At 73.0% G+C, this 56,138-nt stretch carries 49 protein-coding genes and 2 riboswitches (2 of these 51 only partly in view); of the genes, 28 read left to right on the plus strand and 21 right to left on the minus strand.

Translation table 11 applies throughout. From position 1 onward, the window contains the following. From AC1Q5D_RS12915 to AC1Q5D_RS12955, 9 genes are all read left to right on the plus strand, one after another. On the plus strand, positions 1 to 223 hold the final stretch of the coding sequence (locus tag AC1Q5D_RS12915) for an ATP-dependent Clp protease ATP-binding subunit (protein WP_481738866.1). It extends 2,321 nt beyond the left edge of the window; only the last 223 of its 2,544 coding nucleotides appear in the window; the start codon falls outside the window, past its left edge; the stop codon is at positions 221 to 223. 271 nt (positions 224 to 494) lie between these two features. Next, positions 495 to 1,298: a pullulanase X25 domain-containing protein gene (locus tag AC1Q5D_RS12920; protein ID WP_481738867.1), complete on the plus strand. Its 804-nt coding sequence runs from the start codon at positions 495 to 497 to the stop codon at positions 1,296 to 1,298. 287 nt (positions 1,299 to 1,585) lie between these two features. Beyond that, entirely contained in the window at positions 1,586 to 3,772 is a 2,187-nt protein-coding gene (gene glgX / locus AC1Q5D_RS12925; RefSeq protein WP_481738868.1) for a glycogen debranching protein GlgX, read from the plus strand. Continuing rightward, on the plus strand, positions 3,769 to 6,087 hold the full coding sequence (gene treY, locus AC1Q5D_RS12930) for a malto-oligosyltrehalose synthase (RefSeq protein WP_481738869.1): 2,319 nt from the start codon (positions 3,769 to 3,771) through the stop codon (positions 6,085 to 6,087). Before glgX ends, treY begins: the two co-directional genes overlap by 4 nt. Then, the gene (treZ, locus tag AC1Q5D_RS12935) at positions 6,084 to 7,892 is read left to right on the plus strand and encodes a malto-oligosyltrehalose trehalohydrolase (protein WP_481738870.1); all 1,809 of its coding nucleotides are present in this window, start codon (positions 6,084 to 6,086) and stop codon (positions 7,890 to 7,892) included. The genes treY and treZ overlap by 4 nt, the downstream gene beginning before the upstream one ends. A gap of 26 nt (positions 7,893 to 7,918) precedes the next feature. Then, complete coding sequence (locus AC1Q5D_RS12940) at positions 7,919 to 8,320, plus strand: DUF3052 family protein (RefSeq protein ID WP_481738871.1); 402 nt, start codon at positions 7,919 to 7,921, stop codon at positions 8,318 to 8,320. Between the two features lie 78 nt (positions 8,321 to 8,398). After that, a riboswitch (glycine riboswitch) is annotated at positions 8,399 to 8,496 on the plus strand. Then, positions 8,497 to 8,586, plus strand: a riboswitch (glycine riboswitch). 191 nt (positions 8,587 to 8,777) lie between these two features. After that, a complete protein-coding gene (gene cycA, locus AC1Q5D_RS12945) occupies positions 8,778 to 10,235 on the plus strand; it encodes a D-serine/D-alanine/glycine transporter (protein ID WP_481738872.1) in 1,458 nt (485 codons plus the stop codon). A gap of 167 nt (positions 10,236 to 10,402) precedes the next feature. Further along, positions 10,403 to 10,609: a hypothetical protein gene (locus AC1Q5D_RS12950; RefSeq protein WP_481738873.1), complete on the plus strand. Its 207-nt coding sequence runs from the start codon at positions 10,403 to 10,405 to the stop codon at positions 10,607 to 10,609. 193 nt (positions 10,610 to 10,802) lie between these two features. After that, positions 10,803 to 11,543, plus strand: a complete 741-nt coding sequence (locus AC1Q5D_RS12955) for a mechanosensitive ion channel family protein (protein WP_481738874.1) — start codon at positions 10,803 to 10,805, stop codon at positions 11,541 to 11,543. A gap of 145 nt (positions 11,544 to 11,688) precedes the next feature. Here the strand turns inward: AC1Q5D_RS12955 and AC1Q5D_RS12960 are convergent, their stop codons facing one another. Next, positions 11,689 to 12,927, minus strand: a complete 1,239-nt coding sequence (locus AC1Q5D_RS12960; RefSeq protein ID WP_481738875.1) for an acyl-CoA dehydrogenase family protein — start codon at positions 12,925 to 12,927, stop codon at positions 11,689 to 11,691. Between the two features lie 354 nt (positions 12,928 to 13,281). Between AC1Q5D_RS12960 and AC1Q5D_RS12965 the strand changes: the two genes are divergently transcribed. The 4 genes from AC1Q5D_RS12965 (at position 13,282) to AC1Q5D_RS12980 (ending at position 18,233) form a co-directional block, all read left to right on the plus strand. After that, entirely contained in the window at positions 13,282 to 13,626 is a 345-nt protein-coding gene (locus AC1Q5D_RS12965) for a PRC-barrel domain-containing protein (protein ID WP_481738876.1), read from the plus strand. A 123-nt stretch (positions 13,627 to 13,749) separates the two neighbouring features. Beyond that, positions 13,750 to 16,011 carry an HNH endonuclease signature motif containing protein gene (locus tag AC1Q5D_RS12970; RefSeq protein ID WP_481738877.1) on the plus strand — a complete coding sequence of 754 codons (2,262 nt, stop codon included), beginning with the start codon at positions 13,750 to 13,752 and terminating at the stop codon, positions 16,009 to 16,011. Between the two features lie 150 nt (positions 16,012 to 16,161). Continuing rightward, positions 16,162 to 17,106, plus strand: coding sequence for an NADP-dependent oxidoreductase (locus tag AC1Q5D_RS12975; RefSeq protein ID WP_481738914.1), 945 nt, complete (start codon positions 16,162 to 16,164; stop codon positions 17,104 to 17,106). A gap of 2 nt (positions 17,107 to 17,108) precedes the next feature. Beyond that, on the plus strand, positions 17,109 to 18,233 hold the full coding sequence (locus AC1Q5D_RS12980) for an NAD-dependent epimerase/dehydratase family protein (protein WP_481738878.1): 1,125 nt from the start codon (positions 17,109 to 17,111) through the stop codon (positions 18,231 to 18,233). Here AC1Q5D_RS12980 and AC1Q5D_RS12985 read toward each other — a convergent pair. The 3 genes from AC1Q5D_RS12985 to AC1Q5D_RS12995 form a co-directional block, all read right to left on the minus strand. Next, positions 18,230 to 18,787, minus strand: coding sequence for a DUF421 domain-containing protein (locus AC1Q5D_RS12985; RefSeq protein ID WP_481738879.1), 558 nt, complete (start codon positions 18,785 to 18,787; stop codon positions 18,230 to 18,232). The two genes, AC1Q5D_RS12980 and AC1Q5D_RS12985, sit on opposite strands and share 4 nt — an antisense overlap. A 69-nt stretch (positions 18,788 to 18,856) precedes the next feature. Further along, the gene (locus AC1Q5D_RS12990) at positions 18,857 to 19,618 is read right to left on the minus strand and encodes an MBL fold metallo-hydrolase (RefSeq protein ID WP_481738880.1); all 762 of its coding nucleotides are present in this window, start codon (positions 19,616 to 19,618) and stop codon (positions 18,857 to 18,859) included. Positions 19,619 to 19,673: 55 nt separating this feature from the next. Continuing rightward, positions 19,674 to 20,603 (minus strand): AraC-like ligand-binding domain-containing protein, encoded by a 930-nt coding sequence (locus AC1Q5D_RS12995; protein WP_481738881.1) that lies wholly within the window; start codon positions 20,601 to 20,603, stop codon positions 19,674 to 19,676. Between the two features lie 113 nt (positions 20,604 to 20,716). Here AC1Q5D_RS12995 and AC1Q5D_RS13000 point away from each other — a divergent pair, with 113 nt between their 5' ends. Next, complete coding sequence (locus tag AC1Q5D_RS13000) at positions 20,717 to 21,676, plus strand: formylglycine-generating enzyme family protein (RefSeq protein WP_481738882.1); 960 nt, start codon at positions 20,717 to 20,719, stop codon at positions 21,674 to 21,676. A 19-nt stretch (positions 21,677 to 21,695) separates the two neighbouring features. Here AC1Q5D_RS13000 and AC1Q5D_RS13005 read toward each other — a convergent pair whose 3' ends face one another. From AC1Q5D_RS13005 to AC1Q5D_RS13020, 4 genes are all read right to left on the minus strand, one after another. Beyond that, positions 21,696 to 24,062 (minus strand): arylsulfatase, encoded by a 2,367-nt coding sequence (locus AC1Q5D_RS13005; RefSeq protein ID WP_481738883.1) that lies wholly within the window; start codon positions 24,060 to 24,062, stop codon positions 21,696 to 21,698. After that, the gene (locus tag AC1Q5D_RS13010; protein WP_481738884.1) at positions 24,059 to 24,469 is read right to left on the minus strand and encodes an acyl-CoA thioesterase; all 411 of its coding nucleotides are present in this window, start codon (positions 24,467 to 24,469) and stop codon (positions 24,059 to 24,061) included. Before AC1Q5D_RS13010 ends, AC1Q5D_RS13005 begins: the two co-directional genes overlap by 4 nt. Before the next feature lie 137 nt (positions 24,470 to 24,606). Next, positions 24,607 to 25,980 carry an MFS transporter gene (locus AC1Q5D_RS13015; protein ID WP_481738885.1) on the minus strand — a complete coding sequence of 458 codons (1,374 nt, stop codon included), beginning with the start codon at positions 25,978 to 25,980 and terminating at the stop codon, positions 24,607 to 24,609. An 80-nt stretch (positions 25,981 to 26,060) separates the two neighbouring features. Further along, on the minus strand, positions 26,061 to 27,314 hold the full coding sequence (locus AC1Q5D_RS13020; RefSeq protein WP_481738915.1) for a M20 metallopeptidase family protein: 1,254 nt from the start codon (positions 27,312 to 27,314) through the stop codon (positions 26,061 to 26,063). Positions 27,315 to 27,448: 134 nt separating this feature from the next. Here AC1Q5D_RS13020 and AC1Q5D_RS13025 point away from each other — a divergent pair, with 134 nt between their 5' ends. Genes AC1Q5D_RS13025 through AC1Q5D_RS13035 form a run of 3 tightly spaced genes read left to right on the plus strand, consistent with a single transcriptional unit; the run spans position 27,449 to position 30,153 of the window. Beyond that, on the plus strand, positions 27,449 to 28,468 hold the full coding sequence (locus AC1Q5D_RS13025) for an AsnC family transcriptional regulator (protein ID WP_481738886.1): 1,020 nt from the start codon (positions 27,449 to 27,451) through the stop codon (positions 28,466 to 28,468). Then, complete coding sequence (locus tag AC1Q5D_RS13030) at positions 28,465 to 29,253, plus strand: alpha/beta hydrolase (RefSeq protein ID WP_481738887.1); 789 nt, start codon at positions 28,465 to 28,467, stop codon at positions 29,251 to 29,253. Before AC1Q5D_RS13025 ends, AC1Q5D_RS13030 begins: the two co-directional genes overlap by 4 nt. A gap of 51 nt (positions 29,254 to 29,304) precedes the next feature. Continuing rightward, on the plus strand, positions 29,305 to 30,153 hold the full coding sequence (locus AC1Q5D_RS13035; RefSeq protein WP_481738888.1) for a tryptophan 2,3-dioxygenase: 849 nt from the start codon (positions 29,305 to 29,307) through the stop codon (positions 30,151 to 30,153). A gap of 162 nt (positions 30,154 to 30,315) precedes the next feature. Here AC1Q5D_RS13035 and AC1Q5D_RS13040 read toward each other — a convergent pair whose 3' ends face one another. The 4 genes from AC1Q5D_RS13040 to AC1Q5D_RS13055 form a co-directional block, all read right to left on the minus strand. Next, complete coding sequence (locus tag AC1Q5D_RS13040) at positions 30,316 to 31,722, minus strand: MFS transporter (RefSeq protein ID WP_481738889.1); 1,407 nt, start codon at positions 31,720 to 31,722, stop codon at positions 30,316 to 30,318. A 124-nt stretch (positions 31,723 to 31,846) separates the two neighbouring features. Then, the gene (locus tag AC1Q5D_RS13045; RefSeq protein ID WP_481738890.1) at positions 31,847 to 33,148 is read right to left on the minus strand and encodes an NAD(P)/FAD-dependent oxidoreductase; all 1,302 of its coding nucleotides are present in this window, start codon (positions 33,146 to 33,148) and stop codon (positions 31,847 to 31,849) included. A 2-nt stretch (positions 33,149 to 33,150) separates the two neighbouring features. Then, positions 33,151 to 33,474, minus strand: coding sequence for a 2Fe-2S iron-sulfur cluster-binding protein (locus AC1Q5D_RS13050; RefSeq protein WP_481738891.1), 324 nt, complete (start codon positions 33,472 to 33,474; stop codon positions 33,151 to 33,153). Between the two features lie 33 nt (positions 33,475 to 33,507). Continuing rightward, positions 33,508 to 34,710, minus strand: a complete 1,203-nt coding sequence (locus tag AC1Q5D_RS13055) for a cytochrome P450 (protein ID WP_481738892.1) — start codon at positions 34,708 to 34,710, stop codon at positions 33,508 to 33,510. A gap of 82 nt (positions 34,711 to 34,792) precedes the next feature. Between AC1Q5D_RS13055 and AC1Q5D_RS13060 the strand changes: the two genes are divergently transcribed. After that, positions 34,793 to 35,704: a LysR substrate-binding domain-containing protein gene (locus AC1Q5D_RS13060; RefSeq protein ID WP_481738893.1), complete on the plus strand. Its 912-nt coding sequence runs from the start codon at positions 34,793 to 34,795 to the stop codon at positions 35,702 to 35,704. Positions 35,705 to 35,749: 45 nt separating this feature from the next. Here the strand turns inward: AC1Q5D_RS13060 and AC1Q5D_RS13065 are convergent, their stop codons facing one another. After that, positions 35,750 to 36,859, minus strand: a complete 1,110-nt coding sequence (locus AC1Q5D_RS13065; RefSeq protein WP_481738894.1) for a type I restriction endonuclease — start codon at positions 36,857 to 36,859, stop codon at positions 35,750 to 35,752. Between the two features lie 408 nt (positions 36,860 to 37,267). On the opposite strand from AC1Q5D_RS13065, the gene AC1Q5D_RS13070 reads away from it, so the two are divergent. After that, on the plus strand, positions 37,268 to 37,912 hold the full coding sequence (locus tag AC1Q5D_RS13070) for a TetR/AcrR family transcriptional regulator (protein WP_481738895.1): 645 nt from the start codon (positions 37,268 to 37,270) through the stop codon (positions 37,910 to 37,912). Positions 37,913 to 37,943: 31 nt separating this feature from the next. Here AC1Q5D_RS13070 and AC1Q5D_RS13075 read toward each other — a convergent pair whose 3' ends face one another. Next, positions 37,944 to 39,005, minus strand: coding sequence for a ScoMcrA-related endonuclease (locus tag AC1Q5D_RS13075; protein WP_481738896.1), 1,062 nt, complete (start codon positions 39,003 to 39,005; stop codon positions 37,944 to 37,946). A gap of 173 nt (positions 39,006 to 39,178) precedes the next feature. Further along, positions 39,179 to 40,852, minus strand: a complete 1,674-nt coding sequence (locus AC1Q5D_RS13080; RefSeq protein ID WP_481738897.1) for a ribonuclease J — start codon at positions 40,850 to 40,852, stop codon at positions 39,179 to 39,181. 500 nt (positions 40,853 to 41,352) lie between these two features. Between AC1Q5D_RS13080 and AC1Q5D_RS13085 the strand changes: the two genes are divergently transcribed. Further along, complete coding sequence (locus AC1Q5D_RS13085; protein WP_481738898.1) at positions 41,353 to 43,053, plus strand: biotin carboxylase; 1,701 nt, start codon at positions 41,353 to 41,355, stop codon at positions 43,051 to 43,053. Beyond that, complete coding sequence (locus AC1Q5D_RS13090; RefSeq protein WP_481738899.1) at positions 43,050 to 44,381, plus strand: serine hydrolase domain-containing protein; 1,332 nt, start codon at positions 43,050 to 43,052, stop codon at positions 44,379 to 44,381. The genes AC1Q5D_RS13085 and AC1Q5D_RS13090 overlap by 4 nt, the downstream gene beginning before the upstream one ends. An 18-nt stretch (positions 44,382 to 44,399) precedes the next feature. Here the strand turns inward: AC1Q5D_RS13090 and AC1Q5D_RS13095 are convergent, their stop codons facing one another. The 3 genes from AC1Q5D_RS13095 to AC1Q5D_RS13105 form a co-directional block, all read right to left on the minus strand. Further along, on the minus strand, positions 44,400 to 45,509 hold the full coding sequence (locus AC1Q5D_RS13095) for an SH3 domain-containing protein (RefSeq protein ID WP_481738900.1): 1,110 nt from the start codon (positions 45,507 to 45,509) through the stop codon (positions 44,400 to 44,402). A 123-nt stretch (positions 45,510 to 45,632) separates the two neighbouring features. Continuing rightward, on the minus strand, positions 45,633 to 46,055 hold the full coding sequence (locus AC1Q5D_RS13100) for an acyl-CoA thioesterase (protein WP_481738901.1): 423 nt from the start codon (positions 46,053 to 46,055) through the stop codon (positions 45,633 to 45,635). A gap of 9 nt (positions 46,056 to 46,064) precedes the next feature. Next, on the minus strand, positions 46,065 to 47,018 hold the full coding sequence (locus AC1Q5D_RS13105) for a LysR family transcriptional regulator (RefSeq protein WP_481738902.1): 954 nt from the start codon (positions 47,016 to 47,018) through the stop codon (positions 46,065 to 46,067). Between the two features lie 100 nt (positions 47,019 to 47,118). Here AC1Q5D_RS13105 and AC1Q5D_RS13110 point away from each other — a divergent pair, with 100 nt between their 5' ends. The 3 genes from AC1Q5D_RS13110 to AC1Q5D_RS13120 are packed head-to-tail and all read left to right on the plus strand — an operon-like array spanning position 47,119 to position 49,719. Next, on the plus strand, positions 47,119 to 48,180 hold the full coding sequence (locus AC1Q5D_RS13110; RefSeq protein WP_481738903.1) for an MBL fold metallo-hydrolase: 1,062 nt from the start codon (positions 47,119 to 47,121) through the stop codon (positions 48,178 to 48,180). 49 nt (positions 48,181 to 48,229) lie between these two features. Beyond that, positions 48,230 to 48,979 (plus strand): DUF5058 family protein, encoded by a 750-nt coding sequence (locus tag AC1Q5D_RS13115; protein WP_481738904.1) that lies wholly within the window; start codon positions 48,230 to 48,232, stop codon positions 48,977 to 48,979. Between the two features lie 11 nt (positions 48,980 to 48,990). After that, positions 48,991 to 49,719 carry a hypothetical protein gene (locus tag AC1Q5D_RS13120; protein ID WP_481738905.1) on the plus strand — a complete coding sequence of 243 codons (729 nt, stop codon included), beginning with the start codon at positions 48,991 to 48,993 and terminating at the stop codon, positions 49,717 to 49,719. 56 nt (positions 49,720 to 49,775) lie between these two features. On the opposite strand, the gene AC1Q5D_RS13125 is transcribed toward AC1Q5D_RS13120, so the two are convergent. Then, positions 49,776 to 50,291, minus strand: a complete 516-nt coding sequence (locus AC1Q5D_RS13125) for a RidA family protein (protein ID WP_481738906.1) — start codon at positions 50,289 to 50,291, stop codon at positions 49,776 to 49,778. Positions 50,292 to 50,366: 75 nt separating this feature from the next. Here AC1Q5D_RS13125 and AC1Q5D_RS13130 point away from each other — a divergent pair, with 75 nt between their 5' ends. Beyond that, complete coding sequence (locus AC1Q5D_RS13130) at positions 50,367 to 51,128, plus strand: maleate cis-trans isomerase family protein (RefSeq protein WP_481738907.1); 762 nt, start codon at positions 50,367 to 50,369, stop codon at positions 51,126 to 51,128. Positions 51,129 to 51,204: 76 nt separating this feature from the next. Here AC1Q5D_RS13130 and AC1Q5D_RS13135 read toward each other — a convergent pair whose 3' ends face one another. After that, a complete protein-coding gene (locus AC1Q5D_RS13135; RefSeq protein ID WP_481738908.1) occupies positions 51,205 to 51,918 on the minus strand; it encodes a maleate cis-trans isomerase family protein in 714 nt (237 codons plus the stop codon). Positions 51,919 to 52,036: 118 nt separating this feature from the next. Between AC1Q5D_RS13135 and AC1Q5D_RS13140 the strand changes: the two genes are divergently transcribed. After that, complete coding sequence (locus AC1Q5D_RS13140) at positions 52,037 to 52,537, plus strand: DUF3830 family protein (RefSeq protein WP_481738909.1); 501 nt, start codon at positions 52,037 to 52,039, stop codon at positions 52,535 to 52,537. Here the strand turns inward: AC1Q5D_RS13140 and AC1Q5D_RS13145 are convergent. Further along, positions 52,534 to 53,187 carry a GntR family transcriptional regulator gene (locus AC1Q5D_RS13145; protein ID WP_481738910.1) on the minus strand — a complete coding sequence of 218 codons (654 nt, stop codon included), beginning with the start codon at positions 53,185 to 53,187 and terminating at the stop codon, positions 52,534 to 52,536. The genes AC1Q5D_RS13140 and AC1Q5D_RS13145 overlap by 4 nt on opposite strands. 178 nt (positions 53,188 to 53,365) lie before the next feature. Between AC1Q5D_RS13145 and AC1Q5D_RS13150 the strand changes: the two genes are divergently transcribed. Together AC1Q5D_RS13150 and AC1Q5D_RS13155 are read left to right on the plus strand one after the other, a co-directional pair. Beyond that, on the plus strand, positions 53,366 to 54,781 hold the full coding sequence (locus AC1Q5D_RS13150; protein WP_481738911.1) for an amidase: 1,416 nt from the start codon (positions 53,366 to 53,368) through the stop codon (positions 54,779 to 54,781). A 139-nt stretch (positions 54,782 to 54,920) separates the two neighbouring features. Beyond that, positions 54,921 to 56,138 carry the 5' portion of an MFS transporter gene (locus AC1Q5D_RS13155; RefSeq protein ID WP_481738912.1) on the plus strand. The gene runs 171 nt beyond the window's last position, so 1,218 of the gene's 1,389 nt are visible here — the first part of the coding sequence; the start codon lies at positions 54,921 to 54,923; its stop codon lies off the right edge, out of view.

Below are 56,138 nucleotides of genomic sequence, written 5' to 3' on the forward strand. Positions count from 1 at the left end.
GCTGGACGTCGACGACGCCGCGGTCGCGTGGATCGCCGAGGCCGGCCACGAGCCGGAGTTCGGCGCCCGCCCGCTGCGCCGCGTCATCCAGCGCGAACTGGACGACGCCGTGGCGGACCTCCTGGTCGCCGGGGAGCTCGTCCCGGGCGGGACCGTGCGCGTCACGGTGGCCGACGGCTCCCTGGCCGTGGCCGCGGCCGCCCCGCTGGCGCACGCGGCGTAGGGGAACCGCGCCCCGCGGCCGGGCCGTCGCGCGGCGTCCGTCGTGGAGCGTCGCGCGGCGTCCGTCATGGAGCGTCACGCACCGGGCCGGACCGGCACCGCGCCGGTCCGGCCCGGCTGCCCGCGCACGGCCGAGCCGCCTCCGATCAGGGCCGTTGCGGAGCGGCGTGGGCGGGGGCGCGCACGGGGCCGAGGTCAACGACCGGCGGCTCTGGCGTGTCCGGCTCCCGTTCGGCAAGGATCGTCGCGGGAACCCACGACCAAGGAGCGCCATGACCCGCGTGAACACCGACCTCCGACTCAAGGCCGTACTCGACATCCTCGCCGACCTGCCCGGGCAGCGGCTCGGCGCGGCGGACGTCCTCGCCGCCGCCCTCGACCGTGTCCCGCAGACCGCCACCGAGGCCGAGCCGCTCAGCGCCGGCGTCACCCGCGGCCACCGCAGCCTCAACACGGCAACGGCCCGCCTCGTGAAGGCCGGCTGGATCGCCAAGTCCCGCGCCGGCTGGTCGATCACCGACGAGGGGCAGCGCGCCCGGGCCGCGTTCGGCACAGCGGAGGCGCTCGCCGGGGCCCTCGCCTCGGGGACCCCCGCCCCGACGAAGAGCGCCGCGAAGGCGGCCCCGCCCAAGTCAGCACCGGCCGAGGCAGGAGCCCAGACACGGACCACTGACGCCAAGCCGTCAGCGAAGAAGGCCGCAGCCAAGCCGTCCGCGAGGAAGGCGGCCTCGGCTGCCGTTTCGGCGCCGGCCGCCCCGGCCCCGGCGCGTTTCCCCGGCCAGCCGGAGGCGGTGGCCCTGCCGGGCGACTTCTATTCCCTGGCCAAGGGCCACGGCGACTGGAACCCCGCCCTGGACGAGGCACAGATGTCTTTCGACGCCGTGGACGGGCTCTGGAAGCTCGGCGCGGAACTGCCCGCGGGTCGCTACGCGTTCAAGGTCGCCCTGAACCGCTCGTGGACGGAGAACTACGGGGCCTTCGGCGTGCCGGACGGAGCCAACAGCGAGTTCGAGCACGCCGGCGGCCCGGTCCGCTTCGCCTACGACCACGCCCGGCGGGACGTCTCGGTCAACTAGCCGGACGCCGCGGCAGGGCCGGGTCCGGGACGCATCCACCATCGGGTTCCGGGGCCTGTCCGCGCCGCAAATCCGCAGCTCCTTCCGGGCGTTCCGGCCGGTCCGGCCGGGGCCTGGGCCTCCGGCGCGCGCGGGGGCGCCGCCGTCGTCCCCCGTTCACGCCCCGCTCCCCCGCCGGCCACCGAGACAGGGCGGGATTCGGGCCGTCTGCGTCTAGTGTGTGGACCAAGCCACGGGACCCGAGTGTGGTCCCGCTGACCAATGGCCCCGACGAAACAGGAGCGCACATGGAAGTTTGGCCCGGAGACGCCTACCCCCTGGGAGCCACGTACGACGGCAACGGCACGAACTTCGCGCTGTTCAGCGAGGCGGCCGAGAAGGTCGAGCTCTGCCTGTTCGACGACGACGGCACCGAGACGAGGGTGGAGCTGCGGGAGGTCGACGGCTACATCTGGCACTGCTACCTCCCCCAGGTGATCCCCGGACAGCGCTACGGCTACCGCGTCCACGGCCCCTACGACCCCGCCCAGGGCCAGCGCTGCAACCCGAACAAGCTCCTGCTGGACCCGTACGCGAAGGCCGTCCACGGCGAGATCGACTGGGACCAGGCCCTGTTCAGCTACAACTTCGGCGACGAGGACTCCCACAACGACGATGACTCCGGGGAGCACATGATGCTCGGCGTCGTCGTCAGCCCGTTCTTCGACTGGGACGGAGACCGCAAGCCCAAGATCCCCTACCACCAGTCCGTGATCTACGAGGCGCACGTCAAGGGACTGACGCAGTTGCACCCGGACGTGCCGGAGGAGCAGCGCGGCACGTACGCCGGCGTGGCGCACCCGTCGGTGATCGCCCACCTGCAGAAGCTGGGGGTCACGGCGCTCGAGCTGATGCCCGTGCACCAGTTCGTCAACGACTCGACGCTGCAGGACCAGGGCCTGTCCAACTACTGGGGCTACAACACGATCGGCTTCTTCGCCCCGCACAACGCGTACTGCTCCACGGGCGACCAGGGCCAGCAGGTCCAGGAGTTCAAGGCGATGGTCCGCCAGCTGCACCTGGCCGGCATCGAGGTGATCCTGGACGTCGTCTACAACCACACGGCGGAGGGCAACCACCTCGGCCCGACGCTGTCGTTCCGCGGGATCGACAACGAGTCCTACTACCGGCTCGAGGAGGACGACCGCCGCTACTACACGGACTACACGGGCACCGGGAACTCGCTGAACGTGCGCAGCCCGCACTCGCTGCAGCTGCTCATGGACTCGCTGCGCTACTGGGCGACGGAGATGCACGTCGACGGGTTCCGCTTCGACCTGGCCTCCACGCTGGCCCGCGAGTTCTACGACGTGGACAAGCTCTCCACCTTCTTCGAGCTCATCCAGCAGGACCCCGTGGTCTCGCAGTGCAAGCTGATCGCCGAGCCGTGGGACATCGGCCCGGGCGGCTACCAGGTCGGCAACTTCCCGCCGCAGTGGACGGAGTGGAACGGCAAGTACCGGGACACGATGCGGGACTTCTGGCGCGGCGAGCCCTCCACGCTCGGCGAGTTCGCGGCCCGGCTGACCGGCTCGGCCGACCTGTACGAGAACTCCGGACGCCGCCCCTACTCCTCGATCAACTTCATCACCGCGCACGACGGCTTCACGCTGCGGGACCTGGTCTCCTACAACGACAAGCACAACGAGGCCAACGGCGAGGACAACCGCGACGGGGAGTCCCACAACCGGTCCTGGAACTGCGGGGCGGAGGGCGAGACCGACGACGCCGGCGTCTTGGCCCTGCGCGCCCGCCAACAGCGCAACTTCCTCGCGACCCTGCTCCTGAGCCAGGGCGTGCCGATGATCTCCCACGGCGACGAGCTGGGCCGGACCCAGAACGGCAACAACAACACGTACGCCCAGGACTCGGAGCTGACCTGGATCCACTGGGAGGAGACGGACGCGCCGCTGGAGGAGTTCACGGCCGCGGTCTGCCGGCTGCGCGCCGAGCACCCGACGTTCCGCCGCCGGGTCTTCTTCGACGGGCGCCCGGTCAAGCGCGGCGCCGGCGAGGGGCTGCCGGACATCGAGTGGCTGCGCGCGGACGGCTCCCCCATGGAGCCCGAGGACTGGGACGCGGACGTGTCCGTGTCGCTGGGCGTGTTCCTCAACGGCGACGGGATCCGTGGCCGGGACGCGCGCGGGAACCGGGTCGTGGACCGGAACTTCCTGCTCTTCTTCAACGCCCACCACGAGGACGTCGACTTCACGCTGCCCGGGCCGGAGTACGGCAAGGTCTGGGACCACGTGATCGACACCGCCGGGGAGTACGCGGACTCGGGCGAGGTCAAGGCGGGCGGGGAGCTGTGCGTCAAGGCCCGTTCTCTGGTCGTGCTCCGCGCCCACGAGGAGGCCCCGCCGGAGGTCGACCACACCGTCGCCGCGTCGCTCGCCGCCCTGGCGGGCGCCAAGACCAGGGAGACACAGCAATGAGAATCCCCCGCTCCACGTACCGGCTCCAGATCCGGCCGTCGTTCACGCTCTACGACGCGGCCGCCCTGGTCCCCTACCTGCGGGACCTCGGCGCGGACTGGGTCTACCTCTCGCCAATCCTCACGGCGGAGGCGGGCTCGGACCACGGCTACGACGTCGTCGACCCCAGCACGGTCGATCCGGCGCGCGGCGGCCGGGCCGGGCTCGAGGCGCTGTCCGCGGCCTGCCGCGAGGCCGGCCTGGGGATCCTGGTGGACATCGTCCCGAACCACGTGGGCGTCGCGACGCCGCGCGCCAACCGCTGGTGGTGGGAGCTGCTGCGCGGCGGCCGCACCAGCCGCTACGCGGAGGCGTTCGACGTCGACTGGGACGCGGGCGGCGGCCGCATCAGGCTGCCCATGCTGGGCGACGGCGACGGCGAGCTCGACGCCCTGAAGCTGGCGGAGGGCGACGGCGGCGGCATCGAGCTGCACTACTACGAGCGCGCCTTTCCGACCGCCCCGGGCACGGCGGCCCTCGGGGACGATCCGCGCACGGTGCACGACCGGCAGCACTACGAGCTCGTCTCGTGGCGCCGCGCCGACGCGGAGCTGAACTACCGGCGGTTCTTCGGCGTCACCACGCTGGCGGGGGTGCGCGTCGAGGTGGACTGGGTGTTCGACGAGACGCACGCCCAGATCAAGAGCTGGTTCGACGAGGGGCTCGTCGACGGGCTGCGGGTGGACCACCCGGACGGCCTGGCCGACCCGGCCGGCTACCTGGCCCGGCTGCGCGAGCTCACCGGGGGCGCGTACGTGCTCGTGGAGAAGATCCTCGAGGGTGACGAATCGCTGCCCCCGGACTGGGCGTGCTCCGGCACCACCGGGTACGACGCGCTGGCGACGGTGGACCGGCTCTTCGTGGACCCGGCCGGACGGGAGACGCTCTCCGACGTCGTGCCGACCGAGCGCTACCAGCCGCTGATCCACCAGACGAAGCGCGCCATCGCGGACGGGCTCCTCCGCTCCGAGGTGCTGCGCCTGGCCCGGCTCGTCCCGGCCGACGCGGGCCTGGACAAGGACACCGCCGCGGACGCGCTCGCGGAGTTGCTGGCCTGCTTCCCGGTCTACCGCACGTACCTGCCGCACGGGCGGCACCACCTGCGCGAGGCCGCCATCGCCGCCTCCATCCACCGGCCGGACCTGGCCGCGGCGATCGGGGTGCTGGTGCCCCTGCTCTGGCCCGAGGGCGGGACGGGGCGCACGGAGCTGGCGGTGCGCTTCCAGCAGACCTCCGGCATGGTCATGGCCAAGGGCGTGGAGGACACGGCCTTCTACCGCTACAACCGCCTGACCTCCCTGAACGAGGTCGGCGCGGATCCGACGGAGTTCGCGCTCGACCCGTTCGAGGTGCACCGGCGCCTCATGCTGCGCGACCTCGAGCGGCCCGCGTCGATGACGACGCTGTCCACGCACGACACGAAGCGCAGCGAGGACACCCGGGCGCGCATCCACGTGCTCGCCGAGTGCCCGGACCTCTGGGCCCGCTCGCTGCGGACCCTCGAGCGGCTCGCGAACTTCAACGACCCGGAGTTCGCGGAGCTGCTGTGGCAGGCCGCCGTCGGCGCCTACCCGGTGAGCCGGGAGCGCTGCCACGCGTACGCGGAGAAGGCCTCCCGGGAGGCCGCGTCGAGCACCACGTGGACCAACCCGGATCCGGAGTTCGAGGCCCAGCTGCACGCCGCCGTCGACGCCGCCTACGACGACCCGGAGGTCGTGCGCGTCCTCGAGGACCTCGTCGAGCGCATCCGCCCGGCGGGCTGGTCCAACTCGCTGGGCGCGAAGCTCGTGCAGCTGACGATGCCGGGCGTCCCGGACGTGTACCAGGGCACGGGGCTGTGGGACCGCTCGCTCGTGGACCCGGACAACCGGCGCAGCGTCGACTTCGAGCGCCGCCGCGCCGTCCTGGCCGAAGTGGACGCGGCGCCCCCGCGGCTCGACGCGGACGGCAAGGCAAAGCTGCTGCTCGTGGCGCGGGCGCTGCGGCTGCGCCGGGACCGGCCCGAGCTGTTCACCGGCTACGCGGCCGTCGCGACCCGCGGCCCCGCGGCCCCCCACCTGTTCGGCTTCGACCGCGGCGGCGCCGTCACGCTGGTCACCCGGCTGCCCCTCGGGCTCGCCGAGGCGGGCGGCTGGCGGGACACGGTGGCGGTGCTGGCGCCCGGCGCGTACACCGACGCCCTGACGGGCCGCGTGCTGGAGAGCGACGGCCGGATCGCCGCCGCCGACGCCTTCGCCGACTACCCCGTAGCCCTGCTGGTCCGGGGGGACGCGTGAGCGCGGCGGACGCCGGCCGCGGGGACGACGCGGCCCCCGGGTACCGCTTCGCCGTCTGGGCGCCCGTGCCGGAGCGCGTGGAGCTGCTGGCTGGCGGCGCGCGGGTGCCGATGGAGCGCGACGGCGCCGGCTGGTGGCTCCCCGCGGGGCCCGTCCCGGACGGGGAGACCGACTACGGGTACCTGCTCGACGGCGACGCCACTGCCCTGCCGGACCCGCGCTCGCGGCGCCAGCCGGACGGCGTCCACGGGCTGTCCCGGACCTTCGATCCCGCCGCGCACGCGTGGGCCGACGCCGGCTGGTCATCGCCTGGCCTGGACGGCGGCGCGATCTACGAGCTGCACGTCGGCACGTTCACGCCCGAGGGCACGCTGGACGCGGCCGCGGGACGCCTGCCGTACCTCGTGGACCTGGGCGTCACGCACGTGGAGCTGCTGCCGGTGAACGGCTTCAACGGGACCCACAACTGGGGCTACGACGGCGTGGCCTGGTACGCGGTGCACGAGGGGTACGGCGGGCCGGCCGCCTACCAGCGCTTCGTGGACGCCGCGCACGCGGCCGGCCTGGGCGTGGTCCAGGACGTCGTCTACAACCACCTCGGCCCCAGCGGCAACTACCTGCCCCGCTTCGGCCCCTACCTGACCCAGGGCGACGCGAACACGTGGGGCGACTCGGTGAACCTGGACCGGGCCGGCTCGGACGAGGTCCGGCGGTTCATCGTCGAGAACGCGCTGATGTGGCTGCGGGACATGCACGTGGACGGGCTGCGCCTCGACGCGGTGCACGCGTTCCGGGACGAGCGGGCCGTGCACCTGCTCGAGGAGCTGGCGACCGCTGTGGACGCGCTCGCCGCGCGGACCGGCCGGAACCTGTTCCTGGTCGCGGAGTCGGATATGAACAACCCCCGGCTCATCACGGGCCGGGCCGCGGGCGGCTACGGCCTGGCCGGGCAGTGGAGCGACGACTTCCACCACGCCGTCCACGCGAACCTCACCGGCGAGGACGGCGGCTACTACACCGACTTCGCCCACCCGGGGGCGCTCGCCAAGGTCCTCGCGGACGGCTTCTACCACGACGGCACGTGGTCCTCGTTCCGCGGCCGCAGCCACGGCCGGCCGATCGACCGCGTCGCCGTTGGGCCGCACGCCCTGGTCGTCTGCGCGCAGAACCACGACCAGATCGGCAACCGGGCCGCCGGCGACCGGCTCCCGGCGACGCTCGGCTTCGGGCGGCTCGCGCAGGCCGCGGCCCTGACGATCCTGTCCCCGTTCACGCCCATGCTGTTCATGGGCGAGGAGTTCGCCGCGTCCACGCCGTGGCAGTTCTTCACGTCCCACCCGGAGCCGGACCTGGGGAAGGCCACCGCCGAGGGCCGGCTCCGGGAGTTCGAGCGGATGGGCTGGGACCCCGCCGTCGTCCCCGACCCCCAGGACCCGGAGACGTTCCGGCGCTCGGCCCTGGACTGGGCCGAGGCCGCCACCGGGGACCACGAGCGGATGCTGGAGGCGTACCGCACCCTGCTGCGGCTGCGCCGCAGCGAGCCGGACCTGCGCGGCAACCGCTGGCCGGACGCCGTCGAGCACGACCCCGAGGCCGGGTGGGTGTGGTTCCGCCGCGGCGGCGTCGTCGTCGCGGCCCACCTGGGCGACCGCCCCGCCGACGTACCGTGGCCCGGCGAGGCGGGCGAGGTGCTGTTCGCCGCGGGGACGGACGACGACGGCGGCGCCCGGGCGGGGACGGTCCCCCGGACGCTGTCGCCCGGCGCCACGGTCGTGTTCCGGACCGGCGGATCACTAGGCTGGTAGCAACGACACCGCCTGAAGGAGGCCCCGTGGAGGACACGCCCGAGGAGAAGACGCCCGCGCCGAAGACCGTGGCGCAGAAGCTGCTGGTCAAGCCCAAGGACCAGGTGTTCCTCGCCGGCGGCTCCGCGGCCGAGCACGCCCTGCTGGGCGAACTGCCGGAGGGCGCCCGCGTGACCAACGACGCCGGGGGCGCCGAGGCCGCCGTCGTCTTCGCGACCAGCCGCGCCGCCCTCGAGGCGCTGCTGGCCGAGCACCTGCCGTCCCTGCTCTCCTGCCGCGCGGCCTGGATCGCGTACCCGAAGGGCAACCGGGCGGACATCAACCGGGACAGCATCTGGGCCCTGCTCCAGGAGCGCGGGCACACCCTGAACGCGAACGTCTCGCTCGGGGACGTCTGGTCGGCGGTGCGGATCAAGACCGGTCCGTGACGCGTCCGGGGCGGCGCGCTTTGCGCAGGCGTACCGCCGCCCTCTAGCCTGTGGCTGGCATCACGCGATGCCGGCCGACAACCCGTGGCGGGAGAGACCCGTCCATGCCAAGGGCGGGCGCCGTAGGAGCAACTCCTCCCCAGGAAACTCTCAGGCCCCCGTACCGCCGCGGAACAGGCACCTCTGGAAAGCAGCGCCCATGCGCTCACCGACGGAGCAAGCCCCGCGGGGCGAAACTCTCAGGTCTCCCAAACAGAGGGGGAGGAACACGACGGCAGCGCGGCGGACCGCGCGGATTCGGAGTTCCCCTTGAGTCTGGCCACCGGGCGCCCGAGGCGCCACCCCTTCCCCACCGGGGCGACCGGGCGGGCATCCCACGCCCTCTGACGCCCAGGCAGCCGCACGCCCGACACCGGGCCGGGCCGCCGAGACCACCACCTGAAAGCGGGATACACGCATGTCCACTTCGCAGCCCCCACACCTGGAACGCGGGCTCTCCAACCGCCACATCCAGCTCATCGCGATCGGCGGCGCCATCGGCACCGGCCTGTTCATGGGCTCCGGCAAGACGATCTCCGCGGCCGGCCCGGCGGTCATCTTCGTCTACATGATCATCGGCTTCATGCTCTTCTTCGTCATGCGCGCGATGGGCGAGCTGCTGCTGAGCAACACGAACTACAAGAACTTCGGCGACTTCGCCGGGGACATCCTCGGCCCCTGGGCGGCGTTCTTCACCGGCTGGACCTACTGGTTCTGCTGGGTCGTCACCGGCATCGCCGACGTCGTCGCGATCTCCCACTACGTGGCCTTCTGGTGGCCCGACCTGCCCCTGTGGCTCCCGGCGCTGGCCTGCATCGTCCTGCTCGTCGCCCTGAACCTGCCCACCGTCAAGGCGTTCGGCGAGACCGAGTTCTGGTTCGCGCTCATCAAGATCGTGGCCATCCTCGCGCTGATTGTCGTCGGCCTGGTCATGATCATCACCAGCTTCCAGCACGACGGGGCCACCGCGTCCTTCTCCAACCTGTGGGCCCACGGCGGCATGTTCCCGACCGGCTTCATGGGCTTCGTCGCCGGCTTCCAGATCGCCGTGTTCGCCTTCGTTGGCATCGAGCTGGTCGGCACGACCGCCGCCGAGACCAAGGACCCGGAGAAGACGCTGCCACGGGCCGTCAACGCCATCCCGATCCGCGTCCTGCTGTTCTACGTGGGCGCCCTGATCATCCTCATGGCCGTCGAGCCGTGGACGTCTTTCAGCGCCGACGCGTCCCCGTTCGTGGGCATGTTCGCCCTGGCGGGCCTGGCCGGCGCGGCCGGCGTCGTGAACTTCGTGGTGCTGACCTCCGCGACCTCCAGCGCGAACTCGGGCATCTACTCCACGTCCCGCATGATCTACGGCCTGGCCCTCGAGGGCGACGCCCCCAAGCGGTTCGGCAAGCTCTCCGGCCGCGGCGTGCCCCGCAACGCCCTGCTGTTCTCCTGCATGTTCCTGCTCGCCGGCGTGGTCCTGCTCTACGCGGAGGGCGGCGTCGCGGCGGCCTTCACGCTGGTCACGACGATCTCGGCGCTGTGTTTCATGTTCGTCTGGTCGATCATCCTCGTCAGCTACATCGTGTACCGCCGGCGCCGGCCGCAGGTGCACGCGGCCAGCACCTTCAAGATGCCCGGCGGCACGTTCATGCCGTTCGTGGTGCTCGCGTTCTTCGGGTTCATCGTGTGGGCGCTGACCACCCAGCCGGACACGTTCTTGGCCCTGCTGTTCACGCCGCTGTGGTTCATCGGGCTGGGCCTCGGCTACCTGTCCGTGCGCCGCAACCCCGAGCACGCCGCCATGCGCGAGCTGCACCGCGCCCGCGTCGAGCAGGAGTGGGAGGCCGCCGCGGGGCACCGCCGCGAGGACGTCACCGCCGGCGTCTAGCCGGACGCTGCGGGAACACCCTCCGTTCCCCGGCATCCCAGGGGTGGGACCCGCGTGGTCCCACCCCTTCGGCGTCCCCGGGCCGGTCCCGCTCCGGCCGCGGTTGGCCGATCCGGCCGGCGCCCCTACGGTGGCCCCATCTGCACCCCACGACCAGGAGGTAGGCCATGACGACCGAGAACGAGGGCTTCGACCCCGAGGAGACCGAGGGCGGCCAGCAGCTCGGGGACGCCGGCGACCGCGAGCCGGTGACCGAGGCAGACATCCCCGTCCACGGGGACCCGGAACGCGCGAACGAGCTGGCGGAGCAGGCCTACGGCGACGAGGACGACGACGGCATCGGCGACGTGCCCAACGCCCCCTTCCCGGGGTGACGGCCAGCGCGGGGGCATGGCACCCGTGATGACAAAAACAGGAAAGCCCTAGACGGGGTGTATTACACGGTGGTAGGACGAGTGTCATCACCATATTCGAGGAGGTCAACACCGAAATGGGTGGTCCGTACCCGCGGCCCACGAGCGACAACCCCTGCGAAGCATCCCCCCGGCTTGCTAAGGAGCTCGAACCATGACCGAAGCACTGTCCACCACGTGGACCAACATCGCGAACTTCGTTCCGCAGTTGGTCCTGTTCCTTGTCATCCTTCTCATCGGCTGGCTGATCGCCAAGGTCATCGCCAAGCTGATGGCGAAACTATTGGACGCCGTCAACTTCGAGCGGATCGCCGACAAGGGCGGGCTGAACCGCTTCTTCGCCGGCAGCAGCATGACCGTGAGCACGATCGTCGTGAAGATCGTCTACTACGCGATCATGCTGTTCGTCCTGCAGCTCGCGTTCGGCGCGTTCGGGCCGAACCCCATCAGCGACCTCATCAACCAGATCGTCGCGTTCCTGCCGCGCCTGTTCGTCGCCGTCATCATCATCGTCATCGTGTTCGCCATCGCGAACGCGGTGAAGGAGATGATCCTCGGCGTCCTCGGTGCCCGCAGCTACGCCCGGCCGGTCGCGAACATCGCCTACGTCGCGATCGTCTTCCTGGGCATCGTGGCGGCGCTGAACCAGATCGGCATCGCCACGACCGTCACCACGCCGCTGTTGATCGCGGTCCTCGCCGCCATCGTGGGCGTGATCGTCGTCGGCGTCGGCGGCGGCCTCATCAAGCCGATGCAGGGCCGCTGGGACAAGGCGCTCAACCGCGTCGAGACCGAGGCCGAAAAGGAGCAGGCCACGTCCGGCTCCGCGGGCCGCGGCCCCGTTCCCCCGGCCGGTTCCGGCCGGGCCGGCGGGACCGTCCCGCCGCGCACCTAGGACCAGGCAGCACCACCATCGGCGGGGCCGGCCCGGGACGTTCTTCCCGGACCGGCCCCGCCGACGTCGTTCCCGGCGCCCGCCGCCGTCGTCCCCCAACGCCGCCCGGCGGTCCGGCGCCCACGGCCGGCGCCCCCGCCGGGCGCTACGCCGTCGTCGCCCCGATCGCCCACACGCGCGGCAGCGGCGTCCCGTTCACGGCCAGGTCGCCCAGCAGCCGCGCCTTGAAGACCCACGGGTTGTGGTTCCCGGCGGTGCGGGCGTTGCGCCAGTGCCGGTCGAGGTTCTTGGACACGGACGTCGCGGAGGCGGCGAGGGCGTCGAAGGCGTGCGAGATGGCGTTGACGGCCAGCGGGGTGAGGGCCGCCTGCCCGGCGGCGGTGGCTTGCTCGGCCTCGTCGTTGACGCCCTCCTCCGCGGACAGCGTGAGCGTGCCGGCCCGCAGGGCGAGCGCCGCGTCGTGGGCGGCCTGGAGCGATTCGGCCGCGCGGGCCACGATCGCCTCCCCGGCGAACCCGGCCGCGTGCACCTCGCCGATCACCTGCAGCAGCTGCGGGTCCTCGCGGGCCACCTCCGCGGCGCCGTGGCTGAAGGTGCGCTTGCGGGCGGCGAGCTCGTCGGCGAAGTCGCGCTCGGCCCCGCGGACGGCACCGGCCAGGACGGCGAGCAACACGGTCTGGTAGAAGGCCGTCTGGTACTTGAAGCGGGTGTCGAAGTCGATGAGGTGCTCCTCGGCCACCGCGGCCCCGGTGAACACCGTCGTGCCGGTTCCGGTGGTCCGCTGGCCGAAGCCGTCCCAGTCGTCGGAGCGCTCGACGCCGTCCTGGTGCGTGGAGACGGCCGCGATGACCCGCCGGCCGGTGTCCGTCCGCTCGGCGTAGACGTCGATCCAGTCGGCGAAGATCGTTCCGGTCGAGTAGTACTTCGTGCCGTCGACGACGAACCCCCCGGAGCCGTCCGGGGTGACCTTGGTGGCGACGTCGCCCAGGGCGACGGCGCCGATCTCCGTCCAGCCGTTGCCGACGAGTTCGCCGGCCACGAAGCGGGCCAGCCAGGCGTCGCGGTCCGGGCCCGGGGCGGCGACCAGGCGGTCCTCCACAAACGCGAAGTGCGAGCGCAGGGCCTGGGCCGCGTTCGGATCGGCGGCGGCCAGCTCGGTCAGCAGGGCGAACAGCTGCGGCAGCGTGGCCCCGGCGCCGCCGTGGCCGGCCGGGATCCGCACGGCGCCGAATCCGGCCGCGGCCAGCTCGCGGATGCCCTCGCGCGGCAACTCGCGCGTGTGGTCCCGCTCCGAGGCCCCGGCGGCGAGACGGGCGAAGATCGGGCGGAACGGGGCCGCGAGGTCCTCGTAGGAGGGCGTGCGGGTCTCGGTGGTGGCGGTCATGGCGTCCTTTCGCGGCTGCGGTTGGTTCCAGCGACGCTAGGGCCCGGCGCCCGGCGGCCGGTAGCGCCCGCGTCATGCGCGGGCCGCCGCCGTCATCGGCCGTCACCGCGCGTCACACGGGGCGTCCGGGACGCCCCGGCCGGCCCGTCCGTGGCGTCACGCGGCGTCACGCTTCGGCTTGCGTGACGCTTGATGACGACGGCGGCGCCGCCGTCGTCCTCGCCCCCGCCCGCGGCTCGCCAGTGCGCCCTTGGTCCGCACCCCTTGGCCGCCGGCGGACGCGCGGCTAGCGTCGGGCGTGCGGGAACGAGGCACGTTTCCGCCCTTGGAGACCGGACGAGGGAAAGAGGCGCCATGACCGCACAGAACCATCCGATGGACATCCCGGACCTGCCGGAGCTGCACCAGCTGCAGTCGGCGATGGCTTGGGACAAGAACCAGGGCAAGCTCGGCAAGGTCTCCACCGTGTTCCTCGACCCGCAGGGCCACCCGGGCTGGGTCAGCGTCGCGATCGGCCTGTTCGAGACGAAGGAGCGCGTGGTGCCGCTGGCCGGCGCGCGCCTCGGCGAGGGCCAGTACGTGGAGGACCTGATCCTGGCGTTCGATGCGGACACCATCAAGCACGCTCCGCACGTGGCCCCGCGGGAGGCCTTGAGCGACGACGAGATCGACCAGCTGCGCAAGCACTACGGGGTGTAGGGGCGGTCCGTTCCGGCCCCACCCCGCATCTCCTAGAACTTCTCTTCGGATATTCTCCGGACTGGTTATCCACAGTAGGGCGTGTGTTCCCATTCTGTCGGTGGGTTCGGGGAGAATGGAGGTATGGATCACGAGGGTGTGGTGCGGCTCGAGGGGTGGGAACTGGTGCCCCTGGCGCCTGCTGCGCCGGCGGCCACCCGGCTGCACCACGCCGAGGCGCTGGCCCGGTACGCCGCGTCCATCAAGCTGGAGGCCCTGCGGGATGTCCGGGGCGCCTGCGAGGAACTCCGCGAGCCCCGCATGGACCGCCGCGGCCGTCGCCAGGGCATGGAGATCTCGTATGCGGCCGGCCGGCTGCTCTCCAACTCCGGGGGCGAGGCCGCGTCCCACGTCGTCGCCCAGGTCTGCGCGGTTTCCCCCGAGACCGGCTCCCGGATGCTGAACGAGTCCCTCGCCCTGCACGACGCCCCCGATGTGCTCCGCGAGCTGCGGGCCGGGCGCATCGGGGTCGAGCAGGCCCAGGCCATCGCGGCCCAACTGCGCCGGATCGAGCCCCGCCCGGTCACCGTTCCCGGAGACACTGATCTGGACCCCGAGCTCGCCGCTGGTCTGGCCATCGACGCCGCCCACCAGGAGGCCAGCGACGTCGCCCTATCCCGGTCGCGCCTGGCCGGTGAGCTGCTCGAGTACGCCCCCGGCCATAGCCCCGGCCAGATCACCTACAAGTCCAAGAAGGCCCTCGAGCGCTTCGATCCGGACTCCTTCACCCGTCGCAAGGACAAGGCCGCCGAGAACCGGTACATCCGCTTCACCCCGGCCGGCAACGGCATGTCGTGGATCGACGGGCTCATCGAAACGGGCAAGGCCAGCGCCATCGAAGCCAAACTCGCCGCCCAAACCACCCTGCTGCTCCAACCCATCGACGACGGACGCGGCCACTCCGCCGCCTCGGACCGGGACGGCAGCCACTCCGCCGCCCCGGACCGGGACGGCATCCACACCGTCGAACCCGACGACGACGCCGCCAGCACGGCCGACCAGACGCAGCCGAACCGTGAGGATGGGGACGGGGACGGACCCGAGACGCGGACCCGGGCGCAATTGTGGGCCGACGTCTTCACCGACACTCTCCTGGAGGGCGCCCACAGCTCAGGACTGGCCTCGGTGAACCCCGACGTGCTGGTCACCATCCCCGCCACCATCCTGCCCGGCATCCCCGGCAGCGACGCCACCCCGGCGGCCCAAGGGCCGGGCGGGCCATCCACACCGCCGTCGCCGGGCACGAGTTTCGCCCCGCCCGCCGTGGCCGAGTGCGTGCTCGCCCCCGGGGCCGAGCTGCCCCAGGTCCCCGGCCTCGGCGCGATCGGCCAGGACGAGGCCGCCGAACTCACGGCCGCCGCCAAGACCTGGACCCGCGCCGTGACCGACCCCCTCACCGGGGCCGTCCTGGCCATGGGTCGCAAGTCCTACCGTCCCACCCGCGAACAGCGCCGGGCGCTGGCCCTGCGCCACCCCGTGTGCAGCAACATCGGCTGCAACCGCCGCCAACGCCTCGAGCCCGACCACGCCGTCGAGTGGCAGGACGGTGGCGCCACCGACCTCGATAACCTCGAAGGCCTCTGCCCCCGCTGCCACCGCCTCAAATCCGTGGGCCTGCTCGAGACCGAACTGCACCCCGACGGTTCCGTCACCGTCACCACCATCCTCGGCACCACGGCCACCCGCGCCCCCGACCGGCTTTGGCTCCCCCCGGAGCCCGGTGGAACACCGCCGCCGCCGGCACCGGGCAGGGCCGTCCCGTACCGGCGCGGAGCCGGCGACGGCCCCGGCGCCACCACGGATCCACTGGTGCTCGACGACGCCCTCATCGCCTCCCTCGCCCCCGACGCGGACGAACCGCCCGGCTTTGCCCACGGCGTCCTGCCACCGGACCCCGGTTCCTCCGTCGACGACACCGACGCGGCCTTCTCCCGTTGGACCGAGCTGGCGACACCACAGGACGGAGACCTCCCCGGGATCCCCCTGCCCGGCGACCCCGACTGGGGCGAACCACCCGACGTCCCCGTCGACCCCGCCGAGGAACGGCTCGCGCACCTGCAATTCCTCGACATGCTCCTCGCCGACACGGTCCTGCCCGACGATTACACTCCCTGCCGGCCGCCGGACCAACGCCCACGCCGCCGCACCAAGTCCCGGCTCGGCACCCGCAGGCCGCCGCCGACCGTCCGGACCCCACGCCCGCAGCTCGCTCCCGGCGACCAACGACCGCCCGCCAACGGCAGCGGCAACCCGGGCACCGGCGGCGCAGGCACCAGCCCGGTGGCCTTGTCCCTCTGGCCGCCTCCCACCCTGCCCGAGGACCCCACCGACATCCCACCGTTCTGACGGGCCTTCCCGGGGTGACGCACGGGCGGCCGGCGGCGCGGGCGGCACGGGGCCGCCAGGGCGGCCCGGGGAATGCGCCGCACCCGCTACCCGTGACATGTCGGGATCCGCCTCCCTACCGTGGGCGCCATGGGTTCCCACAGGCAGACGATGCAGGCCATGTACTACGACAGCTACGGCGGTCCGGAAGTCCTCCGCCACGGGGAACTGCCGATGCCCAAGCTTCCGCCGGCCTCGGTCCTCATCCGCGTCCGGGCCGCCAGCGTGAACCCCGTCGACTGGAAGGTCATGGCCGGCGGCCTGGACCCGATGCTGGACGTCCACTTCCCCGTCGTCCCCGGCTGGGACGTCGCGGGCACGGTCGAGGCCGTCGGGTTCGACACCCCCGAGTTCGCCCCCGGCGACGAGGTCTACGCCTACGGCCGGCGCGACTCGGTCGGCGGCGGCACGTTCGCCGAGTTCACGGCGCTGCCCGTGTCGATGGTCGCCCGCAAGCCCGCGCGCCTCTCCTGGGAGGAGGCCGCCGCGCTCCCCCTGACGGGGATGACGGCGCAGCGCGTCCTCGACGTCCTGGCCCACGAAGAGGGCGAGACCCTCCTCGTCCACAACGGGTCGGGCGGCGTCGGGCGCATGGCCATCCAGCAGGCTACGCACCGGGGCCTCCGGGTGCTGGCCACGGCATCCGCCCACCACCACGACGACCTGCGCGCCCTCGGGGCCGAACCCCTGGAATACGGGGAGGGCCTGGTCCACGATGTCCGCGCGCTGGCCCCGCAGGGGGTCGATCTCGTCGCCGACCTCGTCGGCGGGGTCCTGGACCAGACGATGGCCGTCCTGCGCGCGGGAGGCCGGCACGCCTCCATTGCCGACCCCGGCGCGGCCGACCGCGGCGGCTCCTACGTCTGGGTCCGCCCCGACGCGCGGGAACTGGACCGCCTGTCGGCCCTGGTCGACGACGGCCGGCTGGGGGTCCACCTCGCCGCCACCTACCCAATGGAGCGGGCGGCCGACGCCTTCAGGCACAGCATGGAGGGCAACGCGGGCGGCAAGATCGCCCTGGCCGGGTTCGCCGACCGCGACACGGATCAGGCGTAGCGATGCGCATCGCCGTCGTCGGGGCCACGGGGAACGTGGGCACCGCCCTGCTCCGCCGGATCCGGGAGGCCAACGAGGAGCGGCGCCGGCCCGTCGAGGTCGTCGGCATCGCGCGGCGCCTCCCGGAGCGGGCCGGCCCGTACGCGGACGTCGAATGGCGGTCCATCGACGTCGCCGCCCCGGACGCGCCCGCCCTACTGAAGGACGCCTTCGCGGGGTGCGACGCCGTCGTCCACCTCGCCTGGGTGCTGCAGCCGAACCACGACGAGCCGCAGATGCGGCGGGTCAACGTCGGGGGCACCCGTGCCGCGCTGGAGGCGGCCATCGACGCGGGGGTCGGGCACTTCGTCTGCGCATCGTCCGTGGGCGCCTATTCCCGCGGCCCGGGCAAGGAGCGGCGCGTCGACGAGTCCTGGCCCGCGCGCGGCATCGCCACGTCGCACTACTCGCGCTTCAAGGGCGAGCAGGAGGCCCTGCTGGACGGCTTCGCCGAGGCCCACCCGGACCTGGTGGTCGCGCGGCTGCGGCCGGGCCTGATCTTCCAGGCGGAGGCGGGGAGCGAGATCGCCCGCTACTTCGTCGGTCCGTGGATCCCCACCGGCTTCCTGGACCGCTTCCCGCCCCCGGTCCTTCCGTTCCCGCCCGGCTTCCTGTTCCAGGCCCTGCACGCGGACGACGTCGCCGACGCCTACTGGCGGTGCGTCGAGCTCCGGGCGGCCGGGGCGTTCAACGTCGCCGCCGAACCCGTGCTCACGCCGGCCCTCGTCGGTGGCGTCCTCGGGGCGAAGCGCTGGCTTCCCGTCCCCGTGGTCCTGGCGCGCGCCGCCGTCGCCGCCGCGTGGCGCCTGCGTCTGCTCGCCTCCGACCCCGGCTGGGTCGACATGGCGGCGGGGGCGCCGATCATGGACTGCACGCGGGCCCGCACCGAGCTCGGGTGGTCGCCGCGCCATTCCTCCACGCAGGCCCTGCGCACCATCATCGAGGCCATCGCGCAGGGCCCGGGCCGGGACTCGTCTCCCCCGCTGCTGCCGCGCCGGCGGCAGCGGTCGTGGCGCCAGGTCCGGCGCGACCCCGCGCACCGCGGGCCGGCCGCGACGCCGCCGCCGGGGGCCGTTCCGACGGCCTAGTGGTCCGGGCGCAGCAGCTCGGCGGGGACCCGTTCCTTGCCCAGGACGCCGTCGAGCAGGCGCGGGTCGAGCGGTTCGCCACGGCGCAGGACGCTGATCTGGCCGGTGGACTCGAGGATGACGCAGGCGACCTCGTCGGCGTTCCTGATCCCGGCGCCCCGCAGCTTCGCCCGCACCTCGGCCTCCACGACGTGCGCCCGGGCCAACTGGTCGGGGAGGAACTCTCCCCCGGCCATGAGCAGCACGGGCGGGGCGTTGACGGCCCTGGTTCCGCCCCGGAGCCGGCGCACCTGTCCCGTGACCGCTTGGAGGGCGAGCAGCGTGCCGAGCCCGAGGAGCCCCGCGGCGAGCGTCGGGGTGTTGCCGAGGATCGCCCGCCCGATGACCGCGCCCAGCGCGATCACCGCGGCGAGGTCGAAGCTGGAGAGGCTCGCCAGCGTGCGCTGCCCGAGCAGGCGCACGATGAAGAGGACGACGACGTAGAGCACGACGGCGGAGAGCACCACCCGCAGGGCGTCGGAGGCCTCGAGACCGTACTCTTGCCACGAAAACACCGGACCTCCCACGCCCCGAAAACCAGTTGCTGCCGGCCCTAGTCTGGCATGGCGGCCCGGACCGCCGGATCAGGCCGCCCCGGCCGCCCGCGCCAGCCGGCAGGCCTCGGCCGCGCCGTCCCCGAACGGGTCGCCGTGGCCCGGCAGGACCAGCGGCGCCCCGGTGGCGGCCAGGGCGTCCAGGGAGCGCAGGTTCGCGTCGGGATCCGCCGTGGCGGCCCGGGCCACGAGCCGCGGGCCCCGGCGGCCGGTGTACGGGTCGAGGGTCACCAGCGCGTCGCCCGTGATCAGGGCGCCCCGGTCGGGGAAGTGGAGGGCGCAGTGCCCGTGGGTGTGCCCGGGGCTGTGCACGACCTCCGGCTTGCCCGGCAGGTGGGCGGTGCCGGCCGCGTGCAGGTCGTGCAGCACGGGCACGCCCTTGACGGCGAGCGCTCCGCCGAGCGTCATCTTCGCCAGGTGCGGCAGGCCGCCGGGGTGGAACAGCGGGAACGCGAACCGGTTCTTCCGCGGCCGGTAGCGGTACGGGTGGGACGCCAGCGCCATGTCGTCGCGGTGGACGTAGACGGGCACACCCAGGCGCCGGAACCGGTCCGCCGTGCCGACGTGGTCGAAGTGCCCGTGCGTCAACACCACGGCTTCCAGGTCGCTGGGCACGATGCCCGCCTCGGCCAGGACCCGGCACAGCGGGCCCCACGTGCTCGGCAGGCCGGCGTCGACCGCCATGGCGCGGCGGCCCTCGATGACGACGTACGCGTTGACGGAGGCGTGCTGGATCATGTGGATCCCGTCGGCGACGTTGCGGCGGATCCGTGCGGGGACGAGGGTTGCCATGCCGCCGACGCTACGCCGCGCCGGCGGACAGGCAAGGGCCGCCGGAATGCCGGCGTCAGCCGGCCCTGCGGTACGCGGCCGGCGAGGCGCCGTAGGCGGCGCGGAAGACCCGGGAGAAGTAGCGCGGGTCGCGGAACCCCCAGCGCTCGGCGATGGCCGCGACCGGTTCGCTGGCGCGCGCCGGGTCCCTCAGGTCGCGGCGCGCCATCTCGAGTCGCCGGCCCCGGATCCAGGCCGACACCGTCGTCCCCTGTTCGCTGAAGAGCAGGTGCAGCTGCCGCGTGGAGATGTAGTGGGCCTCCGCAATGCGGCCGGGGCTCAGGTCCGGGTCGCCGAGGCGCCCCATGATCCACTCGCGCACGGCCATCGTCTGCTCGAGCTTAGAGTGCTGCGGCACCGCGTAGCCGAGCGCGTCCGCGAAGGCCGCGGTGCACAGGTCCACCAGCGACGCCGCGATGCCCAGCCCGAGCGGGGAGTCCAGGGCCGGCAGGTTCCGGGCGACGCCGAGCAGGAAGGAGGAGACAATGGCGCCGGCGGGCGTGTCCCCGCCGATCCGCTGCCCGGCAATCTGGGCCAGCGCCTTCGGCGGCAGCGACACCATCTGCTGGGGGAACATCAGCACGAGGGTCAGGGACCAGCCCGCGAACGTGCGCGTGTAGGGCGTCGTCGAGTCGTACACCGAGAAGTCCCCCGGCTCGAGCACCGACCGGTGCCCCCGCTGGGCGATCGCGGAGGTGCCCTCGATCTGCAGCGAGATCGTGAACCACGGATCCCCGCTGCCGGCCTGGCGCTCCGTGCGCCGCAGCTTGTGCGGCCCCGCCAGGATTGTGAAGATCCGGATGCCGTGGACGGAGACGAACTCCATGGTGGCGCCGAAGGACGGCCGGTCCGACTCGATGCGCAGCGGCAGCAGCAGCCGGTCGACCAGGACCCGCCACTGGGCGAGGTCGGCCACCTCGTGCCTCTCGTACCGCCCCTCCCCCACGGGCCCCGCCTTCCTGTCGTGGTCGTTGGCCGACGGCGGCGCCGTCGTCGTCGTCCATCAAAGCACGACGGCGGCGCTCGGTATGCTGGGAAACCCCGTCGCCAGGAGAGCCGATGACCTGCTGCCAGCCGCCAGGCCGCCCCGCGGAGCCGCACGCCGCGTCCGCCGGCGCCGCTGCCCGCCCCGCCCGGTCTTCGCCGGTCCCGGCCGGCGGCGCGCGGCTGGTCCCCGAGGTGGCGGTCCCCGGCGGGGAGTTCGGGATGGGCGACCACTTCGGCGAGGGGTACCCGGCCGACGGGGAGGTGCCCGTGCACCGCGTGAGGATCTCGGGCTTCAGCATGGACGCCACCGCGGTGACCAACGCGGAGTTCGCCCGGTTCGCCGCGGCCACCGGCTACCGCACGGAGTCGGAGCTGTTCGGGTACTCCGCCGTATTCCACCTCCTGGTCCGGGCCGACGCCGCGGACGTCCTCCAGCGCGCCGAGGGCGTGCCCTGGTGGCTCACGGTCCGCGGGGCCGACTGGGCGCACCCGGCCGGGCCCCGCTCCGACTGGCGCGACGCCCCCGACCACCCCGTGGTGCAGGTGTCCTGGAACGACGCCCAGGCCTACTGCGCGTGGGCGGGCCGCGCGCTGCCCACGGAGGCCCAGTGGGAGTACGCCGCCCGCGGCGGGCTCGAGGGGCGCCGCTACGCGTGGGGCGACGAGCTGGAGCCCGCCGGCGGGCACCGGTGCAACATCTGGCAGGGCGAGTTCCCCACCCGGAACACCGCCGCCGACGGCCACGTGGGGACCGCGCCGGTGGGGTCCTTCCCGGCCAACGGGTTCGGGCTCCACGAGATGGCCGGGAACGTCTGGGAGTGGTGCGCCGACTGGTTCATGCCCAAGTACTACCGCAATTCCCCCGCGGAGGACCCCGCCGGCCCGACCATTGGGGACGGCCGGGTCATGCGCGGGGGCTCGTACCTGTGCCACGAGTCCTACTGCAACCGCTACCGGGTCGCCGCCCGGTCCCGGAACACTCCGGACTCGGCCAGCGGGAACACCGGGTTCCGGACGGTCGCGGCCCGGTAGGACCCGCGGCCCGCCGCCGCTACTCGTAGACCCGCGTCGCCTCGCGGTCCAGCTCCACGATCTCCTCCACCGAGTACGGCGCCGGCGGGCCGGGCACGTAGCGCACCCGGCGCAGCGTGCCGGTGTAGCGGAACGCCCCGTGGCGCCGGGAGAGCTCCCAGTCGACCGGGCCGCCCCGGTCCAGCCCGACGCTGATCCCCGTGAAGGGCGCGTACGCGGTCAGCTGCAGGACCCGCTCCAGGGTGAACGCCTCCACGCCGTCGACCTCGGCCGTGATCCGCCAGGCGTAGTCGGGCAGGACGTCGAAGGACAGCACGACGGACGCCGCACCCTCCGGCAGCGGCGCCTCGGCCCGCCGCATCGTCCCGTACTGGTTGTAGCCGAAGCGCAGCGCCCCGTCCTCGACCCACAGGACGTACCCGCCGCCCTGGTCGCCGTGGGCCACGAGCACGCCGGCGTCGCCGATCCGGTACTCCAGCGAGACGTCCACGGTGAAGCTGCGCAGCTTGACCAGCTTCAGGGACCGGTACCGCTCCAGCGTCGGCGTGAACGGGAAGAGCGTGACCGGCCGCTCGAGCCGCCGCTCCGTCGCGGGCCGGACCCGGTTCATGGACCCGTCGTCGTTCATCGGGAACACCTGGTTGTGCCAGCCGAGCGCCCGGAACCGCTCGGCCATCCCGGCGAGGACCGCCGGGTGCTCGGCCGCGACGTTGCGCAGCTCGGTCGGGTCCTGGGCCAGGTCGTAGAGCTCCCAGTCGTCCTCCCGCCAGTCCGCCCCGCCGCGCGTCGGGGTCAGCGCCTTCCAGCCCCCGCGCACCAGGGCGCGGCGGCCGAAGAACTCCGAGTACTGCTCCGTGCGGGCCGCCGGGGTGGCCGGGTCGCGCAGCCAGGCGGAGAAGTCGACGCCGTCGCGCTCCCGCGCCGGCCGGCCGTGCCGCTGGGCCAGCGGGGCGACGCCGGCCAGCGACAGCAGCGTCGTGCCGAGGTCCACGACGTGCGCGAACTGGCCGCGGACGCCGTCGTCGCCGGCCGCGCGCGGCAACCCGGCGGGCCACGAGAGCACCAGCGGCACCCGCACCCCGCCCGCGTACGTGTGGGTCTTGTAGAGCCGGAACGGGGTGTTGGACGCCTGGGCCCAACCGCGCGGGTAGTGGATGGTGGACCGCGGCCCGCCGACCAGCTCCGGATCGCGCGGGACGTCGTGCTCCCAGTCGCCCGGCAGCCCCTGCAGGTAGCTGGCGCCGAAGTGGCTGAAGTAGCTGCGGGTGCCGTCGGGGCCGCCCTCGCCGGTGCCTCCGTTGTCGGAGGTGAACACGACGATCGTGTTCTCGTACTCCCCCAGCTCCCGCAGTGCGTCCAGCAGGCGCGCCAGGTTCTGGTCGACGTTGTCGACGGCGGCGGCGTACGCCTCCATGTAGCGCGCGAAGAGCTCGCGCTGCTCCGGCGCCAGCCCGTCCCAGGGGACGACGGCGGCGCCCGGCTCCGTGTTCGGCGGCGCGCACTCGGTGTCCGCGCCGAAGAGCCCGCTGGCGACCTGCCGCCTGAAGCGCTCGGAGCGGATGTGGTCCCACCCGGCCTCGTAGCGGCCCCGGTACTTCTCGAGGTCCCCGGGCTTGGCGCCGACGGGGCCGTGCACGGCGGCGTGCGCGAAGTAGAGGAAGAACGGCTTGTCGGGGTCGTTGGCGCGCAGGGAGCGGACCATGGAGACCGCCTCGTCGGTGAGGTCGTCCGTGAGGTAGTAGTCGTCCGGGTAGGCGTCGCGGACCACCTGGCTGTTGTCGCGGAGCAGGCGGTGCGGCGCGAACAGGTTCGTGAATCCGTCGAGGCAGCCGTAGTAGCGGTCGAAGCCGCGCTGGCACGGCCAGGAGGAGCGGTCGGCGCCGTCGTGCATCCGGGCCTCCGGGGTCAGGTGCCACTTGCCGACCATGAACGTCGCGTAGCCGCCGGCGCGGAACGACTCGGCGATTGTCGGCACGTCCTCGGGCAGCTCCATGGCGGCGCCCGGGTAGCCGGGGTCGATGTGCGGCACGGACCCGAACCCGACCCGGTGCGGGTTCAGCCCGGTCAGCAGCGCCGCGCGGGCCGGCGCGCAGAGGGGCGCGGACTGGTAGTTCGACAGCCGGTACCCGGACTCGGCCAGGGCGTCGACGGCGGGGGTGTCGATCTCGGACCCGAAGGGCCCGATGTCGCTGAAGCCCAGGTCGTCGACGAGGACGACGACGACGTTCGGGGCTCCGGCCGGGGCCCGCCGCTCCGCAGGCCACGCCGGGACCGACTCGCTGGCCCGCTCCCGCGCCACCCCGTGGAAGCCGCGGTAGTCGCGGACCGGGTAGGGCCCGTTCTCGATCCGGCCGTCCCTGCGGTCCTCTTCTCCCGTCCCGGTCACGGGGTGGTCCCGTCGGCGAAGCGGTTCGCCTCGAGGACGGCGCGCTCCGGGTCGCTCAGGGGGCGCGAGCGGCGCCCGTCGTCGCCGAGGGGGACGACGACGGTGTGGCCGTCGAACACCGCCTTCCCGTCCTGGTAGCCGATGTGCCGCACCGTGAACGACTTCGTGCCGATGCGCTCGACCCCGACGGCGACGACCAGCTCCGGCCGGTAGTCCGCCTGCGCGAGGTAGTCCACGGTCAGCGAGGCCACCACGATCCCGCCGCTGAACGCGGACAGGTCCGGCTGGGCGCGGGTCCAGCGGACGCGGGCCTCCTCCATGAGGGTGACGATCCGGGCGTTGTTCAGGTGGCCGTTCGCGTCCTGGTCGGACCAGCGCAGGGCCACCGTGATATCGGTGTGGCTCACGCCCACATCCTAGGGAGGAGCGCCGCCGCGGCCCGCGAGTGTGACGCGCCCCCGGTCCGCGGGGCGGAACGGGGGCGCGTCGGGCGCTGTCGGGTGGGGGGCCGGCGCTGTCGGGTGGGCGGGTCGGCGCAGGGCGCCTAGCGGTCCCCGAGGGGCAGGCCCTTGGACTCCCGCAGGCCGAACACGGTCGCGGCGCTGACCAGCAGCAGCGCGACGGTGTAGAGGCCGAAGTACGTGCTGCCGGCCGCGCCGAACCAGGCCCCGAAGCCCGCCTGCAGGTAGGCCGCCGTGCCTCCGAAGGCCGCCACGCAGAGCGCGTACGGGACGGCCACGCCGATGGTGCGCACCGACGTCGGGAACAGCTCGGCGTACACCGCCGGGACGATCGAGGCCGAGGCCGCGATGAAGACCAGCATGGCCGCCATCGCCGCGCCCAGCTGCCAGGCGGCGTCGCGGACGAACCACGTCGCCGGGAAGAACAGGGCCGCGGCGCCCACGGCGGCGATCACCATGACCGGCTTCCGGCCGATCCGGTCGGACAGGCGGCCCCACAGCGGCAGGGCCACGATGAAGACGAGGTTGGCGCACACGCCGGCCCACAGGGCCCCGGCCGGGTCGATCCCGAGGACGTTGATGGCGTAGGCCGGGGTGGAGACGCCCCAGACGTAGTAGACGACCGTCATGCCCACGGTCAGTCCGATCACCTGCAGGGCCTGGCGCCAGTGGCGGGCCAGGTCCCTGAACAGCCCGCCGCGGGCTGGGGCCGGGTCCCCGGCGACGACGGCGTCGTGCGCGACGGCCGGAGCCTGCCCGGCGGCCTTCTCGGCCTCGAAGACCTCCGACTCGTCCATCCGGGAGCGCATCAGCAGGGCCACGAGCCCGAACACGGCGCCGAGGATGAACGGGATCCGCCAGCCGAAGGCGGCCATCTGCGTCTCGGCCAGGACCGTCGAGAGCACGGCCCCCAGCAGCGTCCCGAAGAGGATGCCGACCGTGCCGGACACGTAGATCAGCGAGGACCAGTAGCCGCGGCGGGAGGCCGGGGCCATCTCGGAGAGGTAGGTCTGCGCGCTGGGCAGCTCGCCGCCGTGGGCCAGTCCCTGGACCAGGCGGGCGACGAGCAGCATCAGGGACGCCCCGGCCCCGATCGACTCGTACGTGGGCGTCAGGCCGATCGCCAGGGACCCCAGGGAGGCCAGGCCCACGCACAGGGTCATCGAGGTCTTGCGCCCCATGCGGTCGCCGATCCAGCCGAACACGAACCCGCCGAACGGCCGGGCCACGAAGCCGACCGCGAAGATCGCGAGCGTGGCCAGGAAGGCGCTGGAGGGGTCGGACTTGCTGAACAGCTGGCCGGAGATGAACGAGGCGAACGTCGCGTAGACGGCCCAGTCGTACCATTCGACGGCGTTGCCGGCGCCGGTGCCGACGAGGGTCTTGGCGACGCCGTTGCGCCGGGGCGCGGCCGCCGCGCCGGCCGGGGCGGGGGCTGGGATGCGGGTGGTGGACATGGGTGCTCCTGGTCGGTGGTGGGGCGGAGTGGGTGGGATCGGCTGGGGATGCGGTCGGTATCTGCGGGCCGCCGGGCCGGTTAGGGGTGCGCGGCGAGGCGCTCGAGCGCCAGCCGGGCGTAGAGGGCGGTCCCGTCGGGCAGGACGGCGTCGTCGAACACCGCGTACGGCGAGTGGTTGTAGGCCGCCGTGGCGTGGTCGGTGCCCTCCGGGACGGCGGAGAGGAACAGGAAGGCCCCGGGGACCTCCTCGAGGACGCGGGAGAAGTCCTCCGACCCGGCGAGCGGGTGGGCGAGCTCGCGGTAGCGCTCCCCGCCGAACAGCTCGTCGACCGCGCGGCGCGCGAACGCCGACTCGGCCCCGTCGTTGACGGTCAGCGGGTACTCCTCGAGGTACTCGACGGTGGCGGTGAGCCCGTGGCCGGCGGCAATGGACTCGAGCAGGCGCGGCACCGACGCCTTCAGCCGGGCCTTGGCCTCCGGGGAGAAGGAGCGGATGGTCGCCTCGAAGCGGGCGCCCTCGGGGATGATGTTCCGCTTCGTGCCGGCCTGGAGGACGCCGACGGTGACGACGACGGGGTCGAACACGTCGAACTGGCGGGTGACCATCGCCTGCAGCGCGGTGACCATCTCGGCGGCGACCGTCACCGGGTCCTTCGCCAGGTAGGGGGCGGAGCCGTGGCCGCCGGCGCCGTGCACCGTCACGAACAGGCCGTCCGAGGAGCTCATGGCGGCGCCGGCCCGGGACAGGACCGTGCCGCCCTCGGCCATCGCGCTCATCACATGGAGGCCGTATGCGGCGTCGGGGCGCGGGCCGGCCGCGTCGAGGACGCCCTCGCGGAGCATCACCCCGGCCCCGTCGAAGCCCTCCTCCCCCGGCTGGAACATCAGCACGACGTCGCCGGCCAGCTGGTCGCGGCGCCCGGCGAGCAGGTGGGCTGCGCCGACGAGCATGGACGAGTGCAGGTCGTGGCCGCAGGCGTGCATGGTCCCCCCGACGCGGGACGCGTAGTCCAGGCCGGTCTTCTCCTGGACCGGCAGCGCGTCCATGTCCCCGCGCAGCAGGACCACGGGCCGGGCGCCGCCGTCGTCCTCCGCCCGGGCCGCGGCCGCGGTGCCGCGCAGGACCGCCGTGACGGAGGTCGTGTCCGTGCCGGTGGACACCTCGTACCCGAGGCCGTCGAGGGCGGCGAGGACCTTCTCCTGGGTGCGCGGCAGGTCCAGGCCGATCTCCGGTTCGCGGTGGAGGCGGTGCCGCAGGTCGGCGACGTCGCCGGCCAGGGCGCGGGCGTCGTCCCGGAGGGAGACGGTGAGATCTGCTGACGAGGCGGGCAGGGCCACGGGGCCGTCCTTTCGGTGGGGTCCGGCGTCGGGCCGGCGGGCCCCTCCAAGGTCGCGTGACGGAGATCACTAGCGCGCGATATTGTGGGAAACACGCATCCGCCGCCCCTAAAACCGAAGGATCCTGCATGGAGCTGCCCGCCGACGACCTCGAGCTGGTCCACGCCCTGCAGATCGCGCCGCGCGCGACGTGGACGCAGCTCGGCGCCGCCCTCGGGCGCCATCCGACCACGCTCGCCTCGCGCTGGGACCGGCTGCGCTCCGACGGCCGCGCGTGGGTGACCGGGCACCTCGGGACCGCGGGGACGCAGGGGTACGCGGCGTTCATCGGCGTCGAGTGCCGGCCCGGCCGCCGGGCGGAGGCCATCGCCCGGCTGTGCGCCATCCCCGAGGTCGGCACCGTCGAGGAGGCCGCCCGCGCCTGGGACGTCCGGCTCACGGTCCTCACGACCGACTGGCGTCAGCTCACGCAGGTCGTCCTGCCGCTGGTGCGGGCCGATCCGGCGATCCTGCGCACCCAGGTCACGCTGGCGACGCGGCTCTACGCCGTGGGCAACAACTGGCGGCTCGACGTCCTGTCCCCGGAGCAGCAGCGTCGCGTCGCGGCCCTGCACGTGGCGGCGGGGCGCCCGCCGGCCACGGTCCCGCACGCGGACCGGCTCCTCGCGGCCCTCGCGCGGGACGGGCGGGCCGGCGCCGCGGAGATCGCGGCGGCCACCGGCACCCACCCGACGACGGCGGCGCGGCACCTGCGCCAGGCCGTCGAGACCGGACTCGTGGCGCTGCGCTGCGAGCTGGCGCAGGAGTATTCGGGCTATCCGGTGGCGTGCCAGTGGTACGTGCGCGTCCCTCCGGCCCAGCTCGAGGCCGCGGTGGCGTTCCTGCGGACGTTCCGGACACTGCGCCTGTGCGCCTCGACGACCGGGGACACGAACCTGACGTTCTTCCTGTGGCTGCGCACGCCCGGGGAGATCACCGACCTCGAGGCGGGGCTGGCGGCCGCCGCGCCCGGCGTGCAGATCGTCGAGTCCGACGTCGGGGTCCGCACGCACAAGCGGATGGGGTGGATGCTCCGGGAGGACACGACGGCCACCGGCGAGGTCGTGGTGCGGGAGGCCGCGGCCGCACCGGTACCCTCGGGGCCATGACTTCCCTCCCCGCCCCGGTCCGGCACGCCTACGGCGACCACCCCGACCAGTGGGCCGACCTCTACCTGCCGGAGGGCCCTCCGCGCGGCGCCGTCGTCGTGATCCACGGCGGGTACTGGCGCGACGCCTACACGGCGGACCTCGGCGCCCCCGCCGCCGCCGACCTGGCCGCCCACGGGTTCGCGGCGTGGAACCTGGAGTACCGGCGCGCCGGGACGGACGGGCGGCCCGGCGCGGGAGGGTGGCCGGAGACGTTCGAGGACGTGGCCGCGGGCCTCGACGCCCTGGCGCGCGTCGGCCCCGCCGTCGGGCTGGCCCCGGACCGGACCGTGCTGCTGGGCCATTCCGCGGGCGGGCACCTCGCCGCGTGGGCGGCCGCCCGGCACCGCCTGCCCTCCGGAGCGCCGGGGGCGGACCCGGCGGTCCGTCCGGCCGGGGTCGTCGCCCAGGCGGGCGTCCTCTCGCTGGCCGCGGCGGCCCGGAGGAACCTCTCGCGCGGGGCCGCGGAGAACCTCATGGGCATGCCGTTCACGGAGCTGCCGGGCCCCTGGTGGGCTGCGGACCCGTCGCGGCTGCTGCCGTTCGGCGTGCCCGTCCACGCGGTCCACGGGCGGACCGACGAGGACGTGCCGTTCGCGCTGTCCGAGGAGTTCGTCGCGAAGGCGCGGGCGGCGGGCGACCCGGCCGAGCTGCACGAGGTCGACGGCGACCACTTCGCCGTCATCACGCCCGGCACGGCGGCCTACGCGCGGTGCCGGGAGCTGGTGGGGCTGCTGCTGCCCTAAAGTGGTGGGGCCACCACCGTGGCCCACACCACAACCCGCAAGGAGACCAGCGTGACCGATGGAGTCCGCGACCTCGAGCCCGGCGTGCACACGGACCTCACCGGGTCCCTGACGTACGGCGGCTACCTCGACCTCGAGCGGCTGCTGTCCGCCCAGCACCCCCTGAGCGAGCCCCAGCACCCCGACGAGCTGCTGTTCATCATCCAGCACCAGACCTCCGAGCTCTGGTTCAAGCTGGTCCTGCACGAGCTGCGGCAGGCCCGCACCCACTTCGCGGAGGACCAGATCGGTCCGGCCCTGAAGTGCCTGGCCCGGGTCAAGGCCGTCCAGCGCACCCTGACCGAGCAGTGGTCGGTGCTCTCGACACTGACCCCGCGCGAGTACTCCCAGTTCCGCGGTTTCCTCGGCACGTCCTCCGGGTTCCAGTCGCACCAGTACCGCGCCGTCGAGTTCATCCTCGGCAACAAGAACGCGAAGATGCTGGACGTGTTCGACGCGGAACCGGCCGCCCGCGCGCAACTCGAGGAGGTGCTGAACGAGCCGACGCTCTACGACGCGTTCCTCGGGGCCCTGGCCCGGGCCGGCTACGCCGTCCCGGCGTCCGTGCTGGAGCGCGACGTCACCGAGCCGTGGACGCTGCACCCCGAGCTGGTGCCCGTCTTCCGCGAGGTGTACGAGTCCGAGGCCGCCCCGTGGGGCTTCTACGAGGCCTGCGAGGCGCTGGTGGACGTCGAGGACAACTTCCAGGCGTGGCGGTTCCGGCACCTGCGCACGGTCCAGCGGATCATCGGCTTCAAGCCGGGCACCGGCGGCTCGTCGGGCGTCGACTTCCTGCGCCGGGCCCTGGACCTGGTGTTCTTCCCGGAGCTGTTCGCGGTCCGCACCGAGATCGGCGCGTAGCCCGGCCGGGCCCGGGACGACACGGATGACCCGGGACGACGAGGGCCCGGACGACGCGGAGGGCCCGTCACACGACGGGCCCTCCGGGTGCTTCGCGCCACGCGGCGCGGCCTCCTCCGCGGGGAACGCGGCCCTCCAGGCCGGCGGCGGAGGCAGCCGTGGCTAGGAGACGCGCTCGGGCGCGGCAGCCTCCGTGGCGGATCCGGCGGCGGCCGGGACGCGGCGGTCGAAGACCAGGGCGCCGACCTCCTGCTCGGCCTGGTTGGAGATCGACAGGTCGATCCCGCGGCGGTCGCGGACCAGGGACACGGCCACCAGGGACAGGACGGTCATCCCGATGAGGTACAGCGACACCGCGTCCGTCCCGCCCGTGGCCTGGACCAGGGCCGCGGCGATGGTCGGGGCGAACGCGCCGCCGACGATCGCGCCCAGCGCGTAGGAGATCGAGACGCCGGAGAAGCGGACGGAGGCCGGGAACAGCTCCGAGTAGAGGGCCGCCTGCGGGCCGTAGCCCAGGCCCAGGCCGAAGGCGAAGACGCCGAGGGCCAGGTAGAGCATCGGCAGCGAGCCCGTGTTGATCATCCAGAACAGCGGGAAGATCGCCACGATCTGCGCCGAGAAGCCGATCTGGTACGTGCGCTTCCGGCCGATCCGGTCCGCGAGGTGGCCGGCCAGGGCCGTGAACACGAACCACATGGCCGCGCCGAACGAGATGGCCAGCAGCACGTCGGTGCGCTCGAGGCCGACGGCGTCGGACGTCGCATAGCTGGGGATGAAGCCGCCGGTGGCCATGTACCCGGCCGCGTTGTTGCCGGCGAACACCAGGGCGGCGACGACCACGAGCAGGCCGTGGCGGCGGAACAGCTCGACGACCGGGACCTTGGACTGCTGCTTGGCCTCGGCGATCTCCTGGAACACCGGGGACTCGTCCACGGCGCGGCGCACGAAGTAGCCGACGACGATGAGCACGATCGAGAGCAGGAACGGCACGCGCCAGCCCCACTGCAGGAACGCCTCGCCCGGGGCGACCCAGCCGGTCATGGTCGCCGTGATGCCGGCGGCGAGCAGCATGCCCAGCGGAACGCCCAGCTGCGGGAAGGCGCCGGCGCGGCCGCGGCCGTCGCGCGGGGCGTGCTCGACGGCCATGAGCACCGCGCCGCCCCACTCGCCGCCCGCGGAGACGCCCTGCAGGATGCGCAGCAGCAGGAGCATGATCGGGGCCGCGACGCCGGCGGTCTCGTAGGTCGGCAGGACGCCGATCAGCGTGGTCGCTGCACCCATGAGGATCAGGGTGATCACCAGCATGGCGCGGCGGCCGATCCTGTCCCCGTAGTGCCCGGCCAGGAACGCGCCGAGGGGCCGGAAGAGGAAGCTGATGCCGACGGAGGCGAACGCCAGCAGCAGGCCGATCGACTCGCCGGCCGGCTCGAAGAACAGGTGCGCGAACACCAGGCCCGCGGCCGTGGCATAGATGAAGAAGTCGTACCACTCGACAGTGGTGCCGATGATGGTCGCCAGCGCGACGCGGCGCTGGTTGGCCCTCTCGGTCTGGGTAGGGGTAGTGCTCACGGGTCTCCAGACGTGGGTGATGCAGAGTACAGGGTGGGTTGCGACACAACCTATCGACGTGGCAGCAGGCACAGGTGGACAGCCGTGCACGGGAGGTGGACGTGCGCGCAGACCATCCGTTCGGTCAGGCGGGTGCGGCGGCGAGCGCCGGCTTGGCCCAGGCCTTGAGGCTGAACCCGTCCGCGGCGGCCTCTTCCGCGGTCGGCGTGGTGCCGGCCGCGAGGAGTTTCCGGGCGGCCAGGTGCTCGGCGGCCTGGTTGACGGACTCGACGGCGACGAGGCTGCCGTCGCGGTAGCACAGGACGCTGAACCGGCCCCCGGCCGGGTCGCCGGCCACGAGGGTCTCGTCGCCGGGGGCGGAGAGCCCGGCGATCTGCAGCCGGTTCCGGCCCTGGTGGGACCAGAACCAGGGCAGCTCCGCGTACCCGGCCTCGGGTCCGGGCCCGAGGCCGGCGTCGGCCAGGATCACGGCCGCGGCGTGGCGGGCCTGGTCGGTGGCGTTCTGCACGGACTCCAGGCGCAGCCGGGTCCCGGCGTGGGCGCTGGGGAACGCGGCGCAGTCCCCGATCGCCAGGACCGCCGGATCGGACGTGCGCAGGTGCCCGTCGACGACGACGCCGTTATTCGTTTCCAGGCCGGCGGCCGCGGCGAGCTCCTGGTTCGGCACGACGCCGACGCCCACCACCGCCAGGTCCGCGCGGTAGCGCTGACCCGTCGTGGAGACGGCGGCCGCGACCCGGCCGTCGGGTCCGGCCTCGAAGCGCTCGATGCCCTCCCCGCAGCGCAGGTCCGTGCCCTCGATCCCGTGGGCAGCGGCGAACCACTCCCCCGTGGCCGCGGTGACGGCCCGGCCCAGCGGACGCGGCGCGTACTCCAGGACCGTGACGCGGGCTCCGCGCTGGCGGGCCGCGGCCGCGAACTCGAGGCCGATGAACCCCGCCCCGACCACGACGACGTCCCGCGCCGCGTCGAGCCCGGCCGAGAGGGCCCGGGCGTCGGCGAGGGTGCGCAGCCCGTGCACGCCCGGCAGCTGCGCCCCCGGGCAGGACAGCTGCCGGTTGCGGGTACCCATGGCGAGGATCAGGTGTTCGTAGGGCAGGTCGCGGGTGACGGTGCCGCCGTCGTCCGCGGGGGCGAGCGCGACGGTGCGCCGGGCGCGGTCGATGCCGACGACGGCGGTGCCCGCGAGCAGCTCGATGCCCTTCTCGGCGTAGAACGCCGCGCCGCGCAGCGGCAGCGGCTCCGCGCCCTGCCCGCCGGCGAGGTGGTCCTTGGACAGGGGCGGGCGCTGGTAGGGCAGGTCCCGCTCGGCCGCGACGACGGTGACGGGGCCGGCGTAGCCGCCGGAACGCAGCGAGTCCGCGGCCTGGATCCCGGCCTGGCCGCCGCCGACGATGACGACCCCGGCGTGCTGGTGCGCGCCCACGGCTACACCTGGGCCGCGGGGACGTCGACGGCGACCGCGGGCAGGTCCGGCCCGACCGCGATCTGGCAGCCCAGCCGGGAGCGCTCGGTCCGCTCGGCGGTCGTGCACTCGAGCATCTCGTCCTCGTCCTCCCCCACCGGCGGCAGGGCGTCGGAGTACTCGGGACGGACGTACACGTGGCACGTGGCGCACATGGCCTGGCCGCCGCACTCGCCGACAATCCCGTCGACGCCGTTCGTGACGGCCGCGCGCATCAGCGTGGTGCCGTCGGGGGCCTCGACCTCGCGGACGGCGCCGCCGGGCTGGGCAAAGGTGATGGTGGGCATGATGGTGCTCCTTCGGGGACGGGGTGGGGCCGGTTACCAGGCGACCGGCATCGTGGTCATGCCGCGGAAGACCCAGCCGGAGTCGACGGCGGCGTCCGCGGGCTCCAGGCGCAGGCCGGGCAGCTCGGCGAACACGCCCGGCAGGGCGATCTGCGCGACGGAGGCCCGGCCGACCCAGGCCCCGGCGCAGAAGTGCTGGCCGCCGCCGAAGGCCAGGTGCGGCTTCCTCGGGCGGTGCAGGTCGAAGGCCTCCGGGTCGTCCCAGACGGCGGGGTCGCGGTTCGCGGCGCCGAGGTTGACGCCGATCCGGGCGCCGGCGGGCAGGCGGATCCCCTCGAGCACGGTCTCGCGGGTGGTCTGGCGCGGGTACATCCCGATCGGGGCGACCCAGCGGACGGACTCCTCGAACGCGGCGGCCCAGAGCCTCGGGTTCTCCACGCAGGCGTCCAGCTGGTCGCGGTGGGTCATCAGGGCCCAGGCCGTGGTGGTCAGGACGTCCCGGGGCTCGTTGAGGCCGCCGCCGATCGTCATCTTGAGGTTGGCGCGGATGGCCTCGAGCGGTATCGGCATCGAGGACAGGCCGGAGAGCAGGGACGCGTCCGGGTGCTCGCGCAGGTACGGGATCATCTCGTCGATCGCGGCGTCGACCTCGGCGGAGGAGGCCGCGCCCTTGGCCCAGACCTCCGGGTCGTCGGCGTAGTTGCCGGTCGCGTCGATCATCGTCTGGCTCCAGCGCTGCAGGTCCTGCTGGGTGGCGTTGTGGAATCCGCAGATCAGGCGCAGGTTCTCGGCGGCGTAGGGGGCCGCGTAGTCCCAGATGAAGTCGGCGCCGGGGCCCTTGGCCTTCAGCCCGTCCAGGGAGATGCGGTGGTTGCGCTCGAAGATCTCCAGCCACGTGTTCTTGATGGTGCCCGGGCGCAGGGTGGAGCCATAGGAGTCGCGCTCGACCTTGTGCTCCGGGTCGTCCTTGCGCAGCATCGAGTGGCCCATGGAGCGCTTCATCAGCGAGCCCTCCTCGTTGGCCGTGAACGTGTCGGCGTCCTGCTCGATCGCGTGGCAGGCCGCGTAGCCGACGGCCATGTAGCGGTTGACGGCGGGGACCCAGTGGACGGGGGCCTCCGCACGCAGGCGCTCGTAGATCGGGTACGGGTTGGCGTGGAGGTCGGGGATCGTCACCCAGTCGGCGACCGGGGCCTCGCGGACGGCACTGTCCCGGGTGTTCGGCATCGTGGTCATGGCAACGAGTGTGGCCCGCACCATAAAGTCGGGTAAAGCGCTTTAATGAGCGCTATATCCACGGTTTGAGAGAGGTGTTGGCATGGCGGGCTACACGCTACGGCAGCTGGAGTGCTTCGTCGCCGTGGCGGAACGCGGGAGCATCGCGGCCGCGGCGGCGGAGTTGCACCTCTCGGCCTCCGCCGTCTCGGGGGCCGTCAACGCGCTCGAGCGCTCCTTCGGCACCCAACTGACGGTCCGCCGCAAGGCCCACGGGGTCGGCCTCACGCCGTCCGGCCGGTACGTGCTGGGGCAGGCCCGGGGGCTGCTGCACCAGGCGGAGGACCTGCGCCTGCACGCGGTCGACGCCGGGGCCGAGCTGCGCGGGACGCTCTCGCTGGGGTGCTACCTCTCGCTGGCGCCCACCGTGCTGGCCCGGCTGATCGACGAGTACGCCCGGCGCCATCCCCTCGTGGAGCTGGACTTCCAGAGCGCCGCGCAGCACCAGATCCAGGACCGGGTCCTGGCGGGCGAGCTGGACGTGGCGGTCCTGTACGACATGGGGTTGCCGGACGGGGTCCGCTCGCAGCGGCTCTACGCGGCGGCGCCCGCCGTCGTCCTCTCCCCCGGGCACCCGCTCGCGGCCCACCGGGAGCTGACCTTCGACCAATTGGGGCCCGAGCCGATGATCCTGCTCGACGTGAATCCCAGCCGGGAGAACACGATGCTGATGTTCGCGACCGCGGGCGTCGAGCCGACCGTCCGGTTCCGCACCACCGACTACGAGGTGACGCGGTCGCTCGCCGCCCGCGGGATGGGGTACGCGATCCTGGCGCAGCAGCCGGCGGCCGACGTCAGCTACGAGGGGCGGCCGCTCGCCGTCCGCCCCCTGTCCCCACCCGTGCGCCGCGTGGGCGTTTCGCTGGTCTGGCCCGACGGCGTGCGCCCCTCCCGGGCGGCCGCGGCCATGCTGGAGCTCGCGCGCGAGCTCTACGCGCCGGAAAACCGCGGGTGAGGCCGGCCCCGCCGCAGGACGGGGCCGCCCCACCCGTGGCGACGGTCAGCCGACGGGCTGCTTCGCGCCCTCGTAGCCGAGCACGGTCTCGCGCAGCTTCTCCGCATGGTCGTAGATCTCATCCAGCCCCGCGATGGGATGGCGGGTCTCCACCTTGTCGGCGTCGAAGATCCCGATGTACTTCTGGCTGCGGTTGAAGTGGAGCCGGGCGATCGGTTTGCGGTTGTTGTCGTCCAGGAGGACCGCGAAGTACGTCTTCGCGTCCCGGTGGACGACCCGCTGTGGCTTCACTTGGCCGCAGACGATCGCCCGCACGATGTGGAACCCCTCGAGTTCCTCCAGGGTCGTCTCGATCCCGTTCTCCAAGAGGTCTCCTTCAGCGACGGGCTCGCTCGTCACCGCCGCGGCCAGGTCCTCCTCTGTCGCGGCCGCGGGGACCGCCTCCCCAAGGGCCGCCTTGATCCGGTCGTTGACCTGGTCATTGAGGTACTGCCGCGTCGCCTTGGCGACGAGGCCCGTGAACTGCTCCCGGATGCGCTGCGTAAACGCCCCCTCGTAGACCTTGGCCGTCAGGAACTTGACCCAGTCGTCCTCCGGCGACTGGAACTGCGCCCCAATGGCGCGCTTGAGGGCGCCGATGTACTTGAGCTCCTCGGCCGCGCTGATGATCGAATCAAGGTCGAACGACTCCTTGGACAGCTTCATGAGCTCCGGGATGAGCGTGTCGTCGATGTCGTTCAGGTCCAGGATCAGGAACGGCTTCGCGTCCATCCGGTTCGGCGCATCGAGGTCCGTGAAGAACTGGTAGACCTCGCCGTTCGTGAGGACAGCAATGCGGGCATTCGTTGTGGCGAAGTAGCGGAACAACTGGGATGCGTGCTCGACCTTGAGTGCGCCGATGGACCGCTTGCACTCGATCAGCATCTGCACGTCGCCATCCCGAACAATGGCGTAATCGATCTTCTCCCCCTTCTTGACGCCCACGTCGGCGGTGAATTCCGGAATCACCTCGAGCGGATTGAAGACGTCATAGCCGAGGATGGTCGAGATGAACGGCATGACGAAGGCGTTCTTCGTTGCTTCCTCGGTCTCGATGTTGCCCCGCTGCTGCCGGACTTTCGCCGACAAGGCGGCGAGCCGCTCCGAGAACTGCATGGTTTCCCCCCTGGTGTCGCAGATGTGACTTGTCCCACCAATCTAGGCCACGGTTCCGTCATTTGGCCCGGCCCCTGGGCCTCCGCGCCCTCCGGCGGAGACGGGTCGACTAGCCTCCGTGGGCCAGCAGGGGTTATCCTCGTCTCGGACCGAACGGTCCATATTCAACCGACAGGGCACAGACCGCCCCGGGCGACACCGGAGCGGTTCCGTCGGTTCCCAGGCTTTCGGACCGGGCTCCCCCGATCCGCATTAAGCGTGCGGCGGGCCAAACCTCCCCGGGCTTTGGCCTGCCGCACTTCCACGTCGGCGCGCACCCCTCGACCCAGGTCGGGGTGCCTCCGCACGTCGCGCGACAGGGCGTCCCGGGGCATCCACCCGATGCCCACACCAAGGAGCCGCAACCCCGTGCCCCGCAAGCCCGAATACGACCGCACCGATGTCCTCGAACGCGCCGCCTCCGCGTTCATCCAGCACGGCTACGAGGGCGCCTCGATGTCCCTGCTCCTCGAGGCCACGGGACTGAGCAAGAGCAGCCTCTACGCCGGCTTCGGGGACAAGCACGCCCTCTACCTGGCCGCCTACGACCACTTCCGGGCGACCGGGACCGAGGGCTTCCTCGGCCTCATGTCGTCCCACCGCCCGCCCCACGGGATCCGCGCGGTCATCGAGGCCGGCATGGCGGGCCGCCGCATCGGGGACCGCCACCTGGCGTGCATGACGGCGACCCAGTCCGCCGAGCGGGGCCAGCAGGACCCCCAGATCCGCCGGCGCATCGCCGAGGACCAGGAGATGTTCGTCCGCGCCGTCGCCGAGCACGTGCGCGAGGGCCAGGCGTCCGGACGCGTGGACGCGGGGCTCGACGTGGAGGCCTTCGCGTGGACGGTCTGGCGGATCTACGCCAGCATCCAGCTCGACCTGCACGCCGGCGTCCTGGACCGCGCCCGGACCCTGGCCACGCTGGACCACGTGCTGCGCCCGGTGGAATCCGCGGCCGACGCTCCTGCCGGGCCGGAGGGGCCCCACCAGCCCTCCCCGACCGCCGCGCGGTAGCCGCCGCTCCGGCCGCTCGCGGAGGCCGGGGCTACAGCGCGGCCGGAATCCCCGCCGGGAGCGCCGCCGGGGCAGGCACCGCGGGCGCGTCCGCAGCCCGCAGCGCCTCCGCGCCGAAGACGCCGGCGTCGTACGCGCTGGCGTGGTGGACGCAGAGCAGGCGCCCGTTCTCGACCGTGTCCGCGCCGCCGCGCAGCGGCGCAACCAGCCGCACCGGCTCCAGGGCCGCCGCGTCGTCGTGCCCGCACAGGACGCACCGGTTCGGCCGCCGCGACAGCAGCAGGTTGCGGAACCGGCGCCGGGCGCATGCGCGCCGGGCCAGCACCGCCAGGTCCCGCTGCGCCAGGGCCCCGGGCACGGGCGCGGCCTCCGCGGCGTGGCCGTCCCAGGCGCGCTGCCAGTCGGCGGCCGCCGTCGGGGGCAGCCACGCCTCGGCGCCGCCGAACGCCTCCGCGGCCCCGGGCGCCACCTCGGCCAGCCGCTCGAGCGGCAGTTCGCCGCCGTCGGGCGCGACGCGCCCCCAGGCGACGTCGGCGTACGCCCAGGGCTGCCCGTTCCACCCGGGCACCTCCACGACGCCCCCGACGACGGTGCCGGAGGCGACGACGGCGGCCGGCTGCCGGCCCACCCGGACCAGGAAGACGCGGTCGTCCAGACGCAATCCGCGCTGGGCACCGGTCCCCCACGGCGAGAACGCGACGCCGTCGGAGTGGATCCCGGCGAGCAGGCGCTCCCGCTCGGCGGACCAGTCCCACACGTCCGGGTCCCACAGCAGCACCCAGCCCGCGGGGCGCGGCCCCGACAACTCCGCCGCCGCCTCCGGCGCGGCCAGGGGGAAGCCGAGCTCGGCGAACTTCGCGGGCAGGGCCTTCGGGCCGGCCGGGAATCCCGCGGCCTCCAGCGGGACGCCGTGCTGGTACCAGTGGGCGGCGGCCGCGACCGCCTTCGCCTCGTAGTGCCGGCCCCCGAGCTCGATCCATCCCTTGGCGCGGCCGAATCCATAGCGGTCGAGGAACGCCTGGCGGCCGATCTGCTCGAACTCGTCGATCGCTCGCAGCACAGCGGTCGGGTCGGTCAACTGGGCAAGAGTCATAGCTGCACGCTAACCGGGCGGAGGCCCCGGGTGCGGCACCGGGCGCGAAGGTGACGCGATGTCTCCGAATGTTCACGTTCCCGCCGCGTGCGGGCCACAGCGCAAGGCCCACAGCGCAAGGGCCGCCGCCCACCCGGACGGGTGCGGCGGCGGCCCCCACGGTGCCGGAGCGGCTACGACTCGACGATGATGACCGTCGTGACGGGGCGGCGGCGCAGCGTGCGGTCGGACCAGCGCACCAGCGCCTCGGAGATCGCGCGCTCGGCGCCGGGGCCGGTCTTGTCCTTCTGCTTCTCGAGGGTCTTCTCGACGACGCCCGTGGCCCTGTCCAGGTCCCGGTCGGTCGGGTTGAAGCCGGCCGGGAAGAACTCCGGGTCCTCCTCGAGCTTGCCCGTGTCCGGGTTGACGAGCAGCAGCACCGTGACGGCGCCGTCCTCGGCCAGGCGGATGCGGTCCTGGAGCGACTCCTCCGTGGCGGCGCCGGGCACCATGTCCTCGACGTACACGTAGTTCGCCGGGACGCTGCCGACGATCCGCGCGACCCCGTCCTTGAGGTCGACGGCGGTGCCGTCCTCGCCGATGAGCGCCTTCTTCGGGTCCACGCCGGTCCGGATCGCGAGGTCGGCGTTCGCCTTCAGGTGGCGGTGCTCGCCGTGGACGGGGAACACGTTCTTCGGGCGGACCAGGTTGTAGCAGTAGACGAGCTCGCCCGCGGAGGCGTGGCCGGAGACGTGCACCTTGGCGTTGCCCTTGTGGACGACGTTCGCGCCCTGCTTCGTCAGGTCGTTGATCAGGCGGTAGATCGACGTCTCGTTGCCCGGCACCAGCGAGGAGGCCAGCAGCACGGTGTCGCCCTCGGTGAGGTCGATGGCGTGGTCCCCGGCCGCCATGCGCGCCAGGGCCGCCATCGGCTCGCCCTGGGAGCCCGTGCAGATCAGCACGGCCTTCGTCGGGGGCATCTTCTCGAGCTCCTTGGCGTCCACCAGCATCCCGCGCGGGATCTTCAGGTAGCCCAGCTCGCGGGCCGTGCCCATGTTGCGCACCATCGACCGGCCCACGAACGCGACCTTGCGCCCGTACTTCTGCGCGGCGTCGATGACCTGCTGGATGCGGTGCACGTGCGAGGCGAAGCTGGAGACGATGACCCGGCGCGGGGCGGTGCGCATGACGTTGTCGATGGCCGGGTTCAGGTCCGCCTCGGCGGCCATGAACCCGGGGACCTCGGCGTTGGTGGAGTCGGGCAGGAACAGGTCCACGCCCTCCTCGCCCAGGCGCGCGAAGCCGGCCAGGTCGGTGATGCGGCGGTCCAGCGGGAACTGGTCCATCTTGAAGTCGCCGGTGTGCAGGACCAGCCCGGCCGGGGTGCGGATGGCGACGGCCATCCCGTCCGGGATCGAGTGGTTCACGGCCAGGAACTCGACGTCGAACGGCCCGAACTTGCGGTGGTCGCCCTCCTTGACCTGCACCATCTTGGCCTTGACCCGGTGCTCGGCGAGCTTGGTCTTCAGGAACGCCAGCGTGAGCTTCGCGGAGATCACCGGGATGTCCCCGGCCTCCTTGAGCAGGTACGGGACGCCGCCGATGTGGTCCTCGTGGCCGTGCGTGAGCACCAGGCCCACGACGTCCTGCCACCGGTCCTTGAGGTAGGTGAAGTCGGGCAGGATCAGGTCCACGCCCGGGTGCTGCTCCTCAGGGAAGAGCACGCCGCAGTCCACGATCAACAGCTTGCCGTTGTACTCGTAGACGGTCATGTTGCGGCCGATTTCGCCCAGGCCGCCGAGCGCGATGACGCGCAGCGCCCCCTTCTCGAGGGAGGGCGGGTTCTTGCGGGCATGCCGTTTGGTCATGTGTTCCGTTCTCTGCTGGCGGCGGGCCGCACGACGGCGGCGCTTCCGCCGCCTTTCCCGCCGGGGTGGGAAGGGGCCGGGCCACGGGAGAGCGCCGGCCGAACCGTCCGCCGTGCGCGCGGAACGGGAAACCTAGGCCAAGGCTATCAGTGGCCGCCTCCACCGCCATGTGGCCACCCTGCACCGGGGCGCGGCACGGGTCAACAGTTCCCGTTCCCCGCCTGTGTCAGATTGTGACGGCTGTCAAGAGCGGCGAACCTACCGTCGGTAAGTGGCCCCCGACAGCGGCTTATATGGCTTGCGTCTTGTAAAACCCCACCTCAGGACGACTTTTGGCCAGCTCGCGTACACCTTTGGTCCAACGGTTTGTGTTGGAGTTGTCGCGTGAATCACACCGCCGTGACCACCACCACCGTGTCCGGCGTACGTGCCGTCGGCCAGCCCCGACGGCGACTCGCATCCGTCCGTGTTCCGCCAGCACCCCGAGGTCACTCGTCTCCATGAGCAAGAAACGCCGCCCGCGCAAGACCCGCCCCACGACCCCGCACACCGCCGCTGGCTCGCGCTCCGCGGCCCACGCGACCGCCGACCGCACGGCGGGGACGGTCGCCGCCGTCGCCGCAGCGCACCTGCCCACGGTGGCCGCCCCCACCGAGCCCGCCCAGACCGTCGAGGTCCGCGAGATCAGCGTCGGCACCGACGCGGCCTACTCCGCGCCGGCGAGCGCGCCGGTCCGGCACCCCCTGCGGAACATCTCCGAGGTCCGCCACTTCTTCCGGACCAACAACACGCCGGTGTTCTTCCTGGGTGCGACGCCGTTCAACCTGCTCGGACTCGACCGCTGGGTGCGGAACTTCTCCTACATCTCCTACTACGACGCCTGGGACGGCGCCCACCCGCGCCTGTTCACCCCGTCCCGGAAGCCCTACACGGAGTTCGAGAGCGGCGAGGCGATCAACAACTGGCTCCTGCGCCACCCCGAGGTCCGGGCCCACATCGCCCGGCTCACCCCGAAGGGCGCCCGCCCCAAGATCGTCATGGTCTTCTTCGACGAGCGCACCGAGCGGATCTGCGAGGAGCTCGGCTACGACCTCATCCTGCCCCCGGCGGCCCTGCGCGAGCACCTGGACTCGAAGATCGTCACCACGCGCCTGGGCAACGAGGCCGGCGCCCCGAGCGTGCCGAACGTCCTGACCCGCGTCGGCGACTGGGAGGAGCTGCGCCGGGAGGCCGCACGCGCCGGCCTGGGGCAGGACCTCGTCGTCCAGACCCCGTACGGGGACTCCGGCAAGACGACGTTCTTCATCTCCAGCGAGGAGGACTGGGACCAGCACTCGACCCAGATCGTCGGCGAGGACGTGAAGGTAATGCGCCGGATCAACAACCGGCCGGTCGCGGTCGAGGCCGTCCTGACCCGGTGCGGCACCGTCGTCGGCCCGTTCATGACCGAGCTGGCCGGCTACGCCGAGCTGACCCCGTACCGCGGCGGCTGGTGCGGCAACGAGATGCACCCGCACGTGCTCGAGGGCGAGCAGCGGGCCAAGGCCATGCGGCTGGTGCGCCGCCTCGGCGACCGCCTGCGCGAGGAGGGGTACCGGGGCTTCTTCGAGGTCGACCTGCTCATCGACACGGACAGCGACGAGGTGTACCTCGGGGAGCTGAACCCGCGCATCTCCGGCGCCTCGGCCATCACCAACGTCACCGCCGGCGCGTACGCGGACGTGCCGCTGTTCCTGTTCCACCTGCTCGAGTTCATGGGCGTCGAGTTCCAGCTCGACGTCGACGAGATCAACGAGCGCTGGGAGGAACTCGCCTGCGACGACGTGTGGTCCCAGATGATCATCAAGGAGACGGACCCCATCCTCGAGCAGCTCATCGCGGCGCCGCGGACCGGCATGTACGGCTTCGACATGAACGGCACGCTGGTCTTCCGCCAGCCGACCCTGGACTGGCACCTGCTCCAGGACGAGGGCGAGGCGTTCTTCCTGCGCGTGTACGGTCCCGGCGACTATCGGTGGAAGGGCGGTGACTTGGGTATTCTCGTCACGAAGGGTCGCCTTCAGGTGGATTCGTCGCGGGGCGGCACCGGGCTCAGCATCCGGGCGCTGGACTTCATCGACTCCGTGCGCGCCGAGTTCGCTGGCGTGGCCCTGGAGGCGCCTTCGGACCCAAAAGAGGTGCCCACGGCGGAGGCTCAGTGACTGAATGGTTTGACCGGCTCGCGGCGGCGGACGGGAAGGTCGGCGGCGTGCCGGCCCTGGCGTACAACGGGCTGCCCCTGGGCATGGACCTGGAGAACTGGCAGACCGCTCCGTATCTGGGATGGACGTTCCAGCACATGGCGGACTTCCTGCCGACGGAGCCGATCGGCCGGGGGGATGGTCCCGTCGCGGACCTGAATCCGGCCCCGGCCGGGCTCGAGGCGATCGTCGTCCCGCTGCCGGACCTGGGCGGCCCGCGCACGGTCTCGGACGTCATGATGACGACGGACACCGACGGGTGGATGGTCCTGCACGACGGCAAGATCCTGGCCGAGCACTACTGCAAGGAACTGCGGCCGGACTCCTCGCACCTGCTGATGTCCGTGAGTAAGTCCCTCGTCGGCATGGTGGCCGGCGTGCTGGTGGAGGCCGGGACCCTCGACACGCACCGCACGCTCGAGTCGTACATCCCCGAACTCGTGGGCACCGGCTACGGGCAGGCGACCGTGCGGGACCTGCTCGACATGCGCTCGGGGATCCGGTACTCGGAGGAGTACCTGGACCCGAACGCCGAGGTCCGCCAGCTCGAGCAGGTCATCGGGTGGGCGCCGCGGCGCAACCACGCGCTGCCGGACACGATGTACGAGTTCCTGGCCTCGCTCGAGCAGAAGCGCCCGCACGGCGGTCCGTTCGAGTACCGGTCGTGCGAGACGGACGCGCTGGGCTGGGTGTGCGAGGTGGCCGCGGGCCGGCGCATGTCGGAGCTGATGTCCGAGGTCCTGTGGTCGAAGCTGGGCGCCGAGCACGAGGCGCGGATCGCCGTCGACTCGGAGGGCGCCGGGATGTTCGACGGCGGCATCAACGCGGCGATGCGCGACCTGGCCCGGTTCGGCTCCCTGTTCCTGAACGAGGGCGTCTCGCTGACCGGCGAGCGCGTCGTGGGCCCCGGCTGGATCGCGGACACCTTCGCCGGCGGGCCCGACTCGCGGGAGGCGTTCGCGGAAAGCCCCGGCGACAACCGGATGCCGGGCGGTATGTACCGCAACCAGGTGTGGTTCCCGTACCCCGGGAACAACGTGGCCCTGTGCCTGGGCATCCACGGGCAGATGATCTACATCAACCGCACCGCCGGCATCGTGGGCGTGAAGCTCTCGGCGTGGCCGCTGCCGCAGGACGCGGCGAAGCTCTTCTCGACGCTGCAGGCCTTCGACGCGATCGCGTCCACCATCCACGCGCAGGAGCACTCGGCGGCTGCCGTCGCCGCTTCGCTCGCGCCGCCGGAGGAGACGGAACCTGCCGGCGGGGCCGAGCCGCAGCCGGCGGAGTAGGACCGCCCCCGGGGCCCGCTAGCGTCGCACGTACTCGAAGTGCCACGCCTCCGCATAGGGGTTGCGGGCCCCGGAGGCCGTGTATTCCTCGAGGTAGTCGTGGTGGCGGAAGCCCCAGCGCCAGGAGTTGGCCTTCAGCCACTTGAAGTAGGCGCCGTCGAAGCCGTACTCGGCGGACTCGGGGAAGTCGATGGCAAGCCCCCAGCCGTGGTTCGAGGTGCCGGGCTTCGCGGCGATGTACGGGCCCAGGTCGCGGTAGTAGTACTCCTGCGTGCCGCGGGTGCGGTAGGTCAGGTCGATCTCCAGGTGCCGGCCGAACCGGCGGCGGAAGGCGGCGTCCATGCGCGTCAGGTCCGCCAGCGCCGGACCGGCCACGAGGTTCATGCCCGGGTCCCACGGGATCGCCACCAGGTAGGCGGAGTTCAGCCGGCCGTTGGTCATCCGGCGGATCTGCGAAGCGGTCGTGGTTCGCGTCCACGTCGTCGTCCGGGGCTGGGTGCGGCGCAGGTACTTGGTGTGGATCCAGCCCGACATCCCGGCGGTGCGGACGAACCACCAGTAGTCCTTCTTCGCCTTGGCGTACTTCGCCTCCATCTCCAGGTCGCGCCACACGACGGTCCCGGCGTAGAGGTCCCCAACCATGAGGCCGCCGCTCGGCAGGTAGTGCAGGTTGGCGCCGCTCGTCTTGAGGAAGTACCGCTGGCTGAGCGGGATGCCGCGGCGCGTGGAGACGTAGGGCCGGGGGTCCAGGTCCACGGCCTTGACGTACAGGTGGCTGATGTAGCCCGTCCGCCCGTTGTAGGTGATCCGGAACCAGCCGTTGCCGGCGGTGCCCGTGGCCGTGACCTTGGCCCCCCGGGCCAGCGTCCCCAGGCGCGGGGCCGCGTTGGACGCGGAGGCCCGCACGTTCAGGGCAGTCAGGGTCTGCAGGCGCAGCCCGCTCGAGTGCGTCGAGACGGCGGCCGCCGCCGGTTCGGGGCCCGTGAGCCCGACGGCACCGCCGCCGAGGGTCGACACGGCCGCGGCGAGGGTCCCGCCGATGACGTGCCTGCGGCTCGGCCCGGGCGCAGCGGAGCGCGCGTCGGGCCGCGGGGCGGATTCGGGGAGCATGGTCGGGCTCGCTTCCATCGGCTGGCGGGGTCTCGTTCCGACCCTACTCCCCCGCCTGCTACAAAGCCCCCGTCCCTGAGTCCCGCCGCCGGTTCCCGGGCGTGGCATGCGGTCGCGGGATGCGGCCGCGCCAGCCGGCCGCTACGGCCGCAGGTGCTCGCGCGGGACGCGGTCCCGGTCGTAGGTGATCTCGGTGTAGCCGTGCGGGGCCGGCTTGCCGTCCTCGCCCAGGTTCACGAACACGATCTTCTCGATGGTCAGGATGGATTCGCGCGTAAACATGTTCCGCACCTCCGCCCGCATGGTCAGGGAGGTCCTGCCGAAGTCCGTGGCGCGCAGCCCCATCTCGATCAGGTCGCCCTGCTTGGCGGAGCTGACGAAGTTGATCTCGCTCATGTACTTCGTGACGGCCCGCCCGTTGCCGAGCTGGACGATCGCGTAGATCGCCGCCTCCTCGTCGATCCAGCGCAGGAGGCTGCCGCCGAAGAGGGTGCCGTTCGCGTTGAGGTCCTCGGGACGGACCCACTTGCGGGTGTGGAAGGTGATGTCGCCGGTGCTGCCCATGGTCAGACGCTACCGCGCCGGGCCCGCTTCCGGCCCGCCCTCCGGGGACTGCATCGGCTCGCTCTCCCGGCCCAGCTGGTCCCGGCTGAAGTCGCGCAGGGCGCGGACCTTCGCATTGCCCAGCGCACCGGGCTGGTAGACGAGCTGCACGGAGTTCTCGGGCAGCTCGTCGGCGATCCGCTTGTACACGAGCCGGTGGCCGCTGTAGGCGCGGTCCCCGCGCGGGCGGCCCATGATCATCGAGTAGGCCAGTCCCCGGCCCACCACGGACCGGATCGTCTCCACATTGCTCGAGCGCCAGCGGACGTTGGGGCGGAACCCCACGGCCTCCGTCATCGCCGCCACCAGGTCGGGGGCGGGCTTGAGCGCGAGGAGGATGGCGGGCTCCTCCCCCAGCTGCTCGAACCGGACCTCGTCCTCGCCCGCGAGCCGGTGCCCCGCGGGCAGCACGAGCTGGAGCCGGACCCCGGTGACGGTCGTGCTCTCCAGCTGCGGCGCCGCGTGGAGCTGGTACATGAACGCCGCGTCGAGCCGGCCCTGCTCAAGCAGTTCGTGCAGCTCGTCGGAGGAGGACTCGTGCAGTTCCACGTCCACTCCCGGGTGGTGCACGGCGAAGTGCTCCAGCACGGGCGGGACCAGCCACGGCGAGAGCGAGCCGAAGCATCCGATGGCCAGGCGCCCGGAGAGCTCCCCGCGGATGGCGCCGGCCGCGGCCTCGAGGGACTCCGCGGAGGCCAACACCTGGCGCGCGTGCGCCACGAGCTCCTGGCCGGCGGCCGTCAAGGTCGCGCCCTTCGCGCGCCGACGCACGAGGATCTGCACCCCGAGCGACCGCTCGAGCGCGCTCAGCGCGGTGGAGAGCGAGCCGGGCGTCATGTGCAGGCGTTCCGCCGCGGCGGCCAGCGATCCCGTCTCGGCGATCGCAGCGAAGTACTCCAGTTGCCGCAGCGTCACCCCAGCCATCGCCGACTTCTTCAAACTAGTTCCCCAATAAATTTCGTTTTTCATACTTTGTGGTCCACATCATAGTGGGAATGAGACCCGTCCCCTCCCAGGAGCCCCGATGCCCGCACTGAATCCCCACGTCGTCACGCTCGGCACCGCCGGCGGCCCCCGCTGGTGGCCCGCCGGACCGGCCGGCACCCGCCGCCACGGGATCGCGACCGCCGTCGTCGTCGGCGACGCCGTCTACCTCGTCGACTGCGGGCGCGGTGCCGGCGACCAGCTCGCCCAGGCCGGCCTGACCCCCGGCCAGCTCCGCGGCGTCTTCCTCACCCACCTGCACTCGGACCACACGGTGGGCCTGCCGGACCTGCTGCTCTTCGGCTGGATGAGCTCCGCGGCCCGGACACGCGGCGCGGTGCCGGTCATCGGCCCCGGGGACCGCGGCGCCCTGCCTCCGGTCAACGCCCACGCGGACGCCGCCGTCGCGCCCCTCTTCGCCGACACCCCGACCGCGGGCACCACGGCGATGGTGGAGCACCTGCTCCGCGCCTATTCGGCGGACACCGCGGACCGCATGTTCGACTCCCTGCGCCCCTCCCCCTACACGCTGTTCGCGCCGCGGGACATCCGGATCCCGGACGGCACCGGCTACGACCCCGACGCCAACCCCAGCCCGGACGGGCTGGCCCCCTTCGAGGTCTACCGCGACGAGCTCGTGACCGTGACGGCGACCCTCGTCCTCCACCCGCCGGTCGCGCCGGCCTTCGCGTTCCGCTTCGACACGGCCGAGGGCTCGGTGACGATCTCCGGCGATACGGCGCCGTGCGCCAACCTCGTCGCGCTGGCGGCGGGCACGGACCTGCTGCTGCACGAGGCCATCGACTTCGACTGGGTCGCCTCCGGGTACGCCGGCGTCGACCCGGCCACGCGCGCGGCAACGATCGAGCACCACCGCAAGTCGCACACCTCGGCCGCCGAGGCCGGATCCCTGGCCGCGGAGGCCGGGGCCCGCGCCCTCGCGCTGCACCACCTGGTCCCCGGCAACGCGGCCCCCGGCGCGTTCGCCGCCGCCCGCGACACGTTCGGCGGGCCCGTCCACATCCCCGACGACCTCGAGGTCCTCGGTTTCGCCCGCGCCGCCGAGCCGGCCCTGACCGGCACCACCCCGGGGGAGTCCTAACCGTCCCCCTTCCCCACCCCCTCGCCCACCAGCCCCGGAGGTCACCACCATGCCCACCACCGTCCCGTCCGCCGTCCCGCCGGCGGCCGCCGAGAACGTCCTCGCCTACGCCAACCAGCCGGTCCTGTGGCTCTGCGCCGCCGCCGTCTTCGCGGTCATCATCGTGCAGACGGTGATCTACATGCGCGCGGTCCGCAAGGCCGCGCCCGCCGCCGAGATGAGCGCCGCGGACGTGCGCACGTCGGTGCGGGCCGGCGCCATCTCCGCGCTCGGCCCCTCGCTGGCCGTCGTCGTCGTCGCCATCGCGATGCTGGCCACGCTCGGCACCCCGGCCGTGCTGGTGCGGATCGGCCTCATCGGCTCCGCCAAGTACGAGGTCGGCGCCGCGACCATCGCCGCGAACACGGCCGGCGGAACGCTCGGAGGGGCCGGCTACACGCCGGAGGTCTTCGCGATAGCGTTCACGGCCATCAGCCTGGGCGGGGCGATGTGGCTGCTCGGGGCCCTGGTCCTGACCCCGCTGCTGAAGAAGGGCGACACGGCGCTGAGCCGTTCCAACCCGATGCTGCTGACCGTCGTCCCGGCGGCCGCCATGCTCGCGGCGTTCTTCTGCATCGGGTTCCAGCAGTTCACCATCTCCGCCATGCACATCTACGCCTACCTGGGCTCGGCCGCCGGCATGGCGGTGTGCCTCGTGCTGGCCCGCATGCTCAAGCGCCAGTGGATCCGCGAGTGGTCCCAAGGCTTCGCCATCGTCGCCGGCCTCGCCGTCGCCTACGTCCTGACCACCGCCGGCTAGAGGAGCACTCCATGACGACGTACCAGTCCACCGCCCCCGCCCCCGCCGCGGGCTCCCTCGCCGAGTTCGACCGCACCACCTCCCGGTGGGGCCGCCTCACCATGCTCGCCGGCCTGGTCATCTCGCTGGCCGGGCCCGCCTACCTGGTGTTCTTCGCCGGCCTCGACGCCTCAGCCGGACAGGTCATCGCCGCGTTCCTCGCAGTGGCCGCCACGTTCGGGGTCCTCTGGGTCATCGAACCGGTCACGTACTACCCCATTCTGGGCCAGTCCTCGATGTACCAGGCGTTCATGATCGGGAACATCGCCAACAAGCTCATCCCGGCCGCCCTCACCGCCCAGTCGGCGATCGACGCCCGGCCCGGGACGCGGAGGGCGGAGCTCGCCGCGGTGTCCGCCATCAGCGGCGCCGTCGTCGTCCACATCGTCTCGCTGGTCGTGCTCGTCGGCTTCGTGGGCACGTGGCTGCTGGCGCAGCTGCCGCCGGACGTCGTGTCCGTCATGCAGACGTTCATCGTCCCGGCGGTCATCGGCGCAGTGCACGTCCAGGCGCTGGCCTACCTGAAGCAGCCGCGGACGACGCTCATCGCCGTGCTCGTCTCCGCGCTCGTGGTGTTCGTGGTGCTGCCCCTGGTGCCCGGCCTGGGCATGGCGTCCACGGTGCTCGCGGTCTTCGCGACCGTCCTGCTTGCGTGGTTCCTCCGCCGGCGCGACGCCCAGCCGCAGGGGGCCGCTTCCTAGCCCCCCCTCGGGGCCGGCGCGGGGACGACGGCGGCGCCGGGGCCCCGCCCGGCCCGCTACTCGGCCCGCCCGGCCTCCCGGAGCAGCACGACCAGCCCGATCTCCACGCTCGCGCCGTCCGGCAGGCTCGCCACGCCGACCGCCGCGCGCGCCGGGCGGCCGTCCTCCCCGAAGGCCTCGAGCAGCTCGGCGGAGGCGCCGTCCATGACCGCCGGATGCTCCGTGAACTCCGGCCCGGCCGCGACGTAGCCGGTCATGGAGACGATCCGCTCCACGCGCCCCAGCCCGCCGAGGTGCCCCGCCAGGCTCGCGAGGCAGTTCCGCACGGCCTGGCGGGCGCACGCGCGGGCCTGCTCGACGTCCGGCCCGCCGGACGCGCCGACCGCGCCCCGCTGGTCGAGCACCCCGCGGACGGCGTGCGTGTGTCCCGCGGTGAAGGCCAGCGGCCCGGCGACCGTGACGGGGACGTAGGCCCCCGCCGGCCGCGGGGTCGGCGGGAGGGCCGCAAGGTAGGAGCGCTCGTCGAGCCGCGCCCGCCCGCGCGCGCCGCCGGACTCTGCACCAAGCGTCATAGGCATGGAAAACCTCCGTGATTCCGGGGAAAAATTGGGGATTGTAGACAATCATAACGCGTGCAAAAATAAACCATGCCTGAGCTACAGACCTTCATCCCGCACGGCCCGGATCCGGTTCGTGTGATCGGCGTCGTCAACCCCTACGACATGGCGCTCGACCGGGAAATGTGGCGCTGGATGCCGAATTCGGTGTCCCTCGCCTCCGCCCGCACGCCCTTCCATCCGCTCGTCGTGGACGAGTTGATGGCCCACGCCATCGGCGACGACGGCGACCTCCGCGCCGCGGCCCGGTGCCTGAGCGCCGTCTCGCCCGAGGCCGTCGTCTACGCGTGCACGTCAGGCAGTTTCGTCAACGGGATCGAGGGCGCCCGCAGGATCTCCCGCTCCATCGGGGAGACGGTCAACGCGCACGCGGTCACCACGTCCGAGGGGCTGCTGGAGGCCCTGGACGCCCTGGACATCACGAGGCTCGCCGTCGCCACGCCGTACGTGCCGAAGCTGACCGGGCGCCTCGAGGACTTCCTCGCCGCGGACGGGCGCCAGGTCGTCGGATGCGCGGGGCTGGGCCTGGACAAGCTCATCTGGACCGTCCCCTACCGCGTCACGGCCGACCTGGTGCGCCAGGCGAACACGCCGGACGCGGAGGCGGTGTTCGTCGCGTGCACCAACCTGCCGACCTACGACATCATCGAGCCGCTCGAGCAGGAGCTGGGCAAGCCCGTCCTGACCGCGAACCAGGTCACGGCCTGGGCCGGCCTGCGCCGGCTGGGCGTGCCCCTCGTGGGCGGCGGCCAGCGGCTTGCCGGCGCGATCCGCGAGTTCCTGCCCCTCTGACCCCCCGGGAGAAGCGACGGCGGCGCGGCTGGGTCCACCCCGGCCGCGCCGCCGTCGTCGTGCTGCCCGTCCGCGGCTACCGCGCGGCGAAGAGGGCGCCCAGGCCGGGCGCGACGGCCGGGTGGCCGGCCAGGCGGAGGCCGTGCCACGCCGTCACCTGGTTGGCGGTGAGCACCGACATGCCCAGTTCCTCCTCCAGCCGCGGCAGGACGCCGACGGTATGCAGCGCGGTGTCGGGGATGAGCAGGCACTCGGCGTCGGCGACGTCGGCGGCCCGGGCGGTGGCCAGCACCCACTCGGCGCCGAGCAGCCCGGCGTCCTCGCCGCTGGGGACGTCGTAGGAGGACAGCGCGGTGACGGCGATCCCGTCCCGCTCGAGGAACTTCACGAAGTGGCCCGCCACGTCCTCCGGGTAGGTGGCGGCGACGGCCACCCGGTCCAGCCCCAGGTGGTGGACCGCGGCGGCGAACGCCAGCGTCGTGGAGGAGGACGGCGAACCGCTCGCCCGCTCCACCCACCCGGCCTGCTCGCGGCAGCCCTCCCATCCGTAGACGAAGCTGCCGGACGTGCAGGCCCACAGGGTCGCGTCCGGGGCCAGCGCGCGGGCGCGCTCCGCGGCCGGCGCGAGCTGTTCCCGGGAGCCGAGCTCCAGGAGGGCCTCGACGTCGTGGTCGGTGGCGCCCTCCCACGTGTGGATGACCGGGAAGGCCGCGCCCGGCACGAGGGACTCGAGGGTCTGGAACTCGTCCTCGGCGCTGTGTCCGGGGTAGAGGATGGCGATCGTGGGCATGGTCCGGATTTTTCCTTTCGGGGGCTGTTGCGCGGGTCACACAAAAGTCTACATTTGGATTGTAGACAATCCTAGGGCTTGCCTCTGGCGCCCGCCTGCGATCCGAAACGGAGTCCCCATGGCCCGGTACATGACCATCACGCTGGAGAAGCGCGGCGTCAGCGCCCGCGCGCGACTGCTCGACGCGGAGGCCCCGCGCACCGCGGAGGCCGTGTGGCAGGCGCTTCCCCAGTCCGGCCAGGTGTTCCACGGGAAGTTCGCACGCAACGAGATCTACGCACTGGTCCCCTCCTTCGCGGACACGGAGCCCGGCGGGGAGAACCAGACCGTCACCCCCATTCCGGGCGACGTCTGCTACTTCACCTTCGACGGCGTCCTCGAGAACCCGGCCTACGGCTACGACACCTCGGCCGGCACGGCCGAGAACCGGCTCCTGATCGACCTGGCCGTGTTCTACGGCCGGAACAACATCCTGCTCAACGGGGACGTCGGCTGGGTGCCCGGCAACGTCTTCGCGACGATCGAGGAGGGCCTCGAGGAGCTCGCGGCGGCCTGCCAGGACGTCTGGATGGGCGGGGCCCGGGGGGAGACGCTCAGCTTCGCCCGCGCCGAGGACTAGGCGGGACCGGCCGGGAGGGCCTCCGCCGGCGTGGGGCCGTGCGCGCCGAGGAGGCGGGCGGCCAGGCCGCCGTCGCCGGCGCGGATGGCCTCGGCGATGGCCCGGTGCGGCTCGATCCGCGCGTCGTGCGGCGCGGCGGGGACGGCGCCCGATGCGAGGCACAGGCCCGTCTCCACCATGAGCGTCCGGTGCATGCGGAGCAGCCGCGGGCTCGCGGCCAGCGACACGAGCAGCACGTGGAAGTCGACCGCCGCCCGGTCGAGCTCCCCGCCGTCGCCGGCGGCCGCGGCGCCGTCCATGCGCGCGACGACGGCCATCAGGCGGGCGCCGGCGCCGGCCGGGTCCCGCCGGACCAGGCGCGCGGCGGCCTCCCGCTCCAGCGCCGCCCGGGCGAGGTAGAGGTCCGCGAGGTCGGCGCCGGTGATCTCCGGGACGAAGACGCCCCGGCCGGGCGCGCCCTCGAGCAGTCCCTCCTGGACCAGCCTCTGGATGGCCTCGCGCAGGGGTCCCCGGCTGATGTGGAGGGTCCGGCAGAGTTCGGGTTCGTCCACGGGGGCGCCGGGGGCCAGCTCGCCGCCGGCGATCGCCCGGCGGAGGCGGCCCGCCACGAGCTCGGGAACGGTCTTGCGCACCACGCGTTCCAGCCCCATGCCGCCTTCCTGGCCTCCTGGGTCGCCGTGTGTCCCGGGGGCCGCCGCCATCCTACCCGGCGGCCGAAAACCGGCCCCTTGCGTGATCCAGATCACTGCCCTAAATTTGTCGACAATCCTACGAATTCCGTAGCGATGCACGAGTGCCCCGGACACGCCGGGCAGATAAGGACCATAGATGACCGACCTCGCAGAGCTGACCGCGGTCGAGCTCCTGTCCGGCTACCGCACGGGCGACATCTCGCCCGTCGAGGCCACCCGCGACGCCCTGCGCGCCATCGAGGAGCACGACGGCGGCGTCAACGCGTTCGTCTCCGTCGACGGCGAATCCGCGCTGCGCACGGCCGCCGCGTCGGAGGCCCGCTGGCGGGCCGGCGCCCCGCTCGGTCCCGGCGACGGCGTCCCGACGTCGATCAAGGACATCTTCTACACCCGCGGCTGGCCGACGCTGCGCGGCACGCGGCTCATTGACGCCGAGGGGACCTGGGACCAGGACGCCCCGTGCGTGGCCAGGCTGCGCGAGACCGGCGCCGTCCTGCTGGGGAAGACGACGACGCCCGAGTTCGCATGGAAGGGCGTCACCGACTCGCCGCGCCACGGCTCCACCGGGAACCCGCACGCGCCCGGGCTGACGTCCGGCGGGTCCAGCGGCGGCAGCGCCGCCGCCGTCGGACTCGGGATGGGGCCCTGGTCGGTCGGGACCGACGGCGGCGGGTCGGTGCGCATCCCGGCCGCGTTCACCGGGACGGTCGCGCTGAAGCCGACGTTCGGCCTGGTGCCGATGTTCCCGGCCAGCCCGTTCGGCACGCTGGCCCACGCCGGGCCGATGACCCGCACGGTCACGGACGCCGCCCTGCTGATGGACGTCCTCACCGGCTTCGACTCCCGGGACTGGGCGGCGCTGCCGACCCCGTCCTCCTCCTTCCTCGACGGACTGGACGACGGCGTCGCGGGCCTGCGCGTCGCCTTCTCCCCCACGCTCGGCTTCGGCGTCAACGACCCCGAGATCGAGTCGCTCGTGCGCGCCGCCGTCGACCGGCTCGCCGACCTCGGGGCGCACGTCGATGAGGTCGACCCCGGCATCGCCGACCCGGAGGAGGCCTTCCACACGCTGTGGTTCTCCGGGGTCGCCAAGGTCCTGGAGGCCTACGGGCCCGGGGCCGCCGAGCGCATCGACCCGAACCTGCGCCGGATCCTCGACGAACGCGCCGCGGCCACGGCCTCGGAGTTCCTGGACGCGACCGCCGTGCGCATGGACCTCGGCGTGACGATGGGCCGGTTCCACGAGACGTACGACGTCCTGCTGACGCCGACGCTGCCCATCCCGGCGTTCCCGCGCGACCGCGACGTCCCCGAGGGCTGGCCGTCCCCGCACTGGACGAGCTGGACCCCGTACACGTACCCGTTCAACATGACCCAGCAGCCGGCCGCGAGCGTGCCCTGCGGCTTCACGTCCGCGGGCCTGCCCGCGGGGCTGCAGGTCGTCGGGCCGCGCCACGGCGACCCCGCCGTCCTGCGCGCGGCGCGCGCCTACGAGGCCGCAACCGACTGGGGCACCGCCCGCCCCGCACGCCCCCTGGCCCACCGCCGGTAGCCCCGTCCCACCCACCACGCCGGGGCGGCGCGCCGCCCCGTCCGCGGGGGCGCCGCCCGGCGCCCCCGCAACACGCCCACATCCACACGCACCGCCGCTCCATCCCCGGCCGCCCGGCCGCATCTTCCACGGAGGCACCATGAATCCCGAGCCCAACCCCCGCCTGTCCCGGCGCAGCAGCCGCGGCCCGGACGACCGGACGGTGCGGCGCGCCGTCGCCGCGTCCGCGGTCGGCAACGCGACCGAGTGGTTCGACTACGGCGTCTACGCCGTCTCGGTCGGCTACATCACGCACAACTTCTTCCCCGGCGAGGCGGGCACCATCCTGGCGCTGAGCACGTTCGCGTTCTCGTTCCTGGTCCGCCCGCTCGGCGGCATGTTCTGGGGCCCGCTCGGGGACCGGCTGGGCCGCAAGCGCATCCTGGCCCTGACCATCATCCTGATGGCCGGCGCGACGTTCGCCATCGGCCTGCTGCCCACGTTCTCGACCCTGGGCATCCTCGCCCCGGTCCTGCTGATCCTGCTCCGCGCGGTGCAGGGCTTCTCCACCGGCGGCGAATACGGCGGCGCCGCCACGTTCATGGCCGAGTACGCACCGGACCGCAAGCGCGGCTTCCTGGGCAGCTTCCTGGAGTTCGGGACGATGGGCGGCTTCGCCCTCGGTTCGCTGATCGTGCTGGGCGCGGGCCTGCTGCTGGGCGAGGAGGCCATGAACGAGTGGGGCTGGCGCGTCCCGTTCCTGCTCGCCGGCCCGCTGGGCCTGATCGGCCTGTACCTGCGCAGCCGCCTGGCCGAGACCCCGGTGTTCCGGGAGCTCGAGGAGTCCGGCGAGGCCGGGGCGGCCCGCACGGGGATGGCGGAGCTGTTCCGCTTCTACTGGCGTCCGATGCTGACCATGACCGGCCTGGTCATCGCGCTGAACGTCGTGAACTACACGCTGCTGAGCTACATGCCGACCTACCTCGAGGGGCAGACCGGCATGGACGGCCAGGTGGTGCTGACGCTCATGTTCGTCGCCCAGTTCGCGATGATGCTCGTGATCCCGTTCGCCGGCGCCCTGTCGGACCGGGTCGGCCGGAAGCCGCTCTGGTACGCGTCGCTGGTCGGGCTGTTCGTCCTGGCCATCCCGATGTACGCCCTCATGGCGCGGGGCTTCTGGTTCGCGCTGCTCGGCTTCGCGGTCCTGGGCCTGCTGTACATCCCGCAGCTGGCCACCATCTCCGCGACGTTCCCGGCGATGTTCCCGACCCACGTGCGCTACGCCGGCTTCGCGATCACGTACAACGTGGCGACCGCGGCGTTCGGCGGGACGGCCCCGCTGGCGAACGAGGCCCTGATCCAGGCCACGGGCAACCCG

This window comes from Arthrobacter paludis, from assembly GCF_056782315.1.

What these genes read in the sequence shown, in the direction of transcription:
- AC1Q5D_RS12920 (WP_481738867.1), top strand. Translation starts at nt 495, where the DNA reads ATGACCCGCGTGAACACCGACCTCCGACTCAAGGCCGTACTCGACATC.
- glgX (WP_481738868.1), top strand. Translation starts at nt 1,586, where the DNA reads ATGGAAGTTTGGCCCGGAGACGCCTACCCCCTGGGAGCCACGTACGAC.
- treY (WP_481738869.1), top strand. Translation starts at nt 3,769, where the DNA reads ATGAGAATCCCCCGCTCCACGTACCGGCTCCAGATCCGGCCGTCGTTC.
- cycA (WP_481738872.1), top strand. Translation starts at nt 8,778, where the DNA reads ATGTCCACTTCGCAGCCCCCACACCTGGAACGCGGGCTCTCCAACCGC.
- AC1Q5D_RS12950 (WP_481738873.1), top strand. Translation starts at nt 10,403, where the DNA reads ATGACGACCGAGAACGAGGGCTTCGACCCCGAGGAGACCGAGGGCGGC.
- AC1Q5D_RS12955 (WP_481738874.1), top strand. Translation starts at nt 10,803, where the DNA reads ATGACCGAAGCACTGTCCACCACGTGGACCAACATCGCGAACTTCGTT.
- AC1Q5D_RS12960 (WP_481738875.1), bottom strand. Translation starts at nt 12,927, where the DNA reads ATGACCGCCACCACCGAGACCCGCACGCCCTCCTACGAGGACCTCGCG.
- AC1Q5D_RS12965 (WP_481738876.1), top strand. Translation starts at nt 13,282, where the DNA reads ATGACCGCACAGAACCATCCGATGGACATCCCGGACCTGCCGGAGCTG.
- AC1Q5D_RS12970 (WP_481738877.1), top strand. Translation starts at nt 13,750, where the DNA reads ATGGATCACGAGGGTGTGGTGCGGCTCGAGGGGTGGGAACTGGTGCCC.
- AC1Q5D_RS12975 (WP_481738914.1), top strand. Translation starts at nt 16,162, where the DNA reads ATGCAGGCCATGTACTACGACAGCTACGGCGGTCCGGAAGTCCTCCGC.
- AC1Q5D_RS12980 (WP_481738878.1), top strand. Translation starts at nt 17,109, where the DNA reads ATGCGCATCGCCGTCGTCGGGGCCACGGGGAACGTGGGCACCGCCCTG.
- AC1Q5D_RS12990 (WP_481738880.1), bottom strand. Translation starts at nt 19,618, where the DNA reads ATGGCAACCCTCGTCCCCGCACGGATCCGCCGCAACGTCGCCGACGGG.
- AC1Q5D_RS13000 (WP_481738882.1), top strand. Translation starts at nt 20,717, where the DNA reads ATGACCTGCTGCCAGCCGCCAGGCCGCCCCGCGGAGCCGCACGCCGCG.
- AC1Q5D_RS13015 (WP_481738885.1), bottom strand. Translation starts at nt 25,980, where the DNA reads ATGTCCACCACCCGCATCCCAGCCCCCGCCCCGGCCGGCGCGGCGGCC.
- AC1Q5D_RS13025 (WP_481738886.1), top strand. Translation starts at nt 27,449, where the DNA reads ATGGAGCTGCCCGCCGACGACCTCGAGCTGGTCCACGCCCTGCAGATC.
- AC1Q5D_RS13030 (WP_481738887.1), top strand. Translation starts at nt 28,465, where the DNA reads ATGACTTCCCTCCCCGCCCCGGTCCGGCACGCCTACGGCGACCACCCC.
- AC1Q5D_RS13050 (WP_481738891.1), bottom strand. Translation starts at nt 33,474, where the DNA reads ATGCCCACCATCACCTTTGCCCAGCCCGGCGGCGCCGTCCGCGAGGTC.
- AC1Q5D_RS13055 (WP_481738892.1), bottom strand. Translation starts at nt 34,710, where the DNA reads ATGACCACGATGCCGAACACCCGGGACAGTGCCGTCCGCGAGGCCCCG.
- AC1Q5D_RS13060 (WP_481738893.1), top strand. Translation starts at nt 34,793, where the DNA reads ATGGCGGGCTACACGCTACGGCAGCTGGAGTGCTTCGTCGCCGTGGCG.
- AC1Q5D_RS13065 (WP_481738894.1), bottom strand. Translation starts at nt 36,859, where the DNA reads ATGCAGTTCTCGGAGCGGCTCGCCGCCTTGTCGGCGAAAGTCCGGCAG.
- AC1Q5D_RS13075 (WP_481738896.1), bottom strand. Translation starts at nt 39,005, where the DNA reads ATGACTCTTGCCCAGTTGACCGACCCGACCGCTGTGCTGCGAGCGATC.
- AC1Q5D_RS13080 (WP_481738897.1), bottom strand. Translation starts at nt 40,852, where the DNA reads ATGACCAAACGGCATGCCCGCAAGAACCCGCCCTCCCTCGAGAAGGGG.
- AC1Q5D_RS13085 (WP_481738898.1), top strand. Translation starts at nt 41,353, where the DNA reads ATGAGCAAGAAACGCCGCCCGCGCAAGACCCGCCCCACGACCCCGCAC.
- AC1Q5D_RS13095 (WP_481738900.1), bottom strand. Translation starts at nt 45,509, where the DNA reads ATGGAAGCGAGCCCGACCATGCTCCCCGAATCCGCCCCGCGGCCCGAC.
- AC1Q5D_RS13100 (WP_481738901.1), bottom strand. Translation starts at nt 46,055, where the DNA reads ATGGGCAGCACCGGCGACATCACCTTCCACACCCGCAAGTGGGTCCGT.
- AC1Q5D_RS13105 (WP_481738902.1), bottom strand. Translation starts at nt 47,018, where the DNA reads ATGGCTGGGGTGACGCTGCGGCAACTGGAGTACTTCGCTGCGATCGCC.
- AC1Q5D_RS13110 (WP_481738903.1), top strand. Translation starts at nt 47,119, where the DNA reads ATGCCCGCACTGAATCCCCACGTCGTCACGCTCGGCACCGCCGGCGGC.
- AC1Q5D_RS13115 (WP_481738904.1), top strand. Translation starts at nt 48,230, where the DNA reads ATGCCCACCACCGTCCCGTCCGCCGTCCCGCCGGCGGCCGCCGAGAAC.
- AC1Q5D_RS13120 (WP_481738905.1), top strand. Translation starts at nt 48,991, where the DNA reads ATGACGACGTACCAGTCCACCGCCCCCGCCCCCGCCGCGGGCTCCCTC.
- AC1Q5D_RS13125 (WP_481738906.1), bottom strand. Translation starts at nt 50,291, where the DNA reads ATGACGCTTGGTGCAGAGTCCGGCGGCGCGCGCGGGCGGGCGCGGCTC.
- AC1Q5D_RS13130 (WP_481738907.1), top strand. Translation starts at nt 50,367, where the DNA reads ATGCCTGAGCTACAGACCTTCATCCCGCACGGCCCGGATCCGGTTCGT.
- AC1Q5D_RS13135 (WP_481738908.1), bottom strand. Translation starts at nt 51,918, where the DNA reads ATGCCCACGATCGCCATCCTCTACCCCGGACACAGCGCCGAGGACGAG.
- AC1Q5D_RS13140 (WP_481738909.1), top strand. Translation starts at nt 52,037, where the DNA reads ATGGCCCGGTACATGACCATCACGCTGGAGAAGCGCGGCGTCAGCGCC.
- AC1Q5D_RS13145 (WP_481738910.1), bottom strand. Translation starts at nt 53,187, where the DNA reads ATGGGGCTGGAACGCGTGGTGCGCAAGACCGTTCCCGAGCTCGTGGCG.
- AC1Q5D_RS13150 (WP_481738911.1), top strand. Translation starts at nt 53,366, where the DNA reads ATGACCGACCTCGCAGAGCTGACCGCGGTCGAGCTCCTGTCCGGCTAC.